Source organism: Paenibacillus rhizophilus, assembly GCF_003854965.1.
In the GTDB taxonomy this organism is placed as follows: Bacteria; Bacillota; Bacilli; order Paenibacillales; family Paenibacillaceae; genus Paenibacillus_AQ; species Paenibacillus_AQ rhizophilus.
The window spans coordinates 173,015-230,364 of record NZ_RQPI01000003.1 but is presented as its reverse complement, the minus strand read 5'-3'; the positions used below and the strand labels follow the sequence as shown (position 1 = coordinate 230,364).

54 protein-coding genes and 1 riboswitch (2 of these 55 running past the window's edge) are annotated in these 57,350 nt (G+C 56.2%); of the genes, 15 read left to right on the top strand and 39 right to left on the bottom strand.

Annotation, left to right across the window (positions count from 1 at the left end):
- On the bottom strand, window positions 1–186 hold the 5' end (the start) of the coding sequence (locus EH198_RS08285) for an RNA polymerase sigma factor (protein ID WP_246014152.1). Its footprint begins 396 nt before the window's first position; the window shows 186 of its 582 coding nt (coding positions 1–186); it begins with the start codon at window positions 184–186; its stop codon lies beyond the left edge, outside the window.
- 137 nt (window positions 187–323) lie between these two features.
- Between EH198_RS08285 and EH198_RS08280 the strand changes: the two genes are divergently transcribed.
- Window positions 324–866, top strand: a complete 543-nt coding sequence (locus EH198_RS08280) for a DUF1003 domain-containing protein (RefSeq protein ID WP_124695075.1) — start codon at window positions 324–326, stop codon at window positions 864–866.
- A gap of 37 nt (window positions 867–903) precedes the next feature.
- Here EH198_RS08280 and fabF read toward each other — a convergent pair whose 3' ends face one another.
- Window positions 904–2,142, bottom strand: a complete 1,239-nt coding sequence (fabF, locus tag EH198_RS08275) for a beta-ketoacyl-ACP synthase II (RefSeq protein WP_124695074.1) — start codon at window positions 2,140–2,142, stop codon at window positions 904–906.
- Between the two features lie 130 nt (window positions 2,143–2,272).
- Between fabF and EH198_RS08270 the strand changes: the two genes are divergently transcribed.
- Genes EH198_RS08270 through EH198_RS08260 form a run of 3 tightly spaced genes read left to right on the top strand, consistent with a single transcriptional unit; the run spans window position 2,273 to window position 3,922 of the window.
- A complete protein-coding gene (locus EH198_RS08270; RefSeq protein WP_124695073.1) occupies window positions 2,273–3,109 on the top strand; it encodes a helix-turn-helix transcriptional regulator in 837 nt (278 codons plus the stop codon).
- Between the two features lie 29 nt (window positions 3,110–3,138).
- Entirely contained in the window at window positions 3,139–3,555 is a 417-nt protein-coding gene (locus EH198_RS08265; RefSeq protein WP_124695072.1) for a GNAT family N-acetyltransferase, read from the top strand.
- A 52-nt stretch (window positions 3,556–3,607) separates the two neighbouring features.
- Window positions 3,608–3,922, top strand: a complete 315-nt coding sequence (locus tag EH198_RS08260; protein ID WP_124695071.1) for a hypothetical protein — start codon at window positions 3,608–3,610, stop codon at window positions 3,920–3,922.
- Between the two features lie 145 nt (window positions 3,923–4,067).
- On the opposite strand, the gene EH198_RS08255 is transcribed toward EH198_RS08260, so the two are convergent.
- Window positions 4,068–5,405, bottom strand: a complete 1,338-nt coding sequence (locus EH198_RS08255; protein WP_124695070.1) for a 5'-deoxyadenosine deaminase — start codon at window positions 5,403–5,405, stop codon at window positions 4,068–4,070.
- 51 nt (window positions 5,406–5,456) lie between these two features.
- A riboswitch (purine riboswitch) is annotated at window positions 5,457–5,555 on the bottom strand.
- A 161-nt stretch (window positions 5,556–5,716) separates the two neighbouring features.
- Here EH198_RS08255 and EH198_RS08250 point away from each other — a divergent pair.
- Window positions 5,717–6,592: an NAD(P)-dependent oxidoreductase gene (locus EH198_RS08250; RefSeq protein ID WP_124695069.1), complete on the top strand. Its 876-nt coding sequence runs from the start codon at window positions 5,717–5,719 to the stop codon at window positions 6,590–6,592.
- A gap of 921 nt (window positions 6,593–7,513) precedes the next feature.
- On the opposite strand, the gene EH198_RS08245 is transcribed toward EH198_RS08250, so the two are convergent.
- The 13 genes from EH198_RS08245 to EH198_RS08185 form a co-directional block, all read right to left on the bottom strand.
- Window positions 7,514–8,032, bottom strand: coding sequence for a GNAT family N-acetyltransferase (locus EH198_RS08245; protein WP_124695068.1), 519 nt, complete (start codon window positions 8,030–8,032; stop codon window positions 7,514–7,516).
- 204 nt (window positions 8,033–8,236) lie between these two features.
- Window positions 8,237–8,650, bottom strand: a complete 414-nt coding sequence (locus EH198_RS25095) for a FliH/SctL family protein (RefSeq protein ID WP_246014151.1) — start codon at window positions 8,648–8,650, stop codon at window positions 8,237–8,239.
- Between the two features lie 6 nt (window positions 8,651–8,656).
- Window positions 8,657–8,959, bottom strand: a complete 303-nt coding sequence (locus EH198_RS08235) for a hypothetical protein (RefSeq protein ID WP_124695067.1) — start codon at window positions 8,957–8,959, stop codon at window positions 8,657–8,659.
- Entirely contained in the window at window positions 8,956–9,300 is a 345-nt protein-coding gene (locus EH198_RS08230) for an alpha-helical endospore appendage domain-containing protein (RefSeq protein ID WP_124695066.1), read from the bottom strand. The genes EH198_RS08235 and EH198_RS08230 overlap by 4 nt, the downstream gene beginning before the upstream one ends.
- A 13-nt stretch (window positions 9,301–9,313) precedes the next feature.
- Window positions 9,314–9,601, bottom strand: coding sequence for a nucleoside-diphosphate sugar epimerase (locus EH198_RS08225; RefSeq protein WP_124695065.1), 288 nt, complete (start codon window positions 9,599–9,601; stop codon window positions 9,314–9,316).
- A gap of 161 nt (window positions 9,602–9,762) precedes the next feature.
- The gene (locus EH198_RS08220) at window positions 9,763–10,728 is read right to left on the bottom strand and encodes an aldo/keto reductase (RefSeq protein ID WP_124695064.1); all 966 of its coding nucleotides are present in this window, start codon (window positions 10,726–10,728) and stop codon (window positions 9,763–9,765) included.
- A 205-nt stretch (window positions 10,729–10,933) separates the two neighbouring features.
- Entirely contained in the window at window positions 10,934–12,193 is a 1,260-nt protein-coding gene (locus EH198_RS08215) for a DUF438 domain-containing protein (RefSeq protein WP_124695063.1), read from the bottom strand.
- A gap of 14 nt (window positions 12,194–12,207) precedes the next feature.
- Window positions 12,208–12,423, bottom strand: coding sequence for a DUF1858 domain-containing protein (locus EH198_RS08210; RefSeq protein ID WP_246014150.1), 216 nt, complete (start codon window positions 12,421–12,423; stop codon window positions 12,208–12,210).
- 196 nt (window positions 12,424–12,619) lie between these two features.
- Window positions 12,620–13,351: a sugar phosphate nucleotidyltransferase gene (locus EH198_RS08205; RefSeq protein ID WP_124695061.1), complete on the bottom strand. Its 732-nt coding sequence runs from the start codon at window positions 13,349–13,351 to the stop codon at window positions 12,620–12,622.
- Between the two features lie 24 nt (window positions 13,352–13,375).
- Entirely contained in the window at window positions 13,376–14,113 is a 738-nt protein-coding gene (locus tag EH198_RS08200; protein ID WP_124695060.1) for a glycosyltransferase family 2 protein, read from the bottom strand.
- Window positions 14,110–15,096: a glycosyltransferase family A protein gene (locus EH198_RS08195; RefSeq protein ID WP_246014149.1), complete on the bottom strand. Its 987-nt coding sequence runs from the start codon at window positions 15,094–15,096 to the stop codon at window positions 14,110–14,112. Before EH198_RS08195 ends, EH198_RS08200 begins: the two co-directional genes overlap by 4 nt.
- 7 nt (window positions 15,097–15,103) lie before the next feature.
- On the bottom strand, window positions 15,104–15,928 hold the full coding sequence (locus tag EH198_RS08190) for a glycosyltransferase family 2 protein (RefSeq protein WP_342772029.1): 825 nt from the start codon (window positions 15,926–15,928) through the stop codon (window positions 15,104–15,106).
- Between the two features lie 260 nt (window positions 15,929–16,188).
- On the bottom strand, window positions 16,189–23,166 hold the full coding sequence (locus EH198_RS08185; protein ID WP_124695058.1) for a WIAG-tail domain: 6,978 nt from the start codon (window positions 23,164–23,166) through the stop codon (window positions 16,189–16,191).
- A gap of 304 nt (window positions 23,167–23,470) precedes the next feature.
- Between EH198_RS08185 and EH198_RS08180 the strand changes: the two genes are divergently transcribed.
- From EH198_RS08180 to EH198_RS08170, 3 genes are all read left to right on the top strand, one after another.
- Window positions 23,471–24,550 carry a YheC/YheD family endospore coat-associated protein gene (locus EH198_RS08180; RefSeq protein ID WP_124695057.1) on the top strand — a complete coding sequence of 360 codons (1,080 nt, stop codon included), beginning with the start codon at window positions 23,471–23,473 and terminating at the stop codon, window positions 24,548–24,550.
- A gap of 95 nt (window positions 24,551–24,645) precedes the next feature.
- Complete coding sequence (gene asd / locus EH198_RS08175; protein ID WP_124695056.1) at window positions 24,646–25,437, top strand: archaetidylserine decarboxylase; 792 nt, start codon at window positions 24,646–24,648, stop codon at window positions 25,435–25,437.
- Window positions 25,438–25,693: 256 nt separating this feature from the next.
- Complete coding sequence (locus EH198_RS08170; RefSeq protein ID WP_124695055.1) at window positions 25,694–26,083, top strand: SET domain-containing protein; 390 nt, start codon at window positions 25,694–25,696, stop codon at window positions 26,081–26,083.
- A gap of 22 nt (window positions 26,084–26,105) precedes the next feature.
- Here EH198_RS08170 and gpmA read toward each other — a convergent pair whose 3' ends face one another.
- From gpmA to EH198_RS08155, 3 genes are all read right to left on the bottom strand, one after another.
- Entirely contained in the window at window positions 26,106–26,855 is a 750-nt protein-coding gene (gene gpmA / locus EH198_RS08165) for a 2,3-diphosphoglycerate-dependent phosphoglycerate mutase (protein ID WP_124695054.1), read from the bottom strand.
- A gap of 320 nt (window positions 26,856–27,175) precedes the next feature.
- Window positions 27,176–27,961: an AraC family transcriptional regulator gene (locus EH198_RS08160; protein WP_124695053.1), complete on the bottom strand. Its 786-nt coding sequence runs from the start codon at window positions 27,959–27,961 to the stop codon at window positions 27,176–27,178.
- 44 nt (window positions 27,962–28,005) lie between these two features.
- The gene (locus EH198_RS08155; protein WP_124695052.1) at window positions 28,006–29,706 is read right to left on the bottom strand and encodes an aminotransferase-like domain-containing protein; all 1,701 of its coding nucleotides are present in this window, start codon (window positions 29,704–29,706) and stop codon (window positions 28,006–28,008) included.
- Between the two features lie 116 nt (window positions 29,707–29,822).
- Between EH198_RS08155 and EH198_RS08150 the strand changes: the two genes are divergently transcribed.
- The 3 genes from EH198_RS08150 to EH198_RS24875 all read left to right on the top strand — a co-directional run bounded on the left by EH198_RS08150 (window position 29,823) and on the right by EH198_RS24875 (window position 32,319).
- Entirely contained in the window at window positions 29,823–30,440 is a 618-nt protein-coding gene (locus tag EH198_RS08150; RefSeq protein ID WP_124695051.1) for a pyridoxamine 5'-phosphate oxidase family protein, read from the top strand.
- A gap of 254 nt (window positions 30,441–30,694) precedes the next feature.
- Window positions 30,695–31,996 carry an aminotransferase class I/II-fold pyridoxal phosphate-dependent enzyme gene (locus tag EH198_RS08145; RefSeq protein ID WP_124695050.1) on the top strand — a complete coding sequence of 434 codons (1,302 nt, stop codon included), beginning with the start codon at window positions 30,695–30,697 and terminating at the stop codon, window positions 31,994–31,996.
- Between the two features lie 212 nt (window positions 31,997–32,208).
- Window positions 32,209–32,319 carry a YjcZ family sporulation protein gene (locus EH198_RS24875; RefSeq protein ID WP_221621498.1) on the top strand — a complete coding sequence of 37 codons (111 nt, stop codon included), beginning with the start codon at window positions 32,209–32,211 and terminating at the stop codon, window positions 32,317–32,319.
- Window positions 32,320–32,525: 206 nt separating this feature from the next.
- Here the strand turns inward: EH198_RS24875 and EH198_RS08140 are convergent, their stop codons facing one another.
- The 8 genes from EH198_RS08140 to EH198_RS08105 form a co-directional block, all read right to left on the bottom strand.
- Entirely contained in the window at window positions 32,526–33,377 is an 852-nt protein-coding gene (locus tag EH198_RS08140; RefSeq protein WP_246014148.1) for a putative RNA methyltransferase, read from the bottom strand.
- Window positions 33,378–33,831: 454 nt separating this feature from the next.
- Entirely contained in the window at window positions 33,832–34,794 is a 963-nt protein-coding gene (locus tag EH198_RS08135) for a hydroxyacid dehydrogenase (protein WP_124695048.1), read from the bottom strand.
- Complete coding sequence (locus EH198_RS08130; protein WP_185702807.1) at window positions 34,791–35,888, bottom strand: Ldh family oxidoreductase; 1,098 nt, start codon at window positions 35,886–35,888, stop codon at window positions 34,791–34,793. Before EH198_RS08130 ends, EH198_RS08135 begins: the two co-directional genes overlap by 4 nt.
- A gap of 41 nt (window positions 35,889–35,929) precedes the next feature.
- Complete coding sequence (locus EH198_RS08125) at window positions 35,930–37,084, bottom strand: UxaA family hydrolase (RefSeq protein ID WP_124695046.1); 1,155 nt, start codon at window positions 37,082–37,084, stop codon at window positions 35,930–35,932.
- Between the two features lie 2 nt (window positions 37,085–37,086).
- Window positions 37,087–37,365, bottom strand: coding sequence for a UxaA family hydrolase (locus EH198_RS08120; RefSeq protein ID WP_124695045.1), 279 nt, complete (start codon window positions 37,363–37,365; stop codon window positions 37,087–37,089).
- 28 nt (window positions 37,366–37,393) lie between these two features.
- Window positions 37,394–38,482 (bottom strand): tripartite tricarboxylate transporter substrate binding protein, encoded by a 1,089-nt coding sequence (locus EH198_RS08115; protein ID WP_246014147.1) that lies wholly within the window; start codon window positions 38,480–38,482, stop codon window positions 37,394–37,396.
- A 35-nt stretch (window positions 38,483–38,517) separates the two neighbouring features.
- The gene (locus tag EH198_RS08110; RefSeq protein ID WP_246014146.1) at window positions 38,518–40,047 is read right to left on the bottom strand and encodes a tripartite tricarboxylate transporter permease; all 1,530 of its coding nucleotides are present in this window, start codon (window positions 40,045–40,047) and stop codon (window positions 38,518–38,520) included.
- Window positions 40,048–40,647, bottom strand: a complete 600-nt coding sequence (locus tag EH198_RS08105; RefSeq protein ID WP_185702806.1) for a tripartite tricarboxylate transporter TctB family protein — start codon at window positions 40,645–40,647, stop codon at window positions 40,048–40,050.
- A gap of 354 nt (window positions 40,648–41,001) precedes the next feature.
- Here EH198_RS08105 and EH198_RS08100 point away from each other — a divergent pair, with 354 nt between their 5' ends.
- Window positions 41,002–41,691 carry a GntR family transcriptional regulator gene (locus tag EH198_RS08100; RefSeq protein ID WP_124695043.1) on the top strand — a complete coding sequence of 230 codons (690 nt, stop codon included), beginning with the start codon at window positions 41,002–41,004 and terminating at the stop codon, window positions 41,689–41,691.
- Window positions 41,692–42,279: 588 nt separating this feature from the next.
- Here the strand turns inward: EH198_RS08100 and EH198_RS08095 are convergent.
- The 5 genes from EH198_RS08095 to EH198_RS08075 all read right to left on the bottom strand — a co-directional run bounded on the left by EH198_RS08095 (window position 42,280) and on the right by EH198_RS08075 (window position 47,104).
- Window positions 42,280–43,503, bottom strand: coding sequence for an ABC transporter permease (locus tag EH198_RS08095; RefSeq protein WP_124695042.1), 1,224 nt, complete (start codon window positions 43,501–43,503; stop codon window positions 42,280–42,282).
- Window position 43,504: 1 nt separating this feature from the next.
- Entirely contained in the window at window positions 43,505–44,251 is a 747-nt protein-coding gene (locus tag EH198_RS08090; protein ID WP_124695041.1) for an ABC transporter ATP-binding protein, read from the bottom strand.
- Window positions 44,248–45,723: a DEAD/DEAH box helicase gene (locus EH198_RS08085; RefSeq protein ID WP_124695040.1), complete on the bottom strand. Its 1,476-nt coding sequence runs from the start codon at window positions 45,721–45,723 to the stop codon at window positions 44,248–44,250. Before EH198_RS08085 ends, EH198_RS08090 begins: the two co-directional genes overlap by 4 nt.
- Before the next feature lie 93 nt (window positions 45,724–45,816).
- On the bottom strand, window positions 45,817–46,593 hold the full coding sequence (locus EH198_RS08080; RefSeq protein ID WP_124695039.1) for an SDR family NAD(P)-dependent oxidoreductase: 777 nt from the start codon (window positions 46,591–46,593) through the stop codon (window positions 45,817–45,819).
- Between the two features lie 52 nt (window positions 46,594–46,645).
- The gene (locus tag EH198_RS08075; RefSeq protein WP_124695038.1) at window positions 46,646–47,104 is read right to left on the bottom strand and encodes a chemotaxis protein CheX; all 459 of its coding nucleotides are present in this window, start codon (window positions 47,102–47,104) and stop codon (window positions 46,646–46,648) included.
- Between the two features lie 255 nt (window positions 47,105–47,359).
- On the opposite strand from EH198_RS08075, the gene EH198_RS08070 reads away from it, so the two are divergent.
- A complete protein-coding gene (locus EH198_RS08070; RefSeq protein WP_124695037.1) occupies window positions 47,360–48,265 on the top strand; it encodes a LysR family transcriptional regulator in 906 nt (301 codons plus the stop codon).
- 45 nt (window positions 48,266–48,310) lie between these two features.
- Window positions 48,311–49,120 carry a histidinol-phosphatase gene (locus EH198_RS08065; RefSeq protein WP_124695036.1) on the top strand — a complete coding sequence of 270 codons (810 nt, stop codon included), beginning with the start codon at window positions 48,311–48,313 and terminating at the stop codon, window positions 49,118–49,120.
- A 122-nt stretch (window positions 49,121–49,242) separates the two neighbouring features.
- On the opposite strand, the gene EH198_RS08060 is transcribed toward EH198_RS08065, so the two are convergent.
- Complete coding sequence (locus EH198_RS08060) at window positions 49,243–49,470, bottom strand: helix-hairpin-helix domain-containing protein (RefSeq protein WP_124695035.1); 228 nt, start codon at window positions 49,468–49,470, stop codon at window positions 49,243–49,245.
- 303 nt (window positions 49,471–49,773) lie between these two features.
- Between EH198_RS08060 and EH198_RS08055 the strand changes: the two genes are divergently transcribed.
- Window positions 49,774–51,198 (top strand): MFS transporter, encoded by a 1,425-nt coding sequence (locus tag EH198_RS08055; protein WP_221621495.1) that lies wholly within the window; start codon window positions 49,774–49,776, stop codon window positions 51,196–51,198.
- Window positions 51,199–51,360: 162 nt separating this feature from the next.
- Here EH198_RS08055 and EH198_RS08050 read toward each other — a convergent pair whose 3' ends face one another.
- The 6 genes from EH198_RS08050 to sdhA form a co-directional block, all read right to left on the bottom strand.
- Entirely contained in the window at window positions 51,361–52,302 is a 942-nt protein-coding gene (locus tag EH198_RS08050) for a metallophosphoesterase (protein WP_124695033.1), read from the bottom strand.
- An 88-nt stretch (window positions 52,303–52,390) separates the two neighbouring features.
- The gene (locus EH198_RS08045; RefSeq protein WP_124695032.1) at window positions 52,391–53,146 is read right to left on the bottom strand and encodes an ion channel; all 756 of its coding nucleotides are present in this window, start codon (window positions 53,144–53,146) and stop codon (window positions 52,391–52,393) included.
- A 147-nt stretch (window positions 53,147–53,293) separates the two neighbouring features.
- Window positions 53,294–54,097 (bottom strand): DUF3891 family protein, encoded by an 804-nt coding sequence (locus tag EH198_RS08040; RefSeq protein WP_185702805.1) that lies wholly within the window; start codon window positions 54,095–54,097, stop codon window positions 53,294–53,296.
- A gap of 348 nt (window positions 54,098–54,445) precedes the next feature.
- The gene (locus EH198_RS08035) at window positions 54,446–55,306 is read right to left on the bottom strand and encodes an MBL fold metallo-hydrolase (protein WP_124695030.1); all 861 of its coding nucleotides are present in this window, start codon (window positions 55,304–55,306) and stop codon (window positions 54,446–54,448) included.
- A gap of 480 nt (window positions 55,307–55,786) precedes the next feature.
- Window positions 55,787–56,551 carry a succinate dehydrogenase iron-sulfur subunit gene (gene sdhB / locus EH198_RS08030; RefSeq protein WP_124695029.1) on the bottom strand — a complete coding sequence of 255 codons (765 nt, stop codon included), beginning with the start codon at window positions 56,549–56,551 and terminating at the stop codon, window positions 55,787–55,789.
- Between the two features lie 109 nt (window positions 56,552–56,660).
- Window positions 56,661–57,350 carry the final stretch of a succinate dehydrogenase flavoprotein subunit gene (gene sdhA / locus EH198_RS08025; protein ID WP_124695028.1) on the bottom strand. It continues 1,053 nt past the right edge of the window, so only the last 690 of its 1,743 coding nucleotides appear in the window; the start codon falls outside the window, past its right edge; it ends in the stop codon at window positions 56,661–56,663.

Genomic DNA, 57,350 nt, shown 5'->3' with positions numbered 1-57,350 from the left:
CGTCCCGATGCGGTAATAGCATTTCACAAATACTTCCTGCGCCAGCCCGTCGGCCTGCTCGGGGCTTGAAGTCAGATAATAGATGTAATTCCAGACGTCGCCGCCGAAACGCTCCATCACAGCCCGAAGCGTGTCTTCGTCCATATGGTCTGCGTCTTTCAACTCATCGAAATTCACTGCGTTCACCTCACTGGATTAGACGAAGTCACAGCCGCTTTGGTTCCCGTTACCGGATAATAAAAGCACTCCCTATTCATACCATATACAAATGGAAAAGGATGGAGTAAGATGATGGCATTCTTTTTACCCAAGGAGGGCAATCAATGACGCAAGAAAACGCAAAAACGGTCCCGCCCGAGGACGTGACCATTAATGGTTTCGGCATTGAACTGAACGACAAACATAAAGGGCGCATTGACAACTATGTAGAGCTTTATGAAAAACGCATCGTCGCCCATCTGGAAGAGGAATACAGCAGGCAGACGGGCCTCGGCGGAAAATTGGCCGACCGCATCGCCTCTTTCGGCGGAAGCTGGAAGTTTATCACTTATTTCACTTGTTTTCTGGCACTGTGGATTATTTGGAACTTGCTCAGCTTTACCCGGCATTTTGATACGCCGCCGTTTATTCTGCTGAATCTATGCCTGTCCTTTCTGTCCGCGTTCCAGGCGCCGGTCATCATGATGAGCCAGAACCGGCAGGCTGCACGGGACAAACATGAGGCGATCATTGACTTTGCGATCAACTACAAGGCGGAGCAGGAGATCGACGATATGCAGGGTCATCTGCACCGGATTGAAACGGAGCTTCAGGAGCTGAAATCCTTTCTCATGACTCAGCAGAAGAACAGTTCAGCGTCCGAATGAGCTAAATGGCTTCGACGTACTAACTGGGCGGTGGCTCTTATTCCGGGTACTTCCGAATAACAATCACAGCATTATGCCCGCCGAATCCGAAAGAATTAGACATGCCGATTTGCAGATTCCGAACTCTGGCTTCATTGGGTACATAGTCCAAATCACAGTTCGGATCGGGCCGTTCCAAATTTATAGTAGGCGGAATGACGTTGTTCTCCAAACTCTTGACCAGGGCAATCGCTTCGGCTCCGCCGGACGCGCCGAGCATATGTCCCGTCATCGACTTGTTGGCCGTAACCGGAATGCGGTAAGCGTCAGCTCCAAACAGGGTCTTGATCGCTTTCGTTTCGGAGAGGTCTCCCATCTCCGTGCTGGTCGCGTGCGCGCTAATCACATCGATGTCCGCCGGTGTCAGCCCGGCCGCTTTCAGCGCCAGCTTCATCGCCTGATAAGCCCCTCTTCCTTCCGGATGAGTCGCCACCATATGATAGGCGTCGGAGCTGGCTCCATAGCCGATCACCTCCGCGTAGATCCGCGCATCCCGGCGACGCGCATGGGTGAGCGACTCCAGGACGAGAATGCCCGCCCCCTCGCCGATCACAAATCCGTCTCTCTCAGCGTCAAACGGACGGCTGGCCCGCCGGATGTCGTCATTACGGACGGATAGAGCATGTGCGTTGCCGAAGCTGGCGAGCGAGATTCCATTGATTGCCGCTTCTGCTCCCCCGGCCAGGATAACGTCGGCCTCGCCGAACCGGATAGCCCGAAAGGCTTCGCCAATGGCCGTATTACCGATGGAGCAAGCCGTAACGGGTGATAATGTAGGACCCATGGCGCCATAACGAATACTGATTGAGGCTGCGGCCATATTGGAAATCATCATCGGCACCAAGGTCGGGCTCACCCGATCCGGTCCCCGCTCCAGCAGCACTTGATGTTGATCCAGCAGCGACCCAATGCCGCCGATTCCCGAGCCTACGTATACGCCAAACCGTTCCCGGTCCATACCTTCTACCTTCAATCCCGAATCAGTTAGAGCCTGATCGGCGGCCGCGACCGCGAATTGGGTGAAGCGGTCCATACGCCGCGCCTCTTTGCGCCCGAACAAGGCTTCCGCGTCAAAATTCCGCACAACCCCGCCAAATTTAGTCTTATAGGCAGACGTATCAAAGGCATCAATTTCGGATATCCCGGATTGTCCGTTCCTCAGGTTATTCCAAAAATCCTCCACCTCGTTGCCGAGAGGCGAAACGACCCCCATCCCGCTGATGACGACTCTCTCCATCATGAATCCCCCTCATGAATCCTTCATTTTAAAATTCATCGTTATCATGTCACGGAAATTATCCTATTACAAGTTGTTGTTTAAACTAGTATAATGAGTGCCAGGATAACAAATATTGGAGGGATGATTCATGAATGCCGATGCCCGACTGGAAGCACTGTCCGTCTTCCTGAAATCGCAGCGCGCCAAAATTTCGCCCCTGTCGGCAGGCTTGCCCGGCGGCACCCGCAGAAGAACGCCGGGGCTTAGACGCGAAGAAGTCGCTCAGCTGGCGGGCGTCAGCACAACCTGGTACACTTGGCTGGAACAGGGCCGCGATATCAAGGTATCCGTATCCGTCCTCGACAATATCTCCAAGGCGCTCCGGCTTACCGCCGATGAGCGAAACTACTTGTACTCGCTCGCGCTGGATACGCATACCGGACCCGGGTTTCTTCCCGAGACTCATTCGAAAATCCGGCCTTCGCTGCTTAAAATCATTCAGGAGCTTCAATACGCTCCGACAATTGTAACGGACCGCCGGTGCCAGATCGTCGGCTGGAATGAAGCCGCAAGACATGTTTTTCTCGATTTCGAGCAGGTTCCCGCCGCGCAGCGCAATTTGATCCGTCTGCTGTTTTCCCGCAAAGAGCTGCAAAGGCTTGCCGTGAACTGGGAGGATTTTGTCGGAGGCTTTCTCGCCATCTTTAGAACCTATTATGGACAATACGTAGATGATGAATGGTACACTGAATTTTTGCGCGACATGAACGGAAACTACGAGGATTTCGACCGTCTCTGGCAGCGGAGCACAGTGAACAACGCCCCGGACGTGTTAATCGAGTTTCGGCATGCCAAAGCCGGCAAAATGCTGTTCGAGCTGACCTCGATGCACGTTCACGGCAGCGCCGATTTGCGGTGTATTATCTATACTCCGGCGGTAGAAGAAACCGAAAGAAAACTCATGAAGATGATGAAGAAGCTTTGAATCTATATTTTGAAGGGAATGAAGTCAATATGGATTACAAGATCATCTCAGCGTTAAATGAACGTCAATTCGCTGATCTCTGCGAGCTGTACCGTCAGGAATGGTGGACCAACACCCGAAATCCGGAAGATATAGCGGCAATGCTGGAGCATACGGATATCATCATTGGCATATGTGAGGACCAAACCGATAGACTTATAGGCTTCATCCGTGTTCTTACCGATTTTGTCTATAAAGCTTTAATATTTGACGTAATTATTCATGAAGCGTATCAAGGAAAAGGCTTGGGGCGAATATTGCTGGATCAAGTGACGGCCCACCCCAAACTTCAGTCCGTACGGCACATTGAGTTGTATTGCAAGCCGGATAAAGTTGCTTTTTATGAAAAATGGGGGTTTACCGATCAGCTCGGTGGCATCCATTTCATGAGGAAGACTGCCCAGTAGACGAGGTTTCAGATTCGGTAATATAACGCCAGTAGGGGAAGGGGAGGTATTTATGCCTTATAAGAAAGCCACATTTTGGTTTTCAGTAATAAGCATTTTAATAGGCTTGAATAACTATTTGGGAAATGATGATAAAAATATTCTCCTTATCGGATTGAACCCGCTTCTGAATTCTATTGTATATACTGAGCCATTCCGACACTGGATCTTCGATTTTGAGAGTGCAAAGTTAGCTGCCGACAGTGCGACTATTAGAGTTCAGCTTCCTGCCTATATCATCCATTTTGCTTCTTTCTTCCTGACTGGACTAATCATAGATGTTCTTATCCGAATTTATCGAAAGTTCAGCGTCAGGCAAATGGGCTAAAAAGGCTTTCTTCCTGACCCGCTTCATCGCAGGATTCCCTGAATAAGGGACTGTCCCCCTATCTCCCCCTGATTCCCGCCTCAAAAATAATAAAGGGCGCCGCCGCCGCCATTTCCATGGCTTTGGGGACACCCTCATCCACCTTTTATCCCAGCGGCGTGCGGGCCAGTAGTCTTTGAATCGACCGGTCCGCTTCGCGCAGCACCGTCTCTTTATCGACCGTCTTCAGTATGCCTCTGTCCATCAAAATTTTGCCGTTAATGATCGTGGTTTCCACATCCGCGCGCGTAGCGGAGTACACAATCCGGGAGATCGGGTCCACATCAAAGGAAGGGAACGTATGGAAGTTATACAGGTTCAGGATCGCCAGGTCCGCTTTTTTGCCAACCTCGATGCTGCCGATTTCATTTTCCATCCCGACCGCCTTGGCCCCTCCGATCGTCGCCATCCGGAACACAGATTTAGCGTCCATCGCCGTCGGTCCGTGCAGCGGCTTCTGGATCAGCGCGGCCAGCCGCATTTCATTGAACATATCGAGGTTGTTGTTGCACGGGGCGCCGTCCGCGCCAAGGCTTACCGAGACATGCTCGTGAATCAGCCCCGGCGTGTCGGCGATGCCGGACGACAGCTTCAGATTGGAGCCTGGACAATGGCTGACATGCACGCCCCGTTCCCGCAAAATGCGCCGCTCTTCCTCATCCAGCCAAATACAGTGGGCGAGAATGAGCCGCTCGTTCGCCAGTCCAATATGATCCAGATAGACGATGTTGCGCATGCCGGTCATCGCCTGCACGATCTCGATCTCCCCCTGATTCTCGGAAGCATGGGTGTGCACCTTAACCCCATAACGGGCGGAAAGGTCACGCACTTCCGTCAGCAGCGGCTCGGTACAGGAAATCACGAACCTCGGGGAAAAAGCGTACCGGATTCGCCCGCCGTCATATCCGTTCCATTTTTCCAGCAGATCCACGCTCTCCTGAAGCGAAGCCGCCGTTTCCTCCTGAAGCGCCTCGGGCACATCCCCGCCCTTCTGGTCCATCATGACCTTGCCTGAGAGGGCGCGGATACCGCTCTTCGCAATGGCCTGGAACGCGTAATCCGTGTGATGCACCGTCTCCATATCGACAATCGTCGTCGTCCCGCTGGAGATCAGTTCCCCGATACCGAGCATCGCGGAGTAGTACAGCGACTCCCCGTCATGAGCCGCTTCGAGCGGCCATATACGCTTGCGAAGCCAATCCATCAGCTCCAGATCGTCCGCCTTGCCCCGAAAGAGCGTCTGGCATAAATGGATATGTGTCTGCACAAAGCCCGGAATGACGGTCCGTCCCGTGGCGTCGATCACCGTTTCTTCCGGAAGCGGCACAAGGCCGCTGCCGATTTCCACAATCAGGTCGTCCTTGATCCGGATGTCGCCGCGCAGGATTTCCTCCCGTTTGTTCATCGTGATGAGTTCCGCATTTTTTATCAGTATACCGCCCATCATTCTCTCCCCCTAAATTAAATAAAAATAAAAGCAAAAAGGCCACAAAAACATGCCGGGGCATATTTTCGTAGCCAGAAATTTACGGTTTCCGGTAGAGACCCTTAATCCGATCATTAAGGATATACGAAAAGATCAAATTTTATGAATTTATCTTCATCTTAATTCAGAGACAGATTATTTGTCAATAGAAGTGAACTAAGTTTACATATCAAACATTAACCGACACAGAGATGCTATAAAATTGACTATTCATCCCGGCGCATTAGGTTTAAAATAACAATGATGTCCTTGAAAAGGAGTGTATACCATTGACAAAAATAGCATGGATCGGAACAGGGCACATGGGACTTCCTATGGCCCGCAATTTGATAAAGGCGGGCAACGGCCTGCATGTCTATAATCGGACTGCGGAAAGAGCGCAGCCGCTCGGCAAGGATGGGGCGGTCATCCGCCGGACGCCGGCCGAGGCCGCCGAGGGAGCAGATTTCATCTTTCTGATGCTGACCAAGGGAGGTGCGGTGAAGGATGTGCTTGCCGGGGAAGAAGGGATTCTGGCGCACCTCAAGCCTAATGCTTACATAGTGAACATGAGCACGATCGGCCCGGAGGAAGCCAAGGAATTCGCCCGGCTTACCGGCGAAGCCGGAGGCATTTATGTGGATGCTCCCGTTTCGGGTTCGGTCGGCCCCGCGGAGCAAGCGCAGCTGGTCATCCTGGCCGGCGGAGACCGCGATGCGGTTGAAGCTTGCCGGCCTTATTTGGACAAGCTGGGAAAGGCGACTCTTCATTTCGGGGATGTTGGAGCGGGCAGCTCCGCCAAATTGGCGATCAACCTGCTGCTCGGCGTAGTCGCCCAGGGAGTAGGCGAGGCGCTGCTGTTCGCGGAGAAGTCCGGACTTGACCGTGAACAGGTGCTCCGAATGATCAGCGAATCGGCCGTATCCACGAAGCTGTTCGAAGGCAAGAAAGAGATGTATGTAAAAGACGCATACCCTGCGGCCTTCTTGATCAGCCTCGTCGCCAAAGATTTGGGGCTGCTCGCGGATGAAGCGCGCCGTGCGGGCATCCGGCTTCCGCTGGCCGAAGCCGCCGGAGAAACGTATGCGGCCGCTGACCGAAGCGGCAAGGGAGAACTGGATATGGCGGCCGTGTGGCTGCAATTGAAGGAATCCGGACGCGGCTGATTCCGGTCAAACCGCATGAAACACTTAAAACCCCGTTTACCTTCATTACGGTAACGGGGTTTTAAGTCTCCTCTTGGCTATGCAAATTAATTCATATCCTCCTACAACAATCCATACCCTTGACATGGTATACATTTTCCGATGATTCCATGTTGCCCGATTTCCATTCGGTATTTAGCCGCTTTGGACAATCGTCAGATTGTTTTCAAATTTTCCTTACTTTTTTCATACCCCGATTCTCTTCTCGGAGTATTACACCGAAAGCTCCATGTCTTGCATATGGGTGTTCTTCGGTTCCCGCGTACACGATTCTCGCGAAAAACGTTGTCACATCCGTTTTCCTTGTGTGCGATTATCGTACATTGTACGCTTCGCTAACCTTTTCCAATGGAATCCCGCCCCTTTCTCACAAGACTTTCGTCTTGCTTTGAAACAGCTTCTTCCTTCTTCAATGGTTCGCTTGGATTTCCGATAACATACCTTCTTAAGTGTGCTAAATCGGCTTAAAATTTCCGCCTTTCAGCTTCGCTTAAATTCGGTATGCACCGTTTGCCTAGCCCATCGGAGTTCTCTCCCTTCCTTAGTAATAAGGAATTTGGGATCATCACCTTCCGCTTCTGTAAGAAAAATGCTTCGCCGCTGAATTATTAAAACATTCGCTTGAGAGCGTTATCCATCCGGCTCTTTTTTTCTTCCAGTTCTTCTGGTGATGTCTATATTATAGCCTACTTATTTTAAATTTTAAAACTTCATATTGCGGACTATAGCGTCTTATTTCCCGGTATTGGAGCAAAAATAGAGATTAACCGGATAATGCTTACGCTTTCAAAAGATAGATGGGTTTTTCGCCCATTTTCTATGTAAATGCTTTCATTGGAAAAAACAGCTTTATTTCTGTACCGCCACCGGCCAAAAAACGGGCTAATCAGCCCGGTCCAGAATCTTCTCCAGCACCGGAAAATGGGCCGTCTTGCCAGGCAAACGGAATTGTCCTCTGATTTCGTAACCGAGACGGCGGTACAGCTCAAGCGCCTTGGCATTTTGGGCGTATGTATCCATTCGGATGCTCTTATATCCGTGATCGGCGGCAAAATTCTCGGCAAACGAAATCAATCTGCGCGCAATTCCCTTGCCTTGAATCTGTGGATGAACGGCAAGACGATGCATAACCAAATGAGGGCCTTCCTTCTCCACCCATTCGATTTCTGCGTACGGCTCCGCCTGATTTTCGTCCATCACCAAAATGCCGGCAGCGGCCCCGTTTTCTTCGCAGACATACAGCGTACCCCGTTCAATGTCTTCTTTAATGATTTCCGCGTTCGGATAAGTCTCGTCCCACTGGTCGCTGCCGCCCTCCCGCATCACGCGCACGCATTCGGCAATTAAGGCCATAATCTGCTCCAGTTCTTCCATTCTTCCCTGTCTGATATCGCGCTTCATAATCCTGCGCACCCGCCTTTCTGTCTGTATCCGAGTCGACAAGACTCTGCCTTTGACAGTCTACCACAGATGACGGGAAGAACTGAAATCATAATATTTTCATAGTAATAGTAAGACAGAAATCCTCGCAGCACGTACGCATTCTAGCATCGAGGGGTATGGCATTGCGGCGGCGAAGGAAGACTCTTTCACCGCCGCATGGCTTCAGCTGAACTCCAGCTTATGTCCGTCCTCGAAGCCCTTGGCGAATCCGGTGTCAAAACCGACGTCATAAGCTTCGTTGTAGCCCTGCTGATAGGCGTCCGGCGGCGGCGTTTCCGGAGCGACGCCCGGTTCCGCGGGCAGCGGTACTACCACCTGTTCAGCCTTAGCCGAAGGCTCGGCGGGAGTGTGCTCCGGTGCCGGTAGAACGGCGGGCCGGCTTAGCCGTTTCTTTCTGCGCAGCTTGACGCCTCTTTTCTGAAGCCGGGAACGAAGAGGCCGGCCGGCCCGTTTTTTGCGAACCTTTAACGAGGTTCCCTTGCGGATTTTGCGGACCTTTGTCTTCCGCGACAGCAGTACCTTGCGTCTGCGGGCCGTTCTTGCCGTACGCGACGGCTTGCGGCTTGCTTTCTTCATCTCCTGTCACTCCTTCGGTACTTCGTGAGCGCCGCGTTTTCCCAAAACACAAGCCGAAGCCAGCCATGGCTTTGAGGGAATCCCTTCCTTGTGCCGATGCAGCGAAATTCCGGACATCATCCGGCACATGGCGCTCTGGTATTCGCTAAGCACTCTGACATTCTCGCACAGCTTGCGGGCTGCATGCTCCGAATGGCCGGTCACTTCGGCAATGTTCTCCAGAATCGCGGCCAGCGCGGCTTGGCTGCGGGCGATGGAGCGGATCATTTCGAGCTTGACGGCGCGTTCCGAGAGCTGCAGCCCGCTCATTTCTCGTCTTCCCCGAAACTGAAACCGCCCTCCGTCAGAGCGCCCAAACCGCCTCCGACTTCCTCCTCTTCCCCGGTATACAGAACGGCTTTTAAATTGCTGCACAAACCGTTTTCCAGCTTGGTCAGTCCCTCCACCAGCTCCACAATCGCGTCATGAATGGAGAGCGATTCCTTTAACTGGTCTTCGTGCGTTTCGAATGCACGGGGATGAATATGATGATTCGTCCACTGTTTTACCTTTTCCGCCTCCACCGCCTTGGCTTCCAGAATCATCGAGATGTTCCACTGGATGGCGGCGGTGGACTCCAGCATTTTCAGATAGGCCTCTTCTCTGCTCATCTTCCGCCTCCCTCTACTCTTCTTCCTGGCCGATCAGTTCCTTGATAACTTTGCCCACCTGCTCGGCTATCGCCTCCTGAAGATCTGCGAATGCATTCAGGTAGGAGATAATATTCTTGTTCACCTGGCCCGCGCTTTCAATGATGCCGGAAGTTCCTCCGAAGTCGGGCTCCGCATCCGGCAGATCATGGACGATTTGCGCCATGCGGACAGCTACGTGGCGCTCGGCGTCCAGAATGCGCGCCATCTGTTCATGCGAATGGGCCATGTGCTGCAGAATATTGGTTATCTGATTTTGCATGGTCATGTCTCCTTTGCTTAGGCGCCCTGCTACAACATATGCGGCGGGGGCCCGGAGGGTTACGGGAGAAGCGGCGGATAATGGAAACGGGTCCTGAGGCTGCGCGGGCCATAAGAAAAAGCGTGTACCCCGGAAACCGGCGGCACACGCTTATTAACACTTCAGCCCCGCTCCAGATATTTGACCTGTGACGGAGTTAATCTAACCTCAAGACTCTCAAGTGTCTCCTCAATCTGCGAGAACGAGCTGGTGCCGACAACCGGTATCACCGTGAAGGGCTGGCTGATCAAATAGCTCAGTACGATCGACGAGACGGAAACTTTCAATTGACCGGCCAGCTCCGCCACGCGATTCATACGTCCAAGATTAATCTCATTGTAGAAAATTTTTCTTACCGTGTCTTTGAGCGTATCCGGGCCGCCGGCATTCAGCTTCTGAAAAAATCCCTTAGCCTGCGGAGTAAAGGCAAACAGGCTGAGTCCGGTTTGTTTATGAAGCTCATATGCTTCCTTATCGAGTTCGGCGGTTGTCGTATCCTCAATGGAGCCCTCATTTATATCCGCAAGGCTCCACTGGATCTGACTGGCCGAAAAAGCCTGCACTCCGTGGGCCGCTGCGGCCTCCGCCGCTTCCCTGATCCGGTAAGGCCGCCAATTGGAGCAGCCGAAATATCGGATTTTGCCTTCCTCGACGAGACGGCCCAGCGGGCCGAGAACATCCATAACCGGGATACTCTCGTCATCACGGTGCAGCCAGTACATATCAATGGTATCCACGCCAAGGCTGCGCAGGCTCTCCTCCGCATCCGAACGAATTTCAGTCTCGGACAGCCGCGATACATGCATCGTCTCCAATCTCGGATGCCCGCCCTTCGTGGAGATAAGCACTTGATTCCGCAAGCCGCTCTTCTTCAACCATCTTCCTACCGTATGTTCGCTTTTTCCGTGACCGCCTGGCAGCCAGTCCGCATATACTCTGGCCGTGTCTATCCAAGTGCCGCCGGCTTCCACAAAACGGTCGATAATCCGGAAGGACTCTTCTTCGGAAACGGCGCTGCCAAATTCAGCTGTACCCAGAGCCAGAGGCTTAAATGTCAAATCCGTACCCGGCATTTCTGTCAGCTTCATAGTTATAACCGCCTATTCTTTAGATTGGTATTAATGAATTCTCTTGATTATAGTTTATATGCCTCGACTGCAATAGGAATTTTTTACATTCTATTTATCTTTGCGGCTGACTCGTAATGTGAATAGTCATCCGGCGCCTGGAAGCCTGCGTCTCGGGCCATAGAAAAACCGCCGGCAGTTGTGCCGGCGGCCGCAAATCCCATTATTATTGGGACAAAATACGCTTCTGCCCTTCCAGGGCGCGGATCGGAGCGATGTTTTGCGTGAATTCCAGTGTTCCCAAATAGCGTCCCTCTTCGTCGCGGACAGCAAAGTAGCGGATATAAATAAATTTGTCTTTGATTTGAATCCAGAAATCCTCGGCGTCTTTGCGGCCGGACTTGAAATCCTCCAGCAGCTTCTCCACGACATGCACGCTTTGCGGCGGATGGCAGTTCTGTACGGTGCGGCCGATCACGGCCTTGGTGCGGGCGAAGATGCGTTCTTTGCCGTGGGAGAAATAACGGACCACGTCGTTCTCATCGATAAACGTCAAATCCACCGGCAGATGATTCATGATCAGTTCGAGCTGCTGCACCGACAGAATCCCGGTCTCAAAGCGTATGAAGCCCTGCGGGGTTCCGGTACTTTCCGTTTCCTGCACCTCGGCGTCCCCGGGCCCAGGATTGCGCTCTGGCACCCAATCTTTCTCCGGCGCAGCCAGGCAGAAGCCGATCGTGCCGCTCTCCCGGGCAATCTTTACCCACTCGTCCTCGGTAAGCTTGTCCAAGGCCATCGGCAGCAAAATATTCTCTTCCTTAAAGACCATCTCATTCACTTCTTTGATGATAAGCTCAAGCGCCGACACTACTTCCTCTTGATTTCCGGTATAGCCGGACAGCAGGACTTTGGCCTCTTTGATCATGCCGCGGATGCCGTCGTCCACGCCCCACATGACCTGGGTCGGGCCGTAAATACCGTACTTCTCCAGGTAAGGGAACAGCAAATTCTCCTTGCGGCTGAAGTGTTTGTCGATGTCCAACAGGAGGCTCAGGTCCTCCAGCAGCTTGAAGATCATCCCTTCATCATCGCTCTTGCGGAATTTATCTTTATGCAGCTCAAGCCGAAAATTGACCAGCTTCTCTATCTCACGGTTCTCCAGCTTGAACGTATGCACCGGATGACCGGCCTGCTCCTCCGGCTTGGAAGGCCGGTGAATCTCCTCAATCGAGCCTTTGAAGATGGCCGTATGCACGGAGCACAGACGCTGGACTTCCGATACCGGAATCCCTTCCTCCATCATCAGCGAATGCTCCATCGCGGAAATTTCCGCCACCGTCACATCTCCGACAGCTTCCTCAAAACGGGCCTTCACTTCCTCGACGCTTTTGCCGGCGTGCAGTTCCTTGATGATTTCTTTCAGCATGTTCTGCCGATGGGTCTGCTCCGGCACCTGGACTTCCCGATTGTTTATTAATTCACTCATCTTGATCCGCTCCTCTATTCCTGAATGATGAATCCGTGACGCTGAAACGTCAGCTTGACGGTGTCTATATCTATTTTTTTAAGCTTGATTCCTTTGGCCAATGTCATGAAACGTCCGGCCGTTTGCAGCATGCCCGGCTTGGCGATATCCTGGAAGCCCAGTTCGATCATAATGTCCATCACTTCGGGATCACGGCTGACCAGATCGAATATCGATTCGTTTATACTCAACGGTTTATGCACACGGCTTCTCCCCTTACCGGCTTCTTGGTGAATAGGTTCGATATAATTGAGAACTCTTCTCAACAACAGATTAGCATGGGCAAAATAGAGGGATAGTGATTTCAATCACAAAGTATGTAAAACTCCTGCCGGACTGGTAAAGCGAACAGCTTGTATATTCATATATTTTAAAAAAACGCCGCCGTTACGGCAGCGCATCTTTCAGCTTCTCCCCCGCTTCGCGCAGGGAATCAAACGTTCCCGCGTCGCTCCACCACTCTTTGAGCACATCGTAGCTCAGCTTGCGGTCCGCCGCGTACAGATTGTTGACATCGGTAATCTCAAGCTCCCCCCGCCGGGAAGGGGAAATCCGCCGGATAATATCAAACACGGCCTTGTCGTACATATAAATACCCGTTACGCAGTAGCTCGTCTTCGGCTGTTTCGGTTTTTCTTCAATATGGGCAATCCAGGCTGAGTCTGTGCTGTCGAAGACGGGAACACCATACCGCCGCGCATCCTCCACCGGTTTGAGCAGCACCTTGGCGGTTCCCTCCGGCTGCCGGAGATAGCTGTCCACATAAGGAGTAAGATCCTCCGTGAATAAATTGTCTCCAAGCAGCACGACAAACCGCTCTCCAGCGGAAACAAAATCTTTTGCAAGCTCCAGCGCCTCGGCGATTCCGCCAGCGGCTTCTTGAACTTTATACGTCAGAGACACGCCAAACTCGGCACCGCTTCCCAGGAAATCCGTATACATTCCGGCAGACTGTCTGCTGATTACAAGAAGAATGTCGGTGATGCCCGCCTTTCGCAGCCGGTCAACGCCGTAACAGATCATTGGATACTTGCCGACCGGAAGCAAATGCTTGTTCATCATCCGGGTCAGCGGATAGAGTCTCGTTCCCTTTCCGCCCGCCAGTATGACTCCTTTCAAAGCCCATTCCTCCTCACATGTAACCTAAATAAATTGCCTGGGATCGACTCCCCATTTTTCAATATACAATCCGCGATTTCGCTCGATCAGTTCATTCCATCCGGAACGATAGACCTCCTTGAAGCTCGCGCTTCCCTCATGATGCACCAGACAGTCGCCGGCGATCAGCAGCCGGTAGCCCTGAAGACGGGTTCGCATGCAATAATCGTCGTCCTCGTAATGCCCCGGAGAAAATCTTTCATCAAACAGACCTACCCTTGTGAGCACTTCTCTTTTGAATAAAAAACATAAACCGACCAGCCGGGTCGTCTCGCTCCATTTGGAGGGATCGGAAATATTCGCCGTTTCCGCCGCCGCGTGGAACCCGGTAATATCCGTATAACAGGTGTCAATCTGCTGCCGGCCGCTTGCATAATTCGTCACGGGACCGACAATACCGATATCCGGAGCACTGTACAAAGCGGCTTTCAGATTGGCCAGCCATCCCTTCGAGACAATGACATCATTGTTGAGGAGCAGCAGTTCATCTCCGGATGCCAACTGAAGACCGTGATTGCAGGCAACCGGGAAGCCGGCGTTGGCGGGCAGGGAAATGAATGTAATCTTCTCTCTGCGGCAGTATTCCGCCGTCCCGTCACTTGAAGCATTATCCACAACGATCAGTTCATAAGGCTTCGGCGTGTGCTGGTGAATTGCCTCCACACAGCTCCGCAAGAGGCCCAGCCCGTTAAAGGTCGGAATAATAATGCTGGTCCGTGTCATATTCCGTTCCTCCATGCCGCAAGCAGTCGGCGGCTGTCCGCCCCGTTCTCTTGCCAGGGCAGCCCTGACGCGCCTCGGGCGAGCAATTCAGCAAGCGCCTCGGCATGATCGCCGATAATCAATTGTTCCACGCCGTTTCCCGCCCCCGTATTCCCATTGCGAATCCTGTTCCGTTTGATTACATTAACCGTACCCGCGTTCTGTACGTGCAGTTTCTCCAATATGGCGGCGGCCTGAGCCTTGGGCGGCACCGACAGCGCCTGGGGCCCGACAACATCCACGATCCTTCGGGACAGGGCATGAGGCACGGCGGTCATGGAACCTGCTCCCAAGTCTTCCCGGCCAAGCGCCATGTTCAGAAACATTTTGCAGCGGGTAACGTCGTCGCATTCCCCGAACACCGGAAGCAGCGGATTCAGATCATTAAGCGCCACATCCGCTCCCCGGTCCACGGCGGCGGCGAATGGAAACAGCGCCGGAGCGGGGATGGCCATGTCGCCATCGAGAAACAGCAGGATGTCGCCTCGACTGATCTTCGCGCCAATCGCCCGCCCTACATCGTGCCCGGCCGCATCCGGACAGTGAACGACAATTGCCTTGTCGGACTGCCGCGCCCGCCGGAAGCTGTTATCTACGCAGCCGTTCAGAACGACGATGATCTCCTCCGGCTTCAGCCGTTCCGCTTCTTTCAGCACGGATCGCAGGGTTGTTTCCTCATTGCATGCGGTAATAATGACCGACAGCTTCCCGCGCAGCGCCGGCGGACGCCATACCGCCTTCCCGGAGCTCCGTCCAGCGGTTCTTAATCCCGATCCTGCGGCGGTTCTGCCGATTGTCCGCCCCGATCCGGCCGCTCTGACGCTCTTCGGGCCTTTTCGCATTCGAAGCTTTTGCCGCTTCGCAGTTCCGTGTAAGACGCGCATCCGGCGGGAAGCGGAGGCTCTGGACCTGCCGGCAGACTTCGGATGAATTCCAATTCTCATGAGTCTATCACCTCACCATTTCCCGCCGCCGTGTCCCGTCGCTGAATCCGGCTCTCTCGCCTCCGCTCTCCAGCACAAGAGAAATCGCTCTGAGATGATCCGCGACAATAATCTGCTGCAAGGGGTCCGTTCCGTCCGCCTTTGGGCGGATGACGTTCATTCGGCCGACAGGCACCTTATGTGCCGCTTCTATCTTGAGGCCTTCCAGAATAGCCTTGGCTTGCGCCACCGGCGGAGAAGATAATATCCCGCTGCCAAGCGTGTCCAGCGCCCTGCGGCTCAGCGCGTGCGGAACCGCAGTCATCGAGCAGCCCTTTAGATCCGGACGGCGCAGCAGAATATTGAGCGCATGCTTGGAGAGCACAACCGGATGGGGACGGGAACGGTGAACCGGTCCGGAATAATCGTTCAAGGCGATGTCTGCGCCTCCTTTTACAGCCGCCATGAACGGGCGAAGCTGTGAAGCAGGAATAACAAGATCGCCGTCAGTAAACAAAAGAATGTCACCCTTCGCCGACTCCGCCCCGACGCTGCGGCCAACATCGTGTCCCAGCGGCTCCACGTAGGAAATCACACGCCCTCCGCAGGACGCGGCAATCTCTGCAGTGCCGTCCGAGGAGCCGTTGACTACAACGATGACTTCACAGCGCGAATGAACCTTTCTTGCTTCCGCGATGGCCGCCGCAATCGTGCCTGCTTCATTCATTGCCGGAATGATGACGGACACAAGCGGCTCCGGATGGTTGCCGGTGTACAAAGCTTTATGAGACCGGGACACGCGGCGTACAGAACTGCGCCGGGAGGGGCGGGAGCGCTTTACTCTTCGCTTCATGCTCATTCATCCTCCTTGCAGAGCATTCCCCCGGGGCGGGGTTCATCACAGTGTATGTAACGAATTGCCGTCGGCAACGGCCAACGTCTAGGTTTGTCAATATACCGGGCAATTTGGGATGAACTAAGCAGAAATATGAGGAAGAGGACAAGCATTAAATTTATTAAGAAAAAGCGCAGCCTCGGGCTGCGCTTTTCGTTCTTGCAATAATGGGAACGAGCTATAAATAATCCTGCCCTTCAAACGACGATGCCATGCCCTTAATCGAATAACCGGTCCTCGGGAGCGGGCTTCACCGCAGGGGCGCCGATGGCGATCCAGGAAAGGACGCCGTAAAAATGCTGAGTATCGCGCAGACGAACAACTTGAAGTATGGCATCTGCGCTTCCCCTGCTTTTTAATGAAGCATAGAAGAAGGGCTGGTTTGTCATGGCAACCATCACATAGCCCGTGTGGCCGAACGGCTCATCGAAGGTCACCGTCACATCCACGCTGTCCGAGCCTGCGGCGAACAAGAACGCCGACATTCCGAACTGCTGAAGCGTCGACCGGTTTCCCGCGCTACGCACCGGATTGAAGGTCAGATGCTCGGGGCTCACCGCTTCCCGCATCAGATGCTCCCCTCCGACGGAGGATGGGGCAAGATGCTGGCTCTGCACGCTCTCTTCCTCCAAATGGCGGGACTGAATGGAGAGGGGAGCGATCTTCGAGCCGTCCACCGCTTCATCCTGAAGCTCCGCTCCGCCTACCGCGCCTTCCGTCAGCAGGTCGCTGCCGATGCTCTTCGGCGCAAGCTTGCTTCCGCCAATCGAGCCGTCGGGCAGCAGTTCAGGAGAGCGCACCTCCTCGGCCAGATGCTCCAGCGTAATCTCTCCCGCCGCAATATGACGGCCTTCCACCGAGCCTTCCGCCAGATGCTCCGATTGAACGGCCGATTCAGCCAACTGTCCGCCGCCGACGGAAGAAGGAGCAAGGTGATAGCTCTGCACGCTCGCCTCTTCCAGATGGCGGGACTGAATGGAGAAGGGGGCGATCTTCGAGCCGTCCACCGCTTCATCCTGAAGCTCCGCTCCCCCTACCGCCCCTTCCATCAGCAGGTCGCTGCCGATGCTCATCGGCGCAAGCTTGCTTCCGCCAATCGAGCCGTCGGGCAGCAGTTCCGGGGAACGTACTTCCTCAGACAGATGCTCCAGCGTAATCTCGCCCGCCGCGATATGGCGGCCTTTCACCAAGCCATCCGCCAGATGCTCCGATTGAACGGCCGATTCAGCCAACTGTCCGCCGCCGACGGAAGAAGGAGCAAGGTGATAGCTCTGCACGCTCGCCTCTTCCAGATGGCGGGACTGAATGGAGAAGGGGGCGATCTTCGAGCCGTCCACCGCTTCATCCTGAAGCTCCGCTCCCCCTACCGCCCCTTCCATCAGCAGGTCGCTGCCGATGCTCATCGGCGCAAGCTTGCTTCCGCCAATCGAGCCGTCGGGCAGCAGTTCCGGGGAACGTACTTCCTCAGACAGATGCTCCAGCGTAATCTCGCCCGCCGCGATATGGCGGCCTTTCACCAAGCCATCCGCCAGGTGCTCCGATTGAACGGCCAATGCGGCCAAGTGCTCGCCATAGATGGAAGAGGAAGCGAGATGATAGCTCTGCACGCTCTCTTCTTCCAGATGGCGGGACTGGATAGAGAAGGACGCGATCTTCGAGCCGTCCACCGCTTCATCCTGGAGTTCCTCTCCGCCTACTGCTCCTTCCGCCAGTTGGCCGCTGCCGATGGTCTTCGGCGCAAGCTTGCTTCCGCCAATCGAACCGTCGGGCAGCAGTTCCGGGGAGCGAACTTCTTCGGACAGATGCTCCAGCGTAATCTCGCCCGCCGCAATATGGCGGCCTTCCACCGAGCCTTCCGCCAGATGCTCCGATTGAACAGCCGATGCGGCCAGCTTGGCGGAATGGACGCTGCCGTCCGCGAGCTTGGCGGCCGTTACCGCGAAATCGCCGAGTTTGTCGCTCGTTACGCTCTCGGGCGACAGCTTGAGCGAAGTAACCGCATGATCCGCAAGATGTTGGGACTGAACCGCTTCTGCGGCAAGATGATAGCTCTGCACGCTCTCTTCTTCCAGATGCCGGGACTGGATGGAAAAGGGCGCGATCTTCGAGCCGTCCACCGCTTCATCCTGAAGCTCCGCTCCCCCTACCGCGCCGTCGGCCAGCCGGTCGCTGCCGATGGTCTTCGGTGCAAGCTTGCTTCCGTCAATCGAGCTGTCGGGCAGCAGCTCCTGGGAGCGAACCTCAGCAGACAAATGCAGCAGTTTTACGCCGCCGGGAATGATATGACGGCTCTCAACGGAGCCTTTCGCCAGATGTTCTCCCGTGACGGTTTCCGCCCCCAAATGCTCGGAACCAACAGCTCCTTCACCAAGCTTGCCGGCGGTGACGCTGCCGTCCTGAAGCTGGGCGGACGAGACCGAGTCCGGCAGGAGATGGCTCACGCCGATGGACAGGGAGCAAATATGCTCGCCGCCGACAATACCGGGGGACAAATGCTCCGACTGGAGTGCTCCAGCCGCGATGGCTTCCTTCCCTACCGAGCCTGCTGCCAGATGCTCCGATTGAACAGCCGATTCAGCCAGTTTAGCGGAATGGACGCTGCCGTCTGCGAGCTTGGCGGAAGTTACCGCGTATTCGCCGAGTTTGTCGCTCGTTACGCTCTCGGGCGACAGCTTGAGCGAGGTAACCGCATGATCGGCGAGATGATGGGGCTGAACCGCATCTGCGGCAAGATGATAGCTCTGCACGCTCGCTTCTTCCATGTGGCGGGACTGGATGGAGAAGGACGCGATCTTCGAGCCGTCCACCGCTTCATCCTGAAGCTCCGCTCCGCCTACCGCTCCGTCAGCCAGCCGGTCGCTGCCGATGCTCTTCGGCGTAAGCTTGCTTGCGTCAATCGAGCTGTCGAGCAGCAGCTCCGAGGAGCGCACTTCCGCAGCCAGATGCTCCAGCGTAATTCCGCCCGCCGCGATATGGCGGCTTTCAATAGAGCCTTCCGCCAGATGCTCTCCCGTGACGGATTCCGCCCCCAGATGCTCGGAACCAACAACTCCTTGACTAAGCTTGCCGGTGGTGACGCTGCCGTCCTGAAGCTGGACGGAGGAGACCGAGTCCGGCAGGAGATGGCTTACGCCGATGCTCAGGGAATGGATATGCTCGCCGCCGATAATGCCGGGGGACAAATGCTCTGACTGAAGCGCCCCCGCCCCGATGGCTTCCTTCCCTACCGAGCCTTCCGCCAGATGCTCCGATTGAACGGCCGATGCCTCCAAATGTTCGCTGCCGACGGAAGAGGGAGCAAGATGGTAGCTCTGCACGCTCTCTTCTTCCAGATGGCGGGACTGAATGGAGAAGGACGCGATCTTCGAGCCATCCACCGCTTCATCCTGAAGCTCCGCTCCCCCTACCGCACCGTCGGCCAGCCGGTCGCTGCCGATGCTCTTCGGCGTAAGCTTGCTTGCGACAATCGAGCTGTCGAGCAGCAGCTCCGAGGAACGCACTTCCGCAGCCAGATGCTCCAGCGTAATTCCGCCCGCCGTAATATGGCGGCTTTCCACCGAGCCTTCTGCCAGATGCTCTCCCATCACCGATTCTGCAGCTAAATGCTCGGAGCGGACAACTCCTTCACCAAGCTTGCCGGTGGTGACGCTGCCGTCCTGAAGCTGGACGGAGGAGACCGAGTCCGGCAGGAGATGGCTTACGCCGATGCTCAGGGAATGGATATGCTCGCCGCCGATAATGCCGGGGGACAAATGCTCTGACTGAAGCGCCCCCGCCCCGATGGCTTCCTTCCCTACCGAGCCTTCCGCCAGATGCTCCGATTGAACGGCCGATGCCTCCAAATGTTCGCTGCCGACGGAAGAGGGAGCAAGATGGTAGCTCTGCACGCTCTCTTCTTCCAGATGGCGGGACTGAATGGAGAAGGACGCGATCTTCGAGCCGTCCACCGCTTCATCCTGAAGCTCCGCTCCACCTACCGCACCGTCGGCCAGCCGGTCGCTGCCGATGCTCTTCGGCGCAAGCTTGCTTGCGTCAATCGAGCTGTCGAGCAGCAGCTCCGGGGAGCGCACTTCCGCAGCCAGATGCTCCAGCGTAATTCCGCCCGCCTCAATATGGCGGCTTTCCACCGACCCTTCCGCCAGATGCTCTCCCGTGACGGATTCCGCCCCCAAATGCTCGGAGCGGACAGCTCCTTCACCAAGCTTGCCGGCGGTGACGCTGCCGTCCTGAAGCTGGATGGAGGAGATTGAGTCCGGCAGGAGATGGCTCACGCCGACGGACAAGGAGCGGATATGCTCGCTGCCGATAATACCGGGCGACAAATGCTCCGACTGAAGCACGCCCGCCGCGATGGCTTCCTTCCCTACCGCTCCTGTCGCCAGATGCTCCGATTGAACAGCCGATTCAGCCAGTTTGGCGGAATCGACGCTGCCGTCCGCAAGCTTGGCGGCTGTTACCGAGCAATCGCCGAGTTTATCGCTCGTTACGCTCTCTGGCGACAGCTTGAGCGAGGTAACCGCGTGGTCCGCAAGATGATGGGGCTGAACCGCATCTGCGGCAAGATGCCAGTTCTGCACGCTCGCCTCTTCCAAATGGCGGGAGTGGATGGAGAGAGGGGCGATCTTCGAGCCGTCCACCGCTTCGTCCTGAAGCTCCGCTCCGCCTACCGCCCCTTTCGCCAGCCGATCGCTGCCGATGCTCTTTGGCGCCAGCTTGCTTCCGCCAATCGAGCCGTCGGGAAGCAGCTCTGGAGAACGCACTTCCGCAGCCAGATGCTGAAGTGTAACCTCGCCCGCCGCGATATGGCGGCTTTCCACCGAGCCTTCTGCCAGGTGCTCTCCCATCACTGATTCTGCAGCTAAATGCCCGGAGCGGACAGCTCCTTCACCAAGCTTGACGGCGGTGACGCTGCCGTTCTGAAGCTGGATGGAGGAGACTGAGCCCGGCAGGAGATGGCTCACGCCGACGGACAGGGAGCGGATATGCTCGCCGCCGATAATGCCGGGGGACAAATGCTCCGACTGAAGCGCGCCCGCCGCGATGGCTTCCTTCCCTACCGCTCCTGCCGCCAGATGCTCCGATTGAACGGCCGAGGCGGACAGCTTGGCGGAATGGACGCTGCCGTCCGCGAGCTTGGCGGCCGTTACCGCCAAATCGCCGAGCTTGTCGCTCGTTACGCTCTCGGGCGACAGCTTGAGCGAAGTAACCGCGTGGTCCGCAAGATGATGGGGCTGGACCGCTTCTGCGGCAAGATGGATATCCTTTACCGCTCCTGCCGCCAGCTTCTCCCCCGACACTGAGCCTGGCTGAAGGGCAATGGGGGCTACGCTGTTCTTCCGCAAATGCCGGCTGTCTACCGCTCCCGTGGCCAGATGCTCGGCATCCACCGCGGCGTCCTGCAGAACGCGGGCACTGACGCTGGAATCGGTAAAATGCTTCTCTTCCACTGCGCATAACGCAATATGTTCTCCGCTTACCGCACCGGGGGCAAGAGCAAATCCGCCGACCGCACCGGATGCCAGCTTGCTTGCAACGACGCTGCCGTCCGCGAGCTTGGCGGCGGTAACGCTCTGCGGACGAAGATGTCCTGCACCCACAGCTTCTCCGGCGAGTTCTCCGCCCGTAACGGCTCCTGCCGCCAGATGCCGGGAATGCACCGCGTCGTCTTTGAGATGCGATGATCCAACCGCACCGGCCCGAATCTGTTCTTCACCTACAGCTTCGGGCTGAATGTGGGCGCTGCCCACGGCCTGGGGCGCAAGGTGGGAGCCGCGCACGGCGGACTTGGCGATATGGCGGGATCCCACAGCCTCGTCTGCCAGCTTGTGCCCGAGTACGCTCTGGTCGGCAATCTTGGATGAGGTGACCGCCTGCTCCACAAGCTGCGCCGTACCGACTGCGCCTTCGGCCAGCTTGGTGTATGTCACGCTCCGGTCCGCCAGATGACGGCCGGTTACCGCTCCGCTGGCGATATGCCCGCCGGAGACGCTGTCCGATGCAAGATGCGAACTCTGTACGGACTCTCCGCCAAGCTCTCTGGAACCGACTGCGCCTTCGGCCAGATGGACGCTGCCGATAATGCCGAGCTGGATCTGTTCGCCGCCGATCACCCGGCCCGTGAGCTGTTCCCTGCTGATCGCTCCCGGCGCAAGATGCTTCGCTCCGATAATGCCTTCTCCCAGATGGCGGGCGTCTATTGCGCCATCCTCCAGCTTCGCGCCGGAGATCGAGCCGTCTTCGATGACGTCGCCGCCGACCGATCCGTCGGCCAGCTTGGAACGGTCAATGAGACCGTTCTCCAGGTGGCGGCCGCCAATCGCACCGCTCTGGATTTTGTCTCCGGTAACCGAACCTTCCTCCAGCAGCTCGTTGGTGACGACGCATTCGCTCAGGTGGCGGCTTTCAATCGACCGCTCGGCGATCTTGCTGGCATCGATCAGCCGGTCGGCCAGCTTCTCGGGGCCGATACTGCCCTCCTTCAGCTTCTCGCCGCCGATGGAGTGGTCCAGCAGCTTGCCGCCGGACACGCTGCCCTCGGCCAAATGCTCGCCGGACACGGATTCCGGCGCGATCTTAACCGAAGTTATCGCCTTGTCCGCGATATGGATGGTCTGCACCGCATAGTCCTGAAGCCATGGAGCGCCGATGATGCCCGGCTTCAGCTTCGACCCGTCGATGCTGCGCGGAGCGATTTTCGGTCCGGTTACCGCTCCCTCCGACAGGTCGTCGGTATATACTTTCCTCTTCTCTTTCTCCAATTTCCAGGCAAAGGGCACCGTCTCCGCTTTTGTCTCGGGTGCTGCCTCCGTTTTTGTCTCGGGTGCTGCCTCCGTCTTTGTCTCGGCGGCTGTCTCCGCTTTTGTCTCGGCGGCTGCCTCCACTTTTGTCTCGGCGGCTGCCTCCACTTTTGTCTCGGGAGCTGTCTCCGCTTTTGTCTCGGCAGCCGCTTCCTTCTGCCCGGCAGAAACCTCCACAGGGTCCACAGTTAACGCGGAATGCAGCGCCATCGCCTCTTTTTCCCATTCGTCATCCGTCTTGAAAGCCGGAGCTTTCGCTCTTTCACCGCTTTCCGTATCGACCTTCCCCGACTGCTTTCGCCCGTCTTCCAATATACTCAATTCCTTGATGCTGGGGTTATCCACAAAATAAAGCCGTTTCTTCGCCTTGCTTGGCAGCTTCTTTCCGGATCTGCTCACAAGCAGTCCCTCCCTCCGCTGTGTTATCGCCTAAGCATCATATGCACGGGAACGGGCGAATGACACCCTTTTCCCATCCCGGACGTCAAACTTGGCTGCGAGAGAACGCATCCCGCTTCTTAGGATAAGCGAATTCGGTTTAGCGAACAGCACTGCCGGAATAGAGGAAGAACATGAAAAAGGGCTTCTGTCACTCGCTCATTCGTCCACCCTGACAGGCCGGTATGCACATATCCTAAAAGAAGAGGTAAGAAGAAACGGCTGAGCCGCAAGGCACAGATCACCAACCGGGAGGGATCGATCAATGGAGCAACGACTCGTCGGTATACTGCTGAATGCCGCTGCGCACCGGGGCATTCCCCGGGGCAAGACGGGATGGGAGTCCCTTGCTTGCTATGAGGAAGCCGCAGCCGCCTACGGCCTGACTCCCTGCTATTTAAAGCTGTCGGACATCAATCCCGGCTCCGGTTACAGCATCGCATATATCAAGGGTCCCCGCGGTTATAAGAGAATGGCCGTACCGATTCCCCAAGCCATCCATAACCGTGCCATATATCCTCCCGGAAACGCCGGAACCGAGCGGCTGGCCGCCTGCGGGGTGAAGGTGTTCAACCGGTGCAGCCGGTACGGCAAGGATGAGATTCACCGGCTGCTGGAGCTTGATTCCGAGCTTCGTCAACATCTTCCCGATACGGAGGCTGGAAACGAGGGACTAAAGAGAATGATGGAACGGCATTCGGATCTTATTCTGAAGCCCCGCCGGGGAAGTGTCGGAAAAGGGGTCATGCGTCTGAGACGCGAAGACAAGGAAAGCTGGGCCTTGGATTATCTGCATAATGGACAAATGATCACGGCGAATATCGATCCCTCCAGACTCCCATTTCCGCTGCTGGACCGTATTGACGCCGAATCTTATCTGATCCAGGAGCGCATTCCGCTTGCGGAGGCGGACGGACGCCCCTTTGACTTACGGGTCACGGTCCAGCGCGGATGGGGCGGCGAATGGGCCGTCACCGGCCTCTTCGCCAAGCTGGCGCCCCGCGGAGGCTTCGTCTCCAACATCGCCCGCGGCGGAGAAGCGGCAGAAGCCGCTTTGGCGCTGGAGCAGGCCTTTTCCAGCCGCGCCGCCGCCCATTACCGCATGTCGGCCTCCTGGCTGGCCCTTGCGGTGGCGCGCTGTCTGGAGCGCAGCCTGCCCGGGCTGGCCGATATCGGGCTCGACATCGCGATTACGCAGGACGGGCAGCTTTATTTCATTGAATGCAACGGACGCGACCAGCGGTACGGATTTTACAAGGCGGGGCTGCCGGAGATTTGGAAGGAGAGCTACCGGCGTCCGATGGGGTATGCGCGCTATTTGCTGGACGGCGGAGGGATGCAATGACGTTATTGATTTGTCTTCTATTCTATGTCAATATAATGCAGAGCGGCCGGGGTCCACTGACCCGGGGCTGCTGTATGACGGAAGGGAGACTAAGCATGGTTAAACGACTGCTGCGGCTGATGACCGAGCTGTCCTCGCACAGATGGATTTCCCGTATAATGGGCGCTTTTTCCCACAGCAGGATCAGCCGCTTGCTTATCCCGGCATTTATCCGGACCTATCATATCCCCGCTTCGCAGGCGGAAAAAGACCCCAGCGAATACGCCACGCTCAACGAGTTCTTCAGCCGGAGGCTGAAGCCGGGCATGCGGACCATCACGGAAGAGACGGACGCTGTGGCAAGCCCTGTTGACGCGATGATTACGGCGATGGGCGACATTTCTTCCGGAACCATTTTGAATGTAAAAGGGCAGGATTATAAACTCGAGGAGCTGCTGAACCATTCTCCTCACCAGGAGCTTTATAAGAAAGGCTTTTTTTTCGTGCTGTATTTAAGTCCGACCGACTATCACCGCATTCATTCCCCCGTTACCGGAAAAATGGCGGAGAGCGACTATATCCGCGGGCGCTGCTATCCCGTCAATGAATTCGGCATGAGGCATATGAAAGGCGTGCTGTGCCGCAACGAGCGGCTGATTACCTATATTGCCCACAGAGCCGGCGAAATTGCGGTGGTCAAGGTTGGCGCTATGAACGTCAGCAGCATCCGCTATTCCGACGAGAGCAAAAGAGCGTGGGAAATCGGCGAGGACCTCGCTTACTTCGAGTTCGGCTCGACGGTGGTCCTGCTGGCCGAAAACGGGATTTTCATCCCCCGCCCGGGACTTGAGCCCGGCATGAAAGTGAAAATGGGCGAAATGCTCGGATTTTTGCGGCCGTCCGGATAGAAGATCCGCCGAGCGGCTCAAAGCCCGTTTCGCGGCATCAAACAGCCCGGCAGATAGACAGGAGAAAGTCCATACGCCAGGGCTGCTTTTTTTTCACATTAGCGCGCATTCGGGTTATTCCTCATTCTGCCAGATAGGTTAAGGACTCTTCTCCTTGCCGTGGCGCCGAGGATACGTTAGAATTACTCTTTAAACGTGGCCAACAGGTCAATAGAATTTAATACACTAAAAAGTGAAAGCGCAAAGGTGAACCATTATGTTCGAGGTAAAAAATTCGAAGCTTAGCAACGGGGAATTCAATAGAGGCATATTTGCAACACGGGATATCGCAAAGGGTGAACTTATACATGAAGCGCCGGTCATTCCTTATCCTAATGAGGACCATGAGTTCATAGAAAAAACCATACTTGCAGATTATGTGTTTGAATATGGCGCCAACCATACCGCAGTTCTCCTGGGCTATGGCAGCTTGTTCAATCATTCCTATACTCCCAATGCCACGTATGATATTAACTTCAAGAATCACACATTTGACTTCTATTCGTACACGGACATCAAAGCGGGGGATGAGATACTAATCAACTATAACGGTGATGAGAATTGCGATGATCCTCTATGGTTTAATGAACCCGATGAGAAAAAATAAATAAAGAAGGCGGACGCCTTCTTTATTCGCTTACCTTGCCCTGGTTCGCCACCTCGCGGGCCTTGGCCTCCACCTTCTCCGGCTCGCCGAGATAGAACCGGCGGATCGGTTTGACATCGTCGTCCAGCTCGTAGACGAGAGGAATGCCGGTCGGAATATTGAGGTGCAGCAGCGCGGCCTCGTCGATATCCTCCATATACTTGATCAGCGCGCGCAGCGTGTTGCCGTGCGCCGAAATCAGCACGCGCTCTTTCTTGCGGACGAGCGGCACGATCCGGTTTCCCCAGAAGTCGCCGACCCGGTGGACCGTGTCCTCCAGGCTCTCGCCGCGGGGGATATCGCCGGGACGCACCTCCTGGTAACGTCTGTCGTTTCTCGCGTAACGCGGATCGTCCGGCTCCAGCAGCGGCGGCTTGACCGACAGGCTGCGGCGCCAAATCTGCAGCTGCTCGTCGCCGTATTTTACCGCCGTCTCCGACTTGCTGAGTCCCTGCAGCGCCCCGTAATGCCGCTCGTTCAGCTTCCACGATTTCTGCACGGGAATCCACAGCAGATCCAGCTCTTCCAGGACCAGATGGAGCGTCTTGATGGAACGCTTAAGCACCGAGGCAAAGGCGAGGTCAAATGTATATCCGGCTTCCTTAAGCATTCTCCCCGCTTCCTTGGCCTCATGTATCCCCTTCTCCGTCAGATCCGGATCACTCCAGCCGGTAAACAGATTCTGCCGGTTGTATTCGCTCTCCCCATGGCGTATCAACACGATTTCATACATGCGCGCTATCCTCCCGTTCCTTTTTTATTATCATTTTCAAAAGCCGAAGACCTGAACAAGCGCCTTCGGTTCGATTTCACTTTGGTTTATCTGGTCTGCCGGAACCGACGGTCTTTTGCCTGTCTTCATATACCCCGGCGCCGAAAGCCGGTTCGGGATAACTCTGCCGCTGTTAGGCCTGCATTCATTCCCTCTTGCCAGCGGATTATTCGTCTGCCAATCATGACTGTTCTAATTAAGCCGGCTGTATAAAGTCCCGTTGGACTCCGCTAACTGTACCGGAACGTATTTACCCTGTAGACCTGCTGCCGAAACCGAATTCAGCGGATTTCCGAAGGGCTCTTTCCCGTATGCTGCTTGAACTGGCGGCTGAAAAAGAAAATGTCGCGGTATCCGAGCGCATCCGCCACCTCCGTCACGTTCATTCCCGCGTACAGCAGCAAATGCTGGGCCCGTTCGATCCGGGTGCGGATGACGTACGACTGCACGGAAGAACCGATCAGCTCCTTGAATTTAATGGAAAAATAGCGCGGCGACAGCCCGGCCCGGGCGGCCAGTTCTTCTACGCGATGGGGGGCGCCGGGATGCTGGCTGATATAATTCGCAACCTCGTGAATAACCTCCGCCAGTTGGTTGCTGACGCTGCGTTCCACCGGCTTGACCCGGTCTTCCCGCAGCAGGTTGATCATAATCTGCTTGAGAATAAGCTGGCCTTCTTCTTCCGCGGCGAATGTCTTCACCAGAAACAGCCGGACGTAGCGCGCAAGCAAATGCTCGAACTCCACCGTCTCGGTCAGCTTGCGGTAAGGCTCCGGGATATCGGTGACAGGCTCTTTGACGTCAAAATGAATGTATGTAAGCACAAGGGGTTTTTGCGGGTTATGCTTTGCGCTTGTATGGTCTCCCGGACGAAACAGAAAACAGCTTCCCGGTCCGACCTCATAGGCTGTGCCGTTGCGCACAACCGTTCCTTCTCCGCTCCAGACGTAGAACAAGTCGTAATTAGGGAGCGGCTTCTCCCTTTCCTGCCATTTCCACCCCGGCTCGCAGACGATTTTGGCCAAGGCGGGGAGGATGACAAAAGCGGAAGGCGATGCATGCAGCATCCTTTTCCCCTCCCTTATCGTAGCTTTTTCCTTATCATACCTCTTCATGCTTCATTTTGCACATCGTTCCAGGCCAGCGCAAGCCGGCGCATCCCTTCTATCAGTTCAGACTCGTCCAGGTGGGAAAAAGCGAAGCAGGCGGCGGGCTCGCCGGGCCGCATCCGGTACAGGGCGGCGTCTCTGAAATCAACGTTCCGCCGCAGAGCCGCCGCCCGGAACTGCGCGAATTCCGTTTCGCCGCGCAGCCAGCGGGCATATATATGCAGCCCCGCATCGCCGGGCTGCGGATGAAACAGGCCGCCCGGCAGCCTCGGTAGCAGCTCGCGCAGAATGCGGCCGCGCTCGCCGAAGAGGCGCGTCATGCGCCGGATATGGCGGGCGTAACCGCCGAGCGCCATGAAGCGGGCCACCGCCCGCTGCTCCAGCAGCCCTGCGGGCAGCGGCTCGTACAGCGCCTTCGCGGCCACCGTAGGCGCAACAAGAGAAGGCGGCAGAACCGCATAGCCGAGGCGAAGCCCGGCGAACATCGTGTTGGAGAAAGAGCCGATATACACGACGCGCTCCTCCCGGTCCAGAGCCTTCAAAGGCTCAATAGGGCGGCCGGACCAGCGGAACTCGCTGTCGTAATCATCCTCGATAATGATGGCGCGTCTGGCCGCCGCCCATTCCAGAAGCTTCCGCCTTCTCGCCAGCGGCATGACCGCGCCCGTGGGATATTGGCGGCTCGGCGTCACGAACAGCAGCCGGGCGTCCCAGTCCTGCGGCACAAGGCCGCTGCCGTCCACGAAGCCCGGAACCGGCACGCCGCCGGATACCTCGACGGCGCGCCGGATGCCGTGAAAGCCGGGGTCCTCTACGACGGCGCGGCCCCCGCTATCCAGCAGCAGCTGGGTGAGCAGGACGATGCCCTGCATGGAGCCGCTGAACGTCACGATATGTCCCGCTTCGGCGCGGATGCCGCGGGTAATCCGCAGATGGGCCGCGATTGCCCGCCGAAGCCCCTCGTCTCCCTGCGGAGGAGCAGAGACGCCGAGCGCACCGCCGCGTCTGCCCCCGGCATGGGACAGCGCGCTGCGCCATTCCGCGTAAGGGAAATGCTCCATCGGCATTCCGCCGCTGCGGAAGCTGATGACGGAGCCCGCCTCCGCAGCTTCCTCCCTTACAGGCGGCTGCTCGGCAAGCCGCCGCGCCCAAGCGGACAGCGGAATGTCCGCTGTCAGGTCCCGGATTGCCGCGGCTTCCGACGCCGGCAATCTGATTCCGCCTCTCGCTCCTGCGTTGAGCGGGCTCTCCGGCCTGCCGGGATGAACCGCGGCTTCCGCTACCCGGCCTTCGCTAGCGGGCGCGCCGCTGCGCCCTGCTTCGCGGGGATGTTGCGCCATCCCCGCATTCCCTTCTGCCTGTCCCGCGCTTCCTTCCGCATTCCCCGCACTTACATCCGCCTGTCCCATTCTTCCCTCCGCCGGCTGCCTGCCGTCCATCCCGAAGCCGTCAGCGGACACGAAGGTGCCGCGTCCCGTTTCGGATTTTACATAGCCGTCGGCTCCGAGCATATCGTAGACCTGGGCCGCCGACCCCCGCGACAGTCCGTATAGAACGGCAAGCTTGCGGGTGGAGGGAAGGCGTGCGCCTCCCGGTAAATTTCCGTTCAGGATCTCCGTCCGCAGCGCATGATACAGCGCCAGATATTTATAGCGGTACTCCGCCAAATATTCGTCAAAGCTTAATATTGGAATGACATCCATGCCTTTCTCCCCCATTCAAGTGGACCAATAAAAATAATGTAAATGGGCTCTTTTTTCTTGTCAATCTCCTGTTATGCTGTTTGTTAACCACCTTACCAGTCAAAGGAGCGCTTCAGATGAGAAGAAAAGAATTCAAGGTTGAGCAGGAGGAAGAACTGCAGACCTTTCTGGACGAAATGAGCTTCGGCTTTTTAGGCACGGTCGACGATCAGTGCCATCCGCGCGTCACTCCGCTCAATTTCGTCTATACCGGAGGATGTTTTTATTTCCACGGCAGCCATGCCGGAGGCAAAATGGAAGCCATCCGCAAGATGGACAAGGTCTGCTTCACCGTGGCGGACGAATTCGCCCTGATTCCTTCCTATTTTACCGACCCTGAAATGGCTTGTCCGGCCACTGCCTATTTCAAAAGCGTCACCGCCTTCGGCACGGCCGAGATCGTCACCGATTTAAGCGAAAAAGCGGCTGCGATGGAAAAGTTCATGCAGAAGCTTCAGCCGGAAGGCGGGTATGAGACCATTGACGCGGAAAATCCGAAGTACCGCCCCCAGCTTAAAGCGGTTGCGGTCGTACGGATCGTACCGGAGGAAATTACCGCCAAGTTCAAGTTCGGACAAAATCTGAAGGAGGAAGAGCGCAGCGCCGTCATCGGCGGACTTGAGGCAAGGGGCGGAGAACGCGATGCCGAGACGGTGGAAATGATGAAAAAATTGTGCCCGTTCCACTCCTCATAAACGGCTGAATAGACAAACAGGCATTATGCCAAAAGCTGAAACCCGAACGGGACTGTCCGCAAAACGCGGGCAGTCCCGGTTTGCTGTGTGAACGTTTATCAAACCCCTTAAAATTATCCCAAAACTTTTAGAAAAAACCGATTTTCCGAAGTGACTGTCCCGTATCGCAGATGATATAATGTTAGGCAATGTTAACACGTTTGTTCCGACTTCAAGAAGCTCCGATTCCAAAGTTAACCGGAAGGATGAAACCGATGAATCCACAGGCTGGACAATTAAATGAAAGCATTAAAGCCGGAAATGAGCATGTGTACGACATGCTGTCCACTCTCGGCAGAGAAATCTTTTTTCCAAAAGTAGGCATTCTGAGCCAATCCGCAGAAGCGACCGCTCATGCCAAGAAATACAACGCCACGATCGGCATCGCCACCGAGAACGGCGGCCCGATGCATCTGGGCGTCATTCAAGAGAAGCTCTCCGCGTTTGCTCCGAAGGACTTGTACGGCTACGCTCCGCCGGCGGGCAAACCGGAACTGCGGACCGTATGGCGCGGGAAAATGCTTCGCGAAAACCCTTCGCTCGAAGGCAAATCCTTCGGCAATCCGATTGTAACCAATGCGCTGACCCACGGGCTCAGCATCGTAGCCGACCTGTTCGCCGAGCCCGGCGACGCGGTCGTCTACCCCGATAAGAACTGGGAGAACTACGAGCTGACCTTCGGCGTCCGGCGCCATGCGGAATTGATTACCTACCCTCTGTTCACCGAGGACATGACCTTCAACAGCGACGGCTTGCTGCAAGCGCTGCTGGCTCAGAAGGATAAGGGCAAGGCCATCGTGCTGCTGAACTTCCCGAACAACCCGACGGGCTACACGCCGGGCATCAAGGAAGGCGACGCGATCGTAGCGGCCATTCTGCAAGCAGCTGAAGAAGGCGTTAATGTTGTCGCGGTTTGCGATGACGCGTATTTCGGACTCTTTTTCGAGGATTCCCTCAAGGAATCGCTGTTTGGCAAGCTGGCAAACGTGCATCCGCGCGTGCTTGCGGTCAAGATCGACGGCGCGACCAAGGAAGAATACGTATGGGGTTTCCGCGTAGGCTTCATCACTTATGCTTCCGAGAGCACAGATCTGCTGGCCGCCCTGGAGCAGAAGACGCTCGGCATTATCCGGGCTACCATTTCCAGCGGGCCGCATCCTTCGCAGACATTCGTGCTCGACGCGCTCAAGGCGCCGGCGTTCGAAGAACAGAAGGAAGAGAAGTTCCGGGTCATGAAGGGCCGGGCCAACAAGGTCAAGGCATTGCTCGACAGCGGAAAGTACGGAGACGAAGTATGGACGTACTATCCTTTTAACTCCGGCTATTTCATGTGTCTGAAGCTTCATACCGTTCAAGCGGAGGAGCTGCGCCAGCATCTGATCCATAATTACGGCCTTGGCACAATCGCTCTTGGCGACACCGATCTGCGAATCGCTTTTTCCTGCATCGCCGAAGAAAACCTGGAAGACCTGTTCGACCTGGTGTACGCCGGCATCCGCGACCTGGAAAAGGCCTGACCTATACTTGAAGTCCAGCCTCAATAATATCAGGAGCTGTCCCGCAAGTGGTTTCTAACCGCTGAGGGACAGCTCCTTTTAATATAAGATGTTTATCCGGAATCCAGCTTTTAATTTTGCGGCCTTGGCGACATTGGCCCATACCCCTTTAGACCACGGCACATACAATACGATGTACTCAAGTACAACAACTCACCGAAAGGGGAATGAACATGAGCGAAGAAGTAAGAGGCGGATACGGATACAGCCCTTTCACCAGCACTGGAGCCATTCTGGTTCTCTTCATCCTGCTGGTAATCATCTCCAAGTCTCTGTTTGTCTAATCGGCATTTGATTCATTCTCGGAAGAGAGCCTTCGGGCTCCCTTCCCTCCCATCATGTTCGCGCCGCTTTTATGGGATGTCCACATACAAGTAAGAGAGCGCAAAATAAAGAGATCCGTTCAAGCCGTTCCACGGCCCAAAGGATCTCTTCTTTTTTGTTACATGATAGTCTTGATCAACCGATGCCGTTCGGGGCTGCCTCCCTTTTATTTGCCGTTAATAGAAACTGGAGGGCATCCGATTAAAATATCGAGCTCTATGGTGATCTCAGCCGAATCCCGTTCGATAAACGCTTCAATATCCCTTTTGCCCGAGGACCAGGCAAGCGGGGTCATGTGAATCAGATCGACAAGCTCCGCTTTATTCAGTTCTTTGGGGTAATGGAGCGAGGCCGTATCCAGCACATGAAAATGCTTTTTGAAAAGCGCCGTCGTCCCATCGTTCCGGTACATCCTATTTTCGCTGTTCTTGAATATCGATTGTCTTACTTCCTTCAGATAACCGGAGCGGGGCAGGACTTTGATGACGAGACCGTCCCGGGCCAGAATCCGCTTGAATTCCTTGTAATTTGCAGGAGATAAAATATTGAGGATCACTTGGACCGACCCGTCAGCGAAAGGGGATTGCGCCAAGTCGCCCACGATCCAGACGGATTCGGCATACCGCTTGGAGGCCAGGACGATGCCTTCCTTGGATAGATCAAGACCGATTCCGGTCATTTCCGGACAGCAGCACGCCTCCAAAATCCGTCTGAGATGCGATCCTTCCCCGCAGCCCAAATCGGCGACCGTAGAGGGGATTTCAGAGCTTCTCGTATGCTCCTTGATCATGCGTGCCAACCTTTCATGCAGCGGAGCGTATAGGCCCGATTCCGTGATAATGCGGCGTCTGGCCTCGAACAATTCTTTCGTGTAATGGCCCTTTGCGGGGCGGACCGACAGGTTGAGATAACCCGGTTTGGCAAAATCAAACGTATGCTTATTGGTGCAGACCAGACTTTTATCCTCTTTCACTGTCATACGGGAGCCGCAAATCGGACATTGAAATGCCTGCTCCATTTTTTTTACGCGTGCGGCGCTTCTGGCTCTTCCATTCATACTTTGTCTCCCTTTCAAAATAAAAAATCACAGGCAATTGCCTGCGATCCGGAGTAAAGGGAAACAGCTCCATCCTGCCTGAGCTGGTTGAAGCCAAGATAGCCATTGCCAAATCAACCTTCCGCTTGCCGGCTGGAAGAAAGAGAAGGGTATAAAAAAAGAAAGGCGGCATGATCCGCCCTTCTTTCGTATGGGGTATTCTCCCTGCAAAAGAAGATGATTAAAAATGGACAGACTGATCCCGTTTACTCTGTATCACAAACAGAGCCTTTGAACGTATGGAATTATAGGTTCAAAGCCGGGAAACGCAGTCTGATGTAGTGCACCATTTCTAAAAATCCTCCTTGGAGATGGAAAGTTCAAGCATTGAATTACGGTTTAAGTATAAAGTTCATGCGCGGATTTGGCAATCCGGTCAAAAGCTGGAGCGGATTTGCGCCTTCGCTACTTCGGCTTGTCCGCCCAGCGCGGAGATCACTTCGGCCGATACGATCTCCGAAATTTGCTCCTGTGACTCCCGCGTCAGCCCGGCGATATGGGGCGTGATCGTACAGGTCGGGAGCGCCAGCAGCGGATGATCCTTCCGCGGCGGCTCCTCGCCAAGCACGTCCAGCACGGCCCCGGCAAGCCTATTCGCAGAGAGCGCCCCAACCAGAGCTTCTTCGTCGACTACAGCCCCTCTCGACGTATTGATCAGAACAGCGTTCTGCTTCATCAGATTCAGAGCAGAAGCGCCGATTAGCCCGCGCGTCGACGGAAGCAGCGGAACATGCAGGCTGATATAGTCGCTTTCGGCCAGCACCCGGTTTAAGTCGGCGGGAATAATTCCCGCCTCGGCGGCGGTATCTCCGTCCTTCTCAAGCCGGGGATCGCAGCCCAGAACCTTCATCCCGAGCGCCTTGGCCCTGGCGCCCGTCCGCCTGCCGATTTCGCCCACGCCGATGAGCCCCAGCGTCTTGCCCCCGATTTCATGCAGCGTGAACTGCTGCCGCGGCCAGCCCCCGGAACGGACGCTGCCTGCCGCATCCCCGAGACGCCGGGCGGAATGAAAGATGGCTGCGATGACGTATTCGGCTACAGAGGAAGCATTGGCGCTTCCCGCCGTAACGACCGGGATATGCCGCCGGGCCGCCGCATCCAGGTCGATATTGTCCAGCCCTGCGCCAAGCCGTCCGATTACCTTAAGGCGGGGAGCCGCTTCGATCAGGGCTGCATTTACCCGCGTCTGGTTGCGGACAATCAGGGCGTCCGCTTCCTTGACGGCTTCACTCAGCTCCGGACTGTTCCACAGACCGGGATCATAATGTACACGATGTCCTTCCTGCTCAAGCCGTTCCAGTCCATTCGGAGCGTTCCATTCCGTTATAACAATATTCATGCCTCACTTCCCCTCTGCGTTCCTTCATCCTCCTGCGTGAGCTGCGGAGGGAACGGAACCCCGGCAGTCACCGCCAAGTCTTCCAGTTCGCTTACGACATTGTCCGGCAGGGAAATGCCGGACAGCCGATTCCTCCCGGCGGAGCGGAATCTCCGCTCTCCCGGAAGCAGAATTTCCTCCGCCCCGGGCGACAGGGGAACCTGCTTGATCTCGTCCGCAAACCGCGAGACGGAGTCGCCGTACGCCTCCGTGTCAAGCCAGCGGGCCGGCGAAAACAGCAGGATCACATGTCCCACATCGGCGTTCTTGTCGCCCTCCTTGTACAGGTTCCCGATATGCGGGCCGAAGGACGCTCCGGTCAGAATGCCGCACAGCATCTCCACGGCCAGCGCCAGCGCATACCCTTTGGCTCCGCCAAGAGGGAGAACCGCTCCCTTGAGCGCTTCTCCGGCATCGGTCGTCGGTCTTCCCTCGCTGTCGATCGCCCAACCTTCCGGGATCGGCTGCTCCTGCTTCTGCGCCTGCATGATCTTTCCCCGCGCTACAACGCTGGACGAGAGGTCGGCGACGATCGGCGGCTGGTCTCCGGCGCCGGACGGGAACCCGAACCCGATCGGATTCGTCCCGAGAAAGGCCGACCGGCCTCCCCAAGGGGCAATGCCCGGCGGGGAGTTGGTCATGACGACCGACGCCATGTTCTCCTTGGCCGCCTCCTGGCATATGTAAGCAGCCGTTCCGAAGTGATTGCTTCCACGGACGAATACCGCCGCAACCCCCAGCTCCCGGGCAACGGGAATACCCTCCTGCAAAGCCCGGACGGCGACAACCTGGCCCAGCCCATTCCCGCCGTCCACGGTCAGCACCGCGCCGTGGCGCTCGGCAGCAATATCCGGTGAAGCGCTGATTCTCCCTTCCCGGATGCGCCGGGAATAGACCGGCAGTCTGCTGACGCCATGGCTGCCGTGCCCTTCCAGATCGGCGCGGATCAGGGAATCGGCCGTAATAAACGCGTCTTCCTCCGGTACATTTAAGGATATCAGAACCGACTGTACAAATTCGTAGAGCTTCCCGCTGTCATAGCGCTTTGCCGACATTTCCGCGTTACGCCTCCCCATTCATTTCTCTTTATTGTTATTCACGCGCTCGGATACAGCTTCGTCATTACAAATTCCCGGTGGCCGAGCGCTTCCGCAGCCGTCAGCCGCCCGTTAACGGTCCGTTCCAGCGTCTCCAGCAAGCGTTCCCGCGCTTCAGGCAGCGTAATCGTGCGTTCCAGCAGCGGACTTACATCGACGTCGATATGCTCGGCCATCAGCTTGACCGTCTTCGGGTTGGCCGATACTTTGATCACAGGCTCGATCGGATTGCCAATCACATTACCCTGACCTGTCGGAAAGAAATGGACGACCGCTCCGGCGGCGGCCATGAGCGTTATGCACTCCGCAGCGGCGGAAGAGCTGTCCATGAAATACAGACCCGGGCCGTTCTGCGGCGCCTCGGCAGGCTTCAGTACGCCGATGACCTGCTTGCTGCCGGTTTTTTCGATATTGCCGAGCGCCTTCTCTTCAATCGTGGACAGCCCGCCGGCGATATTGCCCTGGGTCGGCTGGGAGCCGAGCAGATCCACTCCCTGGGAAGCGAATCCCGAGACATAACGGTCATAGGTGCGCTGGAATTGCTCGCGCAGCTCTTCCGTCGCCATCCGGTCCGCGATCAGATGCTCTCCGCCGGTAAGCTCGGAAGTCTCCCCGAAAAACACGGTCGCCCCCTGATCAATCAAATAGTCGACCGTTTCTCCTACCGTCGGGCAGGAGCCAAGCCCCGTCGTCGTATCCGATTCTCCACATTTGATGCTTACGGTAAGCTCCGAGAGGGATACGGGTACCCGCTGAAGCTCTGTGGCCCACTGCACGAATTCTTTGGCTTTCCAGGCCGCCCGCCGGATAATTTCCAGATCACCCAAGCCTTCGATGGAGAATCCGGCCACAGGTTTGCCTGTTGCGGCGATGCCGTCCGTGATGATCTTCGTCCAGTTCGGCTCGATGCCGATCACGATGACCGCCGCCACGTTCGGATTGCTGCCCGTTCCGATCATCGTCCGGAAGTGCAGCTCCAAATCCTCTCCGTACTGAAGCCGCCCGTAAGCATGGGGCAGAGCCAGCGTGCCGGAGATGACCTTAGCCACCGCCTCGCAGGCTGCGTTTGAAATGTCGTCAACCGGTAAAATAATGACATGATTGCGAATACCCACCTTGCCGTTTTCTCTGCGATATCCAAATAATTGTCCCATTGTTACCACCTCGCCGATTTAATATTGTGAGTATGAACGTATTCCCCTTCGGTCAGCCCCTCCGGTGCAATGCCGATGGGAATGCCGTATTCGATGACCCTGCCGCCTTTCTCAAGAACGCCGATGGATATTTTATGCCCCAGCGGAACATTCTGAAGGCTTGTCACCGTTAATTCCGAATCGTCATCCATAAAGACCCCGACGACCTGCTGCCCGGCAGCAATGTCCGTCGTCGCGACACCCACCTGATCTCCCCGTTTGTGAATCAAAAAATGATGCATGCTCATTCCCCCATTCGTCATATTTGCGTTACTTGCGGATTCCCGTCTCGGTGGCGAGACCTGTGTAATACTCCGCTTCCTTGTTTACAAAATCCGTAAACTCCTGTCCTGTAAGCACGTTCGGATCAACCTGCAGCTTCTTGAGCTTCGCGACGAAATCAGGGTCCTGTGCCAGCTTGGCGACTCCATCTGCCCACTTCTTGACAATCTCCTGCGGCGTTCCTTTCGGAAAGCTCATGCCCGTCCACCAGGAGACGGACAAATCCTTCACTCCCTGCTCCGCCGTTGTGGGGACATCGGGATAATACGGGCTGCGCTCGGGAGACAGGATTGCCAGCACCTTCAGCTTGCCAGCCTTGACCAGGGTGGAAGTCTCATTTACGGTGTGAACGGCAAGAACCGCGTTTCCTCCGGCTACAAGGGGCAGAGATTCGGACGCGCCTTTCGTGGCGACCATCCGGGTTTTGGAAAAGTCGGCTCCAATCGCTTTCAGCCATTCGGCTACGGCAAAAGTAGAGAAGCCCGCAGGCCCTACGCTGGTCCAGGTCAGTTTCTCGGGGTTCGCTTTCGCCCATTCCGAGAATTCGCGGAAATCCTTCCACGGCGCGTCAGCGGCCACCACGAAGACGGGCGCGTCCGTTACGACCCGGGCCGCAAATTCGTGGTCGCTTAGGAGAACCGGCGCCGAGGCCGATCCGGCCTGCAGCATGGTCGTGCTCGCCACATTATCCGCAAGGACCGTGTAGCCGTCATTGGCCGCTTGTTTGAGCGCGTACTGCGCACCGGTGGCGCCGCCCGCGCCGGGCTTATTGACGATTTCGATCGGCTGCCCCCATTCCTTGCTGAGCCCTTCCGCAACCGTCCGGGCAACCAAATCTACGCCGCCTCCGGCCGAGAACGGCACCACATATTCGATGGGCCTGTTCGGATAGTCGGCGTTGGCTGAGGAGGCCGATCCATCCGCCGAAGCGGAGGGAGCCGCCGTTTCACCGCCCGATTGGGCAGCCCCGCCTGCGCCGGACTCCGCCGTGGAATTTGCTCCGCAGCCGGAGACCAGAAACAGCAGCGCCAGCGTCAGCGGCAGCAGCCGGGAAGCCTTTTTGTTCAATGTTTTCAAATCATTCACTCTCCTAAATTATGTTTTAGGCGACTTTACGCTTCCGCATTGATGATGCTGAGCGAATCGCCGCGTTCCTCACGGATTCTTTTTTTGGTGCGGCGGACCATGTACAAAGAGAAGACCAGCATGGCCGCGGCGGCTATAATGAAAGCGACCGAGAGACCTCTTTGAACAAAGATGCCGAGGCTTCCGCCGGAAATCGCCATCGACTGCAAAAACGACTGCTCCATCAAGGGACCGAGAATAAAACAGAGAATGAGGGGCATGATCGGCCAGTCATGCTTTTGCAGGTAATAACCGGCGACGCCGAAGACAACGGCCACCTGGACATCGAACAGATTGTTGCGCACCGTATAGGCTCCGATCATACTGAGCAGAAGAATCACCGGCGCAAGAATCGAGAACGGGACCCGGGTCAGCTTGGCCCAAATGCCCACCAGCGGCAGGTTCAGCACCAGCAGCATCACGTTGCCGATGAACATGCTCGCGATGACGGTCCACACAAAGCTTCCTTTCTGCTCGAACAGCATCGGACCCGGCGTCAGCCCGTAGATCATCAGTCCGGCGAGCAGCACGGCCAGCGGCGGCGAGGAAGGGATGCCGAGCGCGAACAGCGGAATAAATCCGGCCGAGCTTGTCGCGTTGTTCGCGGCTTCCGGAGCGGCCACGCCCTCGATGGCTCCTTTCCCGAACAGATGGCGGCGGCGCGAGATTCTTTTGGCGAAATCATAAGACAGAAAAGAAGTTACGGCGGCCGAGCAGCCCGGGAGCAGCCCCATGAAGAAACCGATCAGCCCGCCCGCGGCGATGGAAGGAGCGCTTTGCTTCAGATCCTGCCGGCCCGGATAGACGCTGCCGATATTTCCGGCGGAAATCGCGGTCTTCTTCTCCGACAAACCTCTCATAACTTCAGCGATCGAGAAGAGCCCGATCAGAATGCTCACCATATCAAGCCCCCCTTCCAGCGGGCCCCAGCCCAGGGTGAACCGGTACAAGCCGGAGTTCGCGCCAAGCCCGATGAGTGACAAGGCAATGCCGGCCAGGCCCATAACGGCCGATTTGACGAATCGTCCGCCGGTCATTCCCATCATGATGACCAGCGTCAGGAGAAGGACGGAGAACATTTCCGGCGGACCGAAACGCAGCGCCTGATTGGCCAGCACGGGAGCGAACAGGACAAGACCGAGCACACCCAGCACGCCTGCGATAAAGGATGCGATGGCGGCGATGCCGAGCGCCGGTCCTCCCCTGCCCTGCTGTGCGAGCGGATAGCCGTCCAGACAGGTGGGGACGGATGAGGCCTCGCCCGGAATATTGAGCAGAATGGCGGTCGTCGATCCGCCGTACATCGCCCCGTAATAAATGCCCGCGAGCATGATAATCGCCTGCGTCGGTTCAAGAACCGCCGTTACGGGCAGCAGAATAGCGATCGACGAGGTCGGGCCAAGCCCCGGCAGCACGCCGACGAAGGTTCCCACAAGCACGCCGATGGCCGCCATCAGCAGATTCATCGGTGTGGCCGCATGTCCAAAGCCGTCCAGCAGCATGGATAAATTACTCATTTAATCGCCTCCTTGATGCAGCCACAGCGTTCCTGCCGAAAACGGAGTGTGCAGCCATTCGATAAAGATCAGATACAGCCCGGCCGTCAGCAGCAAAGCGTACACAGCGCAGCGCCACCATCTGCCGATTCCCAGCAGTCGAAACAGAAGCAGAGCGATGATGAAGGTCCCCACCAGGTAACCCGCCCAAGGAAGAATAAAAGTGTAGATCAGCAGCAGGAGCGGGATCAGGCCCTGCCTTGGCAGAAACTGAATCCGTCCGCTTTTCCGATCCGCCCATTGAGTATCCGGAGATGGAGATCTGTCAACAACGGACTCGTCAACAATGAATTTTTCAATGGATGATTCGGCAATGGATGTTTCGGCATCCGCCAACTCCGGAGTTGTTAATCCGGCAGCGGACAATTTGGCGGATGGCCCGGGAAACAATACCAACCAGACTCCCGCCAGGGCCAGTCCCGCTCCAATAAAGGCGGGGAAGGTATGGTCTCCGCCGAGCAGACTGACATGATAAGGGTACAGGCGGTAGGCTTCGCGAAGAGAGAGACAGCCAGCCAGAACGGCAAGCACTCCGGCAGAGCGGTCAGCCGCGCTTTTCATTCTCATTCCTCCTGACTATGACCGTTTAAACGCAAAAAACCCGCCAAGGCTTTATATAGCCGAAAGGCAGGTCTCCGTCTGTACGGTCGACACTCTAATATATGTTGTATATAACATACAAAACAAAAAAATTGAACTTCGACATTACCAGCAGCAATATGTATAGTCGATAGGTTTAGTAGGTTTTGTTTCTGCTATGCCACGTATCATATCACCGTCTTCTTTTTCCTGTCAATGTTATTTTCTCAACTATTTTTGTGGAAAATATCTTTTGACAAATACTTGATGATATGATTTAAATAAATGTTGTATACATGATTCAAGAAAGTACTTGACCCGATAAGGAATGATTTCATGCCTAAACTGATCCGAATCGACAATGCCAATTTGCTGGAGAAAACGTACAATATTCTGAAAGAACTGATTATCAAAAGAGAGTTCCCGCCCGAACACAAGCTCTCCATTCCCGAATTATCCGCTCAGCTTGGGGTAAGCCGGACGCCGATCCGCGACGCGCTGGGCCGGCTGGAAATGGACGGATTGATCAAGACGGTACCGAAGGTCGGCACTTTTGTCGTCGGGTTTTCCTCTGAGAACGTGCTCGACATTATGGATACGCGCCTGATGATTGAACTGTGGGTCGTGGAGAAGCTGGCATCGGGAATGGCGAAGGCTAGTCAGGATATCGTCGCCAACATGGAGAAGATTCATGAAACCTCGGTCTATATCGTAAACTCCTCAAAGCTGGAGAATTACCACGAAGGAGATTACAATCTTCATTTTCACATGGAGTTTCTGAAGCTGGGCGGCAACCGGAATATTCAGAATATCTATCAAAACACCATGAATTACCGCTACCTGGCGATGAAATCGTACCTGATTACGAAGGAAATGGTCCTTCATTCATTGCAGCAGCACGAGCGGATTATCGGTTCGCTTAAGGCGGGCTCCCATGACGATCTTAGACAAGTGGTGAGCGAGCATCTGGAGGATGCGAAAATCCGACTGTACAAAAATATCAATCTGAACGGCGGGCTGATCTAAAGCGAGATCACACCGACACCGTGCGACCTCCCGACCAAGTCATCAAAAAAAAATTCAGCGTGCAGAGTTCTGCTCATCATCTGCTGAACCAAAAGGGCTGCAAAAGAAGGGGCGATCCCTAAGTCATCTAGGATGACTTTTGGGAGAGCCCCTTTTTGCGGCCGGGGATGAGCAGCCCCGTTGGCCAACTGGCGGGTGGAGAGGGAAAAGCTCCCTCTAATTCATAAGAAATCAGGCTGTTCAACAGCTTACCTGGAAAAGCTCCATCTAATTCATGGGTTCCGCCCGTTCGGCCGATTAAACGCCCCAATTAGCTGGATGTTTTCCTTATAATTCGGATATCAGCCTGTTATCCTGCTAATTTAACGGAGGAATTCCGCTTAGTCGTTCCTTAAGGCAGCCCGTAAGGGCTGGCTCCTGACTGGGACGTCAAAAGAGGCGATCCCTAAGCCATCTGCGATGACTTTTTGGGATCGCCCCTCTTTCATATATTGTGCTGTGCAACGTAAACAATTGGTTAATAACCGCTCGTATGCCATCGGCAAAACCGCTTGCTCCCACGGCCTGAAGCCCGTGCTTCAGGCGGCTTTAGAAATCATCGTCGTCGGAACTCCTCATTTTCCGCCCCAGGCGGGCCCGGACGATCAGAACGAGCGCCGCTCCGGCAGCCAGCGTGCCGAGCGCTCTCGGCAGCATGCCGCTTCCGGCTGCCGCTACGAACGGAAGCCATAGCACGAGCGCCAATGCCAGATGCGCCCGGAACACGAAGGAGACGGTGCTGCGGCTGCGGCTGTTCTCCGGCAGCGGATAGACCGTCAGCCAGAATGAATCGCCGTGCAGCTTCGACAGGGCGGAGAGCTGGACGCCGACGATGAACAGGAAGAACAAATAAATCCCGGCGCCGACAAGGCTGCCGCGGTTCCACCACTCCAGCGCCAGCGCCAAAAGTCCGAGGCGCAGCACTATGCCCAAAATATCGCCGCGGGCAAAACTTTTGGTCAGCAGATAGCGGTAGGCGCTGTCCCGCCTCCAGGGAAGTTCAGCCCCCCAGCGGGAGAGCCAGCGGCGGGAATAGACACGCTGCTGGCGTCCTGGAACCTCGACGAACCAGCCGAGCAGCATTTGGGCCCGGCCGCTCTGCACCTTCTCCTGAGCGCTCAGCCGCTCCCAAGGAACGGCGTGCCGGGCGGGTACGGCAAGCGCCGCCAGATAAGCCGCCGCCAGCAGCATGGAGAAGCCCAGCCCTTTATGGAAAGGCTGCCACAGCCAGGCGGCGATGATCAGGCCGCCCACCGCCCAGCGCAGCAGCCGATACCCCGCAGACGCGGCCGGAGAGAGCATCTTCAGCTCCCGCCAGCAGCCGTAAGCGGAGAGAAGCTTTACGCCAAGGAGCAGCGCGGCGGTGATTAACAGTGACTTCGGCGATTCCTCCGTTCGTATGTACAAAGGCCATAAAATGAGGAGCGCCATAAGGAGCCGCAGGCCTTTCCAAACGGTCCCCCTGGTCCAGGCCGGTGCAAAGTACTCGTGCATCCGGTGCTCCTGAGGCAGCAGAAAGACGGCGTCCGCAGGCTGCAGATAGGTGCGGAAACTGCTGTGAACCGCGGCCGGCAGCAGCGCCGCCAGCATAATCCAGCGGATCGGCACACCGGCTGGAACATCCTTCAGCACCGAAGTGTACCAGGCCGAAAAAGCGATAAGGATGAACAGCAGCACGACCGCCACGCCGCTCTGGATAATATAGCCCGCATAGGGAAGGAGCTTGCCGGCCTCCCGGCTGCGCCTTTCCCCTTGCAGCTTTCTGAGATCCATGCTACTTCCCTCCCTGGACCAGCTCGTAGAACAGCTGCTCCAGCGGCAGGCCCGGCTTGCCTGCGGCAGCCCCTATATCCGCCAAGCTGCCCTCGGCGATGACCCTGCCCTGGTGCAGCACGATGAAACGGTCGCAATAGTTCTCGATCGTGGAGAGGATATGGGAACTGAGCAAAATGGATGAACCCGATTGCTTGATCTCCAGCATAAAGTCCAGTAGCGAGCGGATGCCGAGCGGGTCGAGGCCGAGAAAAGGCTCGTCGATTACATACAACGCAGGACTCGCGACAAAAGCGCACATAATCATCACCTTCTGCTTCATCCCTTTGGACAGATGGCCGGAGAGGCTGTCCATCTTATCTTCCATGCGGAAAAGCTCCGATAGGCGGCGGCTGCGAGCCTCGTAATCGGCGCGGTTCACGCCGTATGCCCTGGCCGTAAATTCCACATGCTCGCGAACCGTCATTTCTTCGTACAATAGCGGCGACTCGGGCACAAAAGAAAGCGCGCTGTGATATCCTGCCGAATCGTTGTCCCGCGTTCTTCCCTGAACGGCGATTCCGCCTTTATGCGGCGTCATCAGGCCGAGGATATGCTTCATGGTGGTGCTCTTGCCGGCTCCGTTCAGCCCGATCAGCCCGACCATCTCCCCCGGCTGAACCTGCAGGGAAATATCATGCAGCACCGGCTTGTTCAGGCTGTACCCGCCGGTCAGGCCCGTAATCTCCAGTACGGGAGCGGCACTCATTGCCCGTCACCTCCGGACCTTTTGTCCTTCAGCCATTTGGGCGCTCCCTTGTTCTTGCGGTTGCGCTCCCGGTCCGCGTTGCGGGCCTTGCCCGCAGGAGCGGACGCTTGGGCTCCGCGCGGCCCGGAGCCCGTCCTGCCCGCCGGAGCCGCCGGGCGCGCCTTGCCGCCGCGCGGCTCCTCGTGACGCCCGTTCTCGGCGTCACGGCCCGCCTGCCCGCGCCCGGCCGCGCCGCCCGATGCCGGCGCGGCGTGCGGGCGAATGCCGGCGGTCCGCACCGCCGGCTGGCCGCTGCGCGGCTTCTCGCGGCGCGGGCCTGCGCCGCCGCGCACTTCCTCCGGCGGCAGAATTTTGCCGCCGTACAGCGCGCGTTCGCTCAAGTCGATGCCGAGCTCCCGGGCGAACTTGCGCATAATGAACGTCTGCTGCGGCGTGACGATCGACAGCGACAGGCCGCTGCGGCCCATTCGTCCCGTCCGTCCCGCCCGGTGCACATAGTGCTCCGCATCGAACGCGGGATCGAAGCTGACGACAAGCGGCAAATCCTCGATGTCCAGCCCGCGCGCCGCCACGTCGCTCGCAACCAGCACGAGGAATTTACCCTCCCGGAAACGGCCCAGCACCGTGCTGCGCGTCACCTTGTCGGCGTCGCCGTACAGCGCCGCCGCCGTCAGTCCAAGGTGATTCAGCTTGGCTTCCACCTCCGCAATCGCCTCAGCCGTGTTGACGAAGACAATCGCCCGCTTCGGGTTGTAATAGCGAAGCACCCGCCGCAGCGCATCGACCTTGTCCCGCTCCTCCACGGCGATATACAGATGCTCCAGTCCGCGTGCCGTCCTAGCCTCGGGATCGATACCGACTTCGGCCGGATCGTTCATGACCTTGGAGGCCAGCGCCCGCGTCTCAGGTCCGATCGTCGCCGACAGCATCACAAGCTGGCGGCTGCGCAGGGCGCTTGCGATAATCTTCTCCAGTTCGCCCGCTCCGCCGAGCTGGAACATCTGGTCTGCCTCGTCGAGGACGATCGTGGCGACCTCGTGCATCTTCAGCTTGCGCAGTCCGATCAGCTCACGCACGCGTCCCGGGGTGCCCACGACCAGCTGCGGATGCTCGCGCAGCCTTTCGATCTGGCGTCCGACCGCCGCGCCGCCGATCAGCCCGAGCGTGCGGATGCCGCGTCCCTCGCTGTAACGCTCCGCTTCGCGCACAATCTGCATCGCGAGCTCCTGAGTCGGGGCAAGCACCAGCTTCTGGACCGCTCGGAGCTGCGGATCGATTCCTTGCAGAAGGGGCAGCAGGTAAGCCAGCGTTTTGCCCGTTCCGGTCTGGGAAGCTGCGAGCACATCCCGTCCTTCCAGCAGCAGCGGAATAGTCTCCGCCTGAACGGGAGAAGGAGAGGTGATGCCGAATTCCGTCAATCGGGCTTCAAGGTCTTCCTGGATGCCGATAGCCGCAAAAGAAGCTTTATTCATAGGGAAATTCATCCTTTTCACTGTATAGTATCCATTCATTATATGCCAAAAAGGCCTATCCACCAAATGGAAGGCCATCTGCTCTTCTCTATGCTATTTCCGGTTTAGCATCTTGTAAGTCAGCTTGTCCGCCAGCCGCGGGAACAGCCCGTACAAGCGAATGCCGGCAGCCGCCAGCCGTGGCAAATCCAGCTCTTCCTTATCTTTCTCCATCAGCTTCACTATCTTTTCGGCGACATATTGAGGACTCATCATGAAACCGCCCACATTCTTGACGTAGTCTCCGGAGGGATCGGCCAGATTGAAAAAGTCGGTCTCAATCGGTCCCGGATTGACCGCCGACACGGTAATGCCGCTGTGGCGCAGCTCCTGCCTCAGCGCGTTTGTGAAACCGAGGACGGCATGCTTCGAGGCAGTATAGGCCGCCGCCCGCGAGGTGCCGATCTTGCCGGCCATCGAGGCCACATTGACGATCTGTCCGCTTCCCCGCTCCAGCATATGCGGCACTGCCGCCTTGGTGCAGCGGACGACGCCCATGTAATTGACGTTCATCATTTCATTGAACTCTTCGACCGGCATTTCCGTGAAGTCCCCGAACCTGCCATAGCCCGCATTATTGAGCAAAATATCGATTCTGCCGTACGCCGCAATAATCTTGGCGAAAGTCTCTTCCACTTCGCCGGAACGGCTCACATCGCAGCGGTACAATCCGTATCCGCCCGTTATCCCTTCCGCAGCAGTCTTCAGCTTGTCCTCCGACCTGGCAAGCAGCACCGGAATGGCTCCGCGCTGTCCGAGCAGACGCGCCGTAAGCGCGCCGATGCCGCTGGAAGCGCCGGTGATGACTGCGATTTTACCCTTAAGCTCCATCGCCCGACCCTCAGCTCCTATCTTGCATGATGACAAACTCTCTCTTACAATTCTAAGAGATCATCACCTGAATATCCAGTTCGCCGATTCCGTCCATTACGAGCGGAATGCTCAGTGCTTTGCGGGGCATGAAGTCTACCAGACTTTCGGATTTCATGACTTGGGGTGGCGTGATATCCACCACAACGCCCTGATTGGATAGTATGGTGCTCGCGTTGCCGCTGATCATATTGCCCAGCTCCGAAATGGCGCTTTGCCCCATCTCGTCCATCTCCGCAATGGGATAGCCGCCCATCATGGCAGACACCATGCGCAGCGCCACATGTTCCGCAATGCCAAAAACGATATCGCCGCTAAGCTCCCCCGTCATTCCGACTTTTATCCATATATGGTTATCGAACAGCTCAATATCTTTTATTCCCAAATTTCCGGTCGACGGCGAGACTTGAATCACCTGTTCAATTACAACGCATGCAGATTCCAAAAACGGATTAATCACTTCTGCCTTCATAATAGTGCTGAGTCCCCCTTTGCCGGACTTAAGTCATATTCCAAAAGTCCCACGACGATCTTGGTATAGTATATCTCATATATCGGCACAATTCACCAAAAATTAATGCTTGACGCAAGGAAATAAATGAAGGGGTGAGCGGTGTCATTGCCCTGCCGGAGAGAATCTCCTATAATTTAATTAAATGCCAACATTCGGCGTAAACTATGTACATAACCGATAAGTCAACAAATGGTTGGCCAAGGGAGGTATTCCATGAACATCAGCCAACTGGAGACGCTTATCATGATCTCCAAAACGATGAGCTTCCGCAAGGCGGGAGAACTGCTCAATCTGACCCAGCCGGCAGTTTCCGCTCAGATCAAGAGCCTTGAGGAAGAGTTCAAAACCCAGCTGGTGGACCGGAACCAGCCCGTTACGCTGACGGACAAGGGACAGGTATTCCTTACGCATGCGGAGCAGATCGTAAATATCGTCGACGATTTGAAGCTGAGGCTTGCCGACCTGGATGAAACGCCGCAGGGCCATATCATACTCGGGACGACGACCTCCATCGCGATCCAGATTCTGCCGCGTATTCTATCGTATTTTCAAGACCAATTTCCTCATATCAAAACATCCATCCAATCCATGTCCTCTACGCAGATCTATCAGCATGTCGAGAACGGCCTCGTCGATGTCGGCATCGGTTACCTGATCGGAAACAGTCCCGGCATGAGCACTTCCACCCTCTACTACGATACTTTCGAACTGGTCGTGTCCCCGAGACATCCGCTGGCGTCGGCACCCGGAGGCGCCAGAGTCGAGGTGCTTGGCCAAACTCCGCTCATTCTGCTCTCGCCCGATACGGTCGGACGGATGTTCGCCGAAGAGGTGTTTGCCAAGCACGGCATTCAGACCCATGTCATCATGGAGCTGACAAGCAGTGAAGAAGTGAAGCGGATGGTGGAACTGGATCTGGGCGCAGGCATCATTTCCAAGCAGTCGGTGGCGGAGGAAGTCCGTGCGGGAACCCTCAAGATCATTCCGATCATGGAGCTGGAGGTAACCCATCCCGTCGGAGTTATCACCAAATCGGGAAAATATGTCAACTCAGCCATGCGGCAGTTCCTCAGCGACCTTAAAGGGATGCCGGAGACGCAGTTTATCGGTTCGGAATAGGACGTCATTAATTTACACAATTTGGCCTAAGGAGATGTTCTTTCAATGAAATTCGACCTGCATACCCATCATTTCCGCTGCGGCCACGCCGACGGAAACATTCGTAATTACGTTGAGGCCGGCATTAAGGCTGGGCTCGGAGTCATAGGCATTTCGGATCACACTCCCTATTTCGGAGATCCGAGCGATCGGGCTTTTCCGCATATTGCCATGGCCAAATCGGAATTCGCCGGTTATGTGGAAGAAGTGCTCGCCTTGAAAAAAGAGTATGAAGGCGTAATCGACGTCCTGCTTGGCATCGAATCCGACTATTTCCCGGAGCATGTGGAGACGTACCGGAAAATGCTGGACGCGTATCCTTTCGACTACGTGATCGGGTCGGTGCACAGCACGGGGGGCCTCAGCATTTTTAACAAAGGACGCTGGAAGGGCCTGGAGACCAAAGAGAAGATTGCGATCAAAACCGAGTATTACCGGCTTATCTCCGAGTCCGCCCGCAGCGGCATGTTCCAAATCCTCGGCCATATCGACGCCATGAAGGGCAACTATCCCGATTTCTCGAATATTCTTGCCCCGGGACCGCTCGACGATTGCCTGAAGGTCATTGCCGATAGCGGTGTGGCGATTGAGATCAACACCTCCGGAAAGACCAAGCTGAGCGGCGGCTGGTATCCTTCGGACGACATCCTGGAACGGGCGCTGCGCTTCGGCGTGGAGGTAACGTTCGGGTCTGATGCGCACAAGCCTTCAAGGGTAGGCGACGAGCATGAAGCAGTGGCGGCCCGGCTGAAGGAAATCGGCTTCACCTCCTGGGTTTACTACAAGCAGCAACAGAGAGTAGAGCTGCCATTATAAGGATGGATAATTCGCGGCAGCGTGAGCCGGAGGATGCAAGGATTGACATGGACCCTCCGAAAAAGACAACAGCGGCAGTTCGGGAGACTTTGACAGGTCCCGGCTGCCGCTGTTTTTTTATTTCACCCCTTTGTCTTATCCGCAAAATGTAGTCCTTTGGTCGTCATTGCCTGCCTAAGTTGATCCAACGCTTTTGGCCCCATTCCATGCAGTTTCAGAAGTTCCGCTTCGCCAGCCTCCGCAAGCTGCTCCAAAGTCAAATACCCCGCCCCCTGAAGCGCTCTTCTTGCCGGTTTGCTCAGTTTTTCGGGAAACCCGCTTTGCGGACCGGCAATATCGTGCTCCTCCATCAGATCCCTCCTTCCTTGTTCCCTGTACTTCCATTTTACCTATTACGCTAATGATGGATACCCCCAATCGGCGCTCTCTATGGCAGGGCTGTTTCCCGCCCAAGTTATGGACTAAGGACATGTTCGGCTGAAACGCATTGACATGACGGCAAAACCGAAATAAAATTGGTAACACCAATATTGGTATTACCAATTCGATTTTTAGAAGTCTACAGAATGGTATAAGAAGATTAGGAGGAAACATTACTCTATGCATACGGAATGGATTTGCCCCGGTCTTTATGGGGAGAGGAGGACCGTCCTGTGATTACTCCCAAGCTGCGCAATACGGCTTTGCTAGTGGCCGGTTGTTATTTCATGGAGAACCTTGACAGTACCATTGTTACAACGGCGGTGCCCGCAATGAGCCGGGCGCTTGATGTCTCTTCGGCCCAAATGGGACTGATTGTTACCGCGTACATGGTCACGTTGGCCGTGTTTATCCCGATCAGCGGCTGGCTTGCCGAGAAGTTCGGAACCCGGCCGGTATTTCTGTCGGCCATCGCCATCTTTACGATCGCTTCGCTTGCCTGCGCGCTGTCTCCAACCCTTGAAGTGCTTGTCGCCACGCGGGTGCTGCAAGGATTCGGGGGCGCGATGATGGTTCCGGTCGGCCGCGTGGTTGTCATCAAGCATACGGAGAAGCGGGATCTGCTGAAAATCATGTCTTATCTTGTCTGGCCCGGACTGATCTCACCCGCCATCGCGCCGCTTGCGGGCGGACTCATCATCACTTACGCCTCGTGGGAATATCTGTTTCTGATCAATCTTCCGCTCGGCATTGCCGGATTTATCGCCGCCTGGAAACTGATCGACGACGTCCCCGAATCGGCGCCGTCCAGACTGGACGTAACCGGAGTGGTGCTCACGGGAATCGGGGTAGGCGGTTTGACTTACGCGGCCCATGTGCTTGCGGACTCCGGGGCTGCCTGGAGTAAGGGTTTGCTGTTGGCAGCGGTCTTCCTTATCGTCGCCATTGTTGCCGTCAAGCATCTGCTGACCGCCTCCAACCCGATTGTGGAGCTGCGGATATTAACCATCCCGACCTTTCGCTCCTCCCAGCTCGGCAGTTCCCTGTACTGGATGATGGTCGGTTCCGCGCCTTTTATGCTGACGCTGCTGTTTCAGAACGTCTTCGGCTGGAGTCCGACGCTTGCGGGCGGCATTGTGCTGTTTATTTTTGTCGGAAACATCGGCATTAAGCCTGCGACAACCTTCCTGATCAACCGGTTCGGCTTTCGCCGCGTTCTGATCGTTTCTACAGCAATCGGCGCACTGACCATGATTCTGAACGGACTGATTACGCCGGCTGTTCCGATCGTGCTTATTGCCCTGCTCACGCTGATCAGCGGCATTGTCCGCTCCACGGCGCTAACGGCTTATACCACAATGGCGTACAGCGATATTTCGCCGGAGAATACGCGCCATGCCAATGCGCTGGCGTCGACGATGCAGAACCTTGCCGCGGCCTTTGGCATCGCCTCGGCAACGGTGGTGCTGCGCGCCGGGGAGCCAATCGCGAAGTGGGCTACCGGATCTTCCGGCAGCTCGGGAGCTTATACCGTCTCCTTCTTTATTTTGGGCATCATCGCTTCATTGGCGACGCTGGAAGCGGTACGGCTTGACCCAGCCGCAGGTAATGCTCTCCGGCGGAAGCAGACCGGCGAAAGTCTGAATAACCCTAATTAAAGTCTCCAAGCCGTCCGAACAAAAAAATGGACCCGATTTCTCGGGTCCCAACAAAATCTATATTTTCAAAAGGGGGTCATGTATACAGTTTACCCCGGCACTGTTAGAGTTTGATAACGGCATTATTTCATTTGTGTAACAAGTGCTGACCCGCTGTGGCCGCTATCCTTCCGTCCTGCGGAGGGTAAATACCGTCAGCTCCGGGCGGCACAAAAACCGGAACGGCATGTACGTTTCCCCAAAGCCCCGATTGACATACAGCTTCCTGTTCGGTTCCCCTACCGTATAGAGGCCGCTAATATACTTGGCCGACCCATCCGGCACAAAGGGGGGGCCCACAAACGGAATGCGAATCTGTCCGCCGTGGCTGTGTCCGGACAGCTGAAGCTGAATGGAGTATTCCAGCACGAAATCCGCATAATCCGGCTCGTGCATGAGCAGCACCGTGAACATGCCTGGCGGGATGCCGCCCATCGCCGCCTTCGGGTCGGGACCTGGGCTGTTGATCAGATAATCCTCCATTCCCGCGACGGCGATGGCTTCCCCTCCTTTACGAAGAAGGATATGATCATTGCGCAGCACCTTGAAGCCGGCAGCCTCCAGCAGACCGACCAACTGCTCGGCATGCTTGTAATCATGATTGCCGAGCACCGCGAATTTGCCCATCGGCGCAGTCAGACCGGCAAACAGAGGAACAGACTCCGCCAAATCCTCCGGATAGCTGTCGACGATATCGCCGCTGAAGCAGATCAGGTCCGGTTCCGCCTCCCGGATATGACGCACCAGCCGCTTGACATCATCGGCATCCTTGTTGAAGCCGAGATGCACATCGCTGAAATGAACAAGCTTCATTCCCGAAAACGCGGCGGGAAGCTCTTTCCAAGCCAGCGTTAGATGGGTAATATCCAGCCAGCGCGTCTCTCCTTGCCAGCTGTAGCCGCCCGTCAGCAGACCCGCGCCGATTAACGTCGCCGCTCCGCGGGCCAGAAACTGCCGGCGCGTTATTTTTTTGCCGCCCGTTTCGGGTGATGAAGAATCGGCCAAATTGCCGTATCCGCCGCCTGAGGCGTTAACTGAAGATTTGTTTTGCGCCGGTTCGTTCATTGGCCTTTTCCCCTTTCGCACCTGAATTTCTCTGCTCCGCACCGGCTGCCGGACCTCTCATTCGTCTTGCGCCGGCGCCCTGAGCGCATTAATCACCCGACTTCCGCACGGTTTCGCTGCTTTTGTCCGCTCCATCCCCTGCGCCGGATTTCAATTCATCCTTTACCTTGTCCTTCACTTCATCCTTAACCTCGGTTTCGATGTCCACTTCGATTTCGGCCTCAATGTCTTCCTCCGGCTCGTTCCCGAGAATTTTGCGGAACAGGCCCAGCATCGCCAGCGCGTAGTACACCGTAATGAAACTGAATCCGATCTGCATGATGACCACAAGCCGAGAAGTGTTGTCTATCGGGGCGATGTCCCCGTATCCGACGGTCGTAAAAGTCGCGACGCTAAAATACAGGAACGAGATCAACTGCGTGAGCAGGTCATTCCCGATTCCTTCTCCCTGAAAGGACGACTGGCCGAACAGCTTGTAAATGGAAGTGTACACAATGGTAAAAAACAGGATGCAGGTCATCGTCGCAATACTGATCCGCGCAAGCGTGGAGCGGATTTTAACTTCTCTGCGGTTGGATTCCTTAATTTCCTGAAAAATAAACATCAGATAAAAAATGACCGAAGCCAAACAGAACAATACAATCAGGGTGCGCAAACCGCGAGTTCCCGTTACGAGAGAGTTCATGCTGATTACATTCAGCAAATCTTCCACGGAAAACAGCACATAGATGAGGAGCGGCACAACCAAAACGCCCTTGCTCACCCATTTGATCTTTACCCGGTAGAAAAAAACGGCCAGCAGCACCACCACCGCCGTATTGAGGACCCACATCCATCCGTCCATGATTGTTCGCTCCTGTTCAAGGTCCCCCAGGCACCCGGGAAAATTAATTGGTCGCAGCTTTCAGGCTTAGGGGAACCGTCAAAGCCGTACTAAAAACCTGCCGGGTGCGGGATGGAAGCTCTCCGGCATCCGGCAGGCTCGAGGCCCTTAAGGCCGCTTCAGTTCCCCTTCGGCTATGGTTACGCTAATTGGCGTATCCGGCATGCCGCTGAACGCCGCCGCAAGTCCTTGAGAGGCCGCCTCGCTCCGGGGCACCCGGCGCACCGGCAGCGTCACTTCAAACGATTCGGTGAACGGGTAAGGATCGAGCAGCAGCGTCGTTCCCCGCCACTCGGCCGTGATAATCCGTCCGCCGGTAAAATCAAATTCTTCTGTACCTGAGAAGCCATCCTTGAACCAGGGATGGAAATCCTTCGTCTGCGTTCCGGGCTCGTGCAGCCCGATGAACAGCGACAGATCGTCGCAGAACTGCAGAAGCCGGCTGTCGTAATACAGCTCCGCCTCGCCGATGGCCGCTTTCGACTGTTCCAGTTCCCGGTGAATCCGGGAACGGCGCTTCTCCTCTTCCTGGAGGTAGATGGTCAGCTCGGGGCTGTTCTCGCCGGACACTTCGATCAGGCGTTCATAATGCAGGCTGCACAGCAGCGCGCCGTAAAGAGTCACCGTCTCGATCTCATCCAGACCCCGCCGGTAGAAAGTCAGCTTCGGAACGAGGGGGAAATCGATAAAGCTGTACGGCGCCTTGGCCGTATCGTTCCAGAAAGGAGTCTCATCCAGATCGACCCAGCCCCGGTCATGGTTGGCTATCGCATACAGCACTTCATCCGAATGGCGCTTCCGGGGCACCTCTTCCTCTCGGAACCTCGCTGCAAATTCTCCGGCCAGCCGCCCGTGGTCATGCTGTTTGATCATGACAAACTTCTCATCCTGCTCCCGACAAATCACCGCCATACCTCCCAGTAGATTCCTTTTCCATGCATTAATACGGAGATTATAACATATTTGCCTGGGGGATTTGGAATCGGCGGCAGCGGAAGAAGCGGTGCAGGAGGCGCGAAAGAAGTGGCGGAAGAATAGCCGGAATGGGCATCGCGTTCGTCCGGGCGTGTGTCCCGGTCTTTGCCTTCGCCCTTGCCTAGGCATTTGCCTAGTCGTTTGCTTTGGCGTTTGCCTGGACGTTTACCTGGGCGTTTCCCGTGCGCTTCCCGGGCGTTTGCCTAGTCGTTTGCTTTGGCGTTTTGCCTGGACGTTTGTCCGGGCTTTTTCCTGAGCTTTAACCTTCGCCTATTTCCGCACCGTTTATAACGGCTCGACAGCTGCCATGAAATAATCTATTCCCTGAAGCAGATCTTTGGGCAGTTCATCCGATTGCAAAAATGCCTTCATTTCCCCGACCACCCGTTCCCGGTCATGGCCAAACACTTCCACGGCCCGGGCTATCTTTTCCCAGCCCGCCAGATCGCTGCGGAATTCCTCTCCGCTCATCGGGATACCATGCGATTCCACATACCACCGCGCGTTATACCCGTATGCCGTTGACAGCAGCTTCAGAAAGGCCGCGCTGGTATACTTGCGCGGACCGCCGTAAACGGAGGGTCCAAGCGCATCGCCCAGAAACAGCACCTGATCCTCCCTGACGTGCAAAATGCAGCTGTCGGCGGAATGGTCCCCTCCCACGTGCACCAATTCGCAAACAACGCCGCCGAGATCGAACTCGATCCGGTCCCGGAACAGAATATCCGGCTGGTTGATGCGGATGTCCCGGCGGCTGCCGTACTCCTTGCGAATATCGGCGGCGCTGTCTTCACTGATGATCCCGTCCGAGACCAAGTTCGTGAGACAGCTGTCCGACCAGTCCAGCTCTTGAAGCGAAGACAGCACCCGGCCTGTTTCCTCATGGGCCACTACCGGGAGGTTCCAGGCCTCCATGCCAAAGGTGTGGTCCCAGTGCCAGTGGGTCAGCGCCAGAATTTCCGGCATACGGACCCCGCGCCACTCCAGCTCCCTGCGGAACAGCTCCGCATGTGCTGGCGAATTGCCGGCATCCATGAGAAGAGTCCGCCGCTCTCCTGCAATGGCCGCGAGGATGGGACGGTCCGTTTCATGCTCGGCATGCATGATGATGACATGCGGGCTCAACTGTTGATAATGGTGTGTCATGTACAGCTCCCCTTTTTTTCGCGTAAAGTCCATCATTTCACAAAAATAGAATAAACGCACAGTGCTCACTCCAAATTACGCGCGGTTAATCAGGCATTGGACAGATGAAACGGAAATTCTCCCTTTTATTTTTCAAAAACAGATCTTGATTAGGGTCCAGACTGGAAAATCTCCCTTTAAATCAGGTATTTCCGTCTGAAATGAAGTAAAAGCTGATAATTAGACGGAGGTTTTCCCGTTCAACGTCTCAAATATTGTTTTTCCGAGAATTAAAATGGAGGTTTTCCCGTTCATCCCTGCTTCTGCACAAGAACTAGCGCTGCTATCATCCAACGTTTAGGCTTTGATGCGCATAATATCTCCATGTTGTACCAAATCCGTCTTCTATTCAAGGCAAAAGAATAGGCCGCCGCCGGATCGTTGTCCGGAGGCGGCCCGCTGAAGAGGGTCCGGCACCTGCTATGGATACTTGCAATGGAGCTACACGCCCAGCCACCGCTTGAACATATGCTTAGTCGTCTGCTTGTTGATTTCGGCGATGGAAGTCGTAAGCGGGATGCCCTTCGGGCAGGCGCGGACGCAGTTCTGCGAGTTGCCGCAGCCCTCGATCCCGCCGTCCGTCATCAGCGCCTCTAGCCGGTCCTCGACGTTCATCTCGCCCGTCGGATGGGCGTTGAACAGGCGGACTTGGGAAATGGCCGCAGGACCGATAAAATCGGTCTTCGCATTGACGTTCGGGCAGGCCTCCAGGCAGACGCCGCAGGTCATGCACTTGGACAGCTCGTAGGCCCACTGCCGCTTCTTCTCGGCCATACGCGGGCCCGGACCGAGATCGTACGTTCCGTCGATCGGAATCCAGGCTTTTACCTTTTTAAGCGCATTGAACATCCGGGTCCGGTCGATGACCAGATCGCGCACCACGGGGAAAGTGCTCATCGGTTCGACGCGAACCGGCTGCTCCAGATTGTCGATCAGGGCGGCGCAGGCCTGGCGCGGCTTGCCGTTGATGACCATAGAACAGGCGCCGCACACTTCCTCCAGGCAGTTAGATTCCCAGCAAACCGGGACCGTGGCGTCGCCCTTGGCATTGACCGGATTGCGCTGAATTTCCATAAGGGCGCTGATCACGTTCATTCCAGGACGGTAAGGAAGATCAAATTCCTCTGTATAAGGCGCGCTCTGCGGATCGTCCTGGCGGGTGATGATAAATTTCACGTTTTTGGGAGTTGCCGCTGTTTCCGCCATAGGTTACCCCTCCTAAAAGTTTTGTCAGCATAGGCTACAATGAATCACTTCGCAAAACTGGCTTCGAAAGCTTGGACTTAAGTGTGATAGCTTCGGAACGAACCGATTATTAGTCCTTGGAGTAGTCGCGGACCCGCGGAGGAATCAGCGATACATCGACGCCTTCGTACGAAATGGCCGGGCCGTCCGGCGTCCAGGACGCCTTCGTCGTCTTCAGGAACTCCTCGTCGTTGCGCTTCGGAAACTCCGGCTTGTAATGCGCGCCCCGGCTTTCGTTGCGCAGCAGCGCGCCCAGCGTCATCGCCTCCGCCAGCTCCAGCATGTTCCACAGCTGCCGGGTAAAGGCGACCCCCTGGTTGTTCCAGCGCGAGGTGTCGCTCATATTGATGTTACGGTAGCGCCCCTTCAGTTCCTTGATTTTGCCTATAGTTGCCTCAAGCTTCACGTTATGGCGGACCACCGTCATGTTGGCTGTCATCCACTCGCCCAGTTCCTTATGAAGGACATAGGCGTTCTCCGTCCCGCTCATGCCAAGCAGCGATTCATATTTGTCCTGCTGTACGCGCCGGTAGCCGTCGAATACGGAAGAAGGTACGTCCTGTACCGATTTTTTGAGCCCCTTAATATATTCCACAGCCTTTGGCCCCGACACCATGCCCCCGAAAATGGCCGATACCAGCGAGTTCGCGCCCAGCCGGTTCGCTCCGTGATATTGGTATTCGCATTCTCCCGCCGCAAACAGGCCAGGTATGTTCGTCATTTGGTTGTAATCGACCCACATGCCGCCCATGGAATAATG

Bases quoted from the DNA above. Each gene is read 5' to 3' on its own strand.
- EH198_RS08195 (WP_246014149.1), bottom strand. From the start codon at position 15,096: ATGAGAATTGGAATTCATCCGAAGTCTGCCGGCAGGTCCAGAGCCTCC.
- EH198_RS08085 (WP_124695040.1), bottom strand. From the start codon at position 45,723: ATGAATAAAGCTTCTTTTGCGGCTATCGGCATCCAGGAAGACCTTGAA.
- EH198_RS08230 (WP_124695066.1), bottom strand. From the start codon at position 9,300: ATGAGCAGAGAAGAGGCCTATCTGAAAATGCTGGAGTCCACCGCCGCC.
- EH198_RS08190 (WP_342772029.1), bottom strand. From the start codon at position 15,928: ATGAAGCGAAGAGTAAAGCGCTCCCGCCCCTCCCGGCGCAGTTCTGTA.
- EH198_RS08125 (WP_124695046.1), bottom strand. From the start codon at position 37,084: ATGGGACAATTATTTGGATATCGCAGAGAAAACGGCAAGGTGGGTATT.
- asd (WP_124695056.1), top strand. From the start codon at position 24,646: ATGGTTAAACGACTGCTGCGGCTGATGACCGAGCTGTCCTCGCACAGA.
- EH198_RS08110 (WP_246014146.1), bottom strand. From the start codon at position 40,047: ATGAGTAATTTATCCATGCTGCTGGACGGCTTTGGACATGCGGCCACA.
- fabF (WP_124695074.1), bottom strand. From the start codon at position 2,142: ATGGAGAGAGTCGTCATCAGCGGGATGGGGGTCGTTTCGCCTCTCGGC.
- EH198_RS08145 (WP_124695050.1), top strand. From the start codon at position 30,695: ATGAATCCACAGGCTGGACAATTAAATGAAAGCATTAAAGCCGGAAAT.
- EH198_RS08075 (WP_124695038.1), bottom strand. From the start codon at position 47,104: ATGAAGGCAGAAGTGATTAATCCGTTTTTGGAATCTGCATGCGTTGTA.
- EH198_RS08225 (WP_124695065.1), bottom strand. From the start codon at position 9,601: ATGCAAAATCAGATAACCAATATTCTGCAGCACATGGCCCATTCGCAT.
- EH198_RS08070 (WP_124695037.1), top strand. From the start codon at position 47,360: ATGAACATCAGCCAACTGGAGACGCTTATCATGATCTCCAAAACGATG.
- EH198_RS08080 (WP_124695039.1), bottom strand. From the start codon at position 46,593: ATGGAGCTTAAGGGTAAAATCGCAGTCATCACCGGCGCTTCCAGCGGC.
- EH198_RS08130 (WP_185702807.1), bottom strand. From the start codon at position 35,888: ATGTCGGCAAAGCGCTATGACAGCGGGAAGCTCTACGAATTTGTACAG.
- EH198_RS08065 (WP_124695036.1), top strand. From the start codon at position 48,311: ATGAAATTCGACCTGCATACCCATCATTTCCGCTGCGGCCACGCCGAC.
- EH198_RS08035 (WP_124695030.1), bottom strand. From the start codon at position 55,306: ATGACACACCATTATCAACAGTTGAGCCCGCATGTCATCATCATGCAT.
- EH198_RS08200 (WP_124695060.1), bottom strand. From the start codon at position 14,113: ATGACACGGACCAGCATTATTATTCCGACCTTTAACGGGCTGGGCCTC.
- EH198_RS08120 (WP_124695045.1), bottom strand. From the start codon at position 37,365: ATGCATCATTTTTTGATTCACAAACGGGGAGATCAGGTGGGTGTCGCG.
- EH198_RS08140 (WP_246014148.1), bottom strand. From the start codon at position 33,377: ATGGAGCAGGCATTTCAATGTCCGATTTGCGGCTCCCGTATGACAGTG.
- EH198_RS08270 (WP_124695073.1), top strand. From the start codon at position 2,273: ATGAATGCCGATGCCCGACTGGAAGCACTGTCCGTCTTCCTGAAATCG.
- sdhB (WP_124695029.1), bottom strand. From the start codon at position 56,551: ATGGCGGAAACAGCGGCAACTCCCAAAAACGTGAAATTTATCATCACC.
- EH198_RS08100 (WP_124695043.1), top strand. From the start codon at position 41,002: ATGCCTAAACTGATCCGAATCGACAATGCCAATTTGCTGGAGAAAACG.
- EH198_RS08090 (WP_124695041.1), bottom strand. From the start codon at position 44,251: ATGAGTGCCGCTCCCGTACTGGAGATTACGGGCCTGACCGGCGGGTAC.
- EH198_RS08260 (WP_124695071.1), top strand. From the start codon at position 3,608: ATGCCTTATAAGAAAGCCACATTTTGGTTTTCAGTAATAAGCATTTTA.
- EH198_RS08150 (WP_124695051.1), top strand. From the start codon at position 29,823: ATGAGAAGAAAAGAATTCAAGGTTGAGCAGGAGGAAGAACTGCAGACC.
- EH198_RS08105 (WP_185702806.1), bottom strand. From the start codon at position 40,647: ATGAAAAGCGCGGCTGACCGCTCTGCCGGAGTGCTTGCCGTTCTGGCT.
- EH198_RS08180 (WP_124695057.1), top strand. From the start codon at position 23,471: ATGGAGCAACGACTCGTCGGTATACTGCTGAATGCCGCTGCGCACCGG.
- EH198_RS24875 (WP_221621498.1), top strand. From the start codon at position 32,209: ATGAGCGAAGAAGTAAGAGGCGGATACGGATACAGCCCTTTCACCAGC.
- EH198_RS08045 (WP_124695032.1), bottom strand. From the start codon at position 53,146: ATGGACGGATGGATGTGGGTCCTCAATACGGCGGTGGTGGTGCTGCTG.
- EH198_RS08215 (WP_124695063.1), bottom strand. From the start codon at position 12,193: ATGAGTGAATTAATAAACAATCGGGAAGTCCAGGTGCCGGAGCAGACC.
- gpmA (WP_124695054.1), bottom strand. From the start codon at position 26,855: ATGTATGAAATCGTGTTGATACGCCATGGGGAGAGCGAATACAACCGG.
- EH198_RS08170 (WP_124695055.1), top strand. From the start codon at position 25,694: ATGTTCGAGGTAAAAAATTCGAAGCTTAGCAACGGGGAATTCAATAGA.
- EH198_RS08135 (WP_124695048.1), bottom strand. From the start codon at position 34,794: ATGAATATTGTTATAACGGAATGGAACGCTCCGAATGGACTGGAACGG.
- EH198_RS08280 (WP_124695075.1), top strand. From the start codon at position 324: ATGACGCAAGAAAACGCAAAAACGGTCCCGCCCGAGGACGTGACCATT.
- EH198_RS08245 (WP_124695068.1), bottom strand. From the start codon at position 8,032: ATGAAGCGCGATATCAGACAGGGAAGAATGGAAGAACTGGAGCAGATT.
- EH198_RS08040 (WP_185702805.1), bottom strand. From the start codon at position 54,097: ATGGCGGTGATTTGTCGGGAGCAGGATGAGAAGTTTGTCATGATCAAA.
- EH198_RS08265 (WP_124695072.1), top strand. From the start codon at position 3,139: ATGGATTACAAGATCATCTCAGCGTTAAATGAACGTCAATTCGCTGAT.
- EH198_RS08255 (WP_124695070.1), bottom strand. From the start codon at position 5,405: ATGGGCGGTATACTGATAAAAAATGCGGAACTCATCACGATGAACAAA.
- EH198_RS08220 (WP_124695064.1), bottom strand. From the start codon at position 10,728: ATGAAGCTGACAGAAATGCCGGGTACGGATTTGACATTTAAGCCTCTG.
- EH198_RS08235 (WP_124695067.1), bottom strand. From the start codon at position 8,959: ATGAGCGGGCTGCAGCTCTCGGAACGCGCCGTCAAGCTCGAAATGATC.
- EH198_RS25095 (WP_246014151.1), bottom strand. From the start codon at position 8,650: ATGAAGAAAGCAAGCCGCAAGCCGTCGCGTACGGCAAGAACGGCCCGC.
- EH198_RS08155 (WP_124695052.1), bottom strand. From the start codon at position 29,706: ATGGATGTCATTCCAATATTAAGCTTTGACGAATATTTGGCGGAGTAC.
- EH198_RS08060 (WP_124695035.1), bottom strand. From the start codon at position 49,470: ATGGAGGAGCACGATATTGCCGGTCCGCAAAGCGGGTTTCCCGAAAAA.
- EH198_RS08095 (WP_124695042.1), bottom strand. From the start codon at position 43,503: ATGGATCTCAGAAAGCTGCAAGGGGAAAGGCGCAGCCGGGAGGCCGGC.
- EH198_RS08160 (WP_124695053.1), bottom strand. From the start codon at position 27,961: ATGCTGCATGCATCGCCTTCCGCTTTTGTCATCCTCCCCGCCTTGGCC.
- EH198_RS08050 (WP_124695033.1), bottom strand. From the start codon at position 52,302: ATGAACGAACCGGCGCAAAACAAATCTTCAGTTAACGCCTCAGGCGGC.